This is a genomic window from Streptococcus cristatus (assembly GCF_003943815.1).
Taxonomy (GTDB): domain Bacteria; phylum Bacillota; class Bacilli; order Lactobacillales; family Streptococcaceae; genus Streptococcus; species Streptococcus cristatus_F.
On the sequence record NZ_RJNA01000009.1, the window covers coordinates 57,672 to 98,526 of the forward strand.

General features: G+C 41.0%; 43 protein-coding genes, 1 tRNA gene and 1 other annotated feature (1 of these 45 running past the window's edge). Of the genes, 13 read left to right on the forward strand and 31 right to left on the reverse strand.

Translation table 11 applies throughout. The features are described 5' to 3' along the window. Both D8872_RS07090 and D8872_RS07095 read left to right on the forward strand, forming a co-directional pair. Nucleotides 1-1,373, forward strand: the 3' portion of a protein-coding gene (locus D8872_RS07090; RefSeq protein WP_125390447.1) for a phospho-sugar mutase. Its footprint begins 346 nt before the window's first position; the window shows 1,373 of its 1,719 coding nt (coding positions 347-1,719); the start codon falls outside the window, past its left edge; its stop codon occupies nt 1,371-1,373. 116 nt (nt 1,374-1,489) lie between these two features. Continuing rightward, the gene (locus D8872_RS07095; RefSeq protein WP_125390448.1) at nt 1,490-1,837 is read left to right on the forward strand and encodes a DUF6568 family protein; all 348 of its coding nucleotides are present in this window, start codon (nt 1,490-1,492) and stop codon (nt 1,835-1,837) included. 27 nt (nt 1,838-1,864) lie between these two features. On the opposite strand, the gene mutY is transcribed toward D8872_RS07095, so the two are convergent. The 5 genes from mutY to yjbM are packed head-to-tail and all read right to left on the reverse strand — an operon-like array spanning nt 1,865 to nt 6,454. After that, complete coding sequence (gene mutY, locus D8872_RS07100; RefSeq protein ID WP_125390449.1) at nt 1,865-3,040, reverse strand: A/G-specific adenine glycosylase; 1,176 nt, start codon at nt 3,038-3,040, stop codon at nt 1,865-1,867. Nucleotides 3,041-3,096: 56 nt separating this feature from the next. Next, on the reverse strand, nt 3,097-4,071 hold the full coding sequence (gene pta, locus D8872_RS07105; protein WP_125371938.1) for a phosphate acetyltransferase: 975 nt from the start codon (nt 4,069-4,071) through the stop codon (nt 3,097-3,099). 19 nt (nt 4,072-4,090) lie between these two features. Further along, entirely contained in the window at nt 4,091-4,984 is an 894-nt protein-coding gene (locus D8872_RS07110) for an RluA family pseudouridine synthase (RefSeq protein ID WP_125390450.1), read from the reverse strand. Continuing rightward, nucleotides 4,981-5,799 (reverse strand): NAD kinase, encoded by an 819-nt coding sequence (locus tag D8872_RS07115; RefSeq protein WP_185761404.1) that lies wholly within the window; start codon nt 5,797-5,799, stop codon nt 4,981-4,983. Before D8872_RS07115 ends, D8872_RS07110 begins: the two co-directional genes overlap by 4 nt. Beyond that, nucleotides 5,783-6,454 (reverse strand): GTP diphosphokinase, encoded by a 672-nt coding sequence (gene yjbM / locus D8872_RS07120; RefSeq protein WP_125390452.1) that lies wholly within the window; start codon nt 6,452-6,454, stop codon nt 5,783-5,785. Before yjbM ends, D8872_RS07115 begins: the two co-directional genes overlap by 17 nt. A 95-nt stretch (nt 6,455-6,549) precedes the next feature. On the opposite strand from yjbM, the gene D8872_RS07125 reads away from it, so the two are divergent. The 6 genes from D8872_RS07125 to D8872_RS07150 all read left to right on the forward strand — a co-directional run bounded on the left by D8872_RS07125 (nt 6,550) and on the right by D8872_RS07150 (nt 11,116). Continuing rightward, nucleotides 6,550-7,110 carry a CYTH domain-containing protein gene (locus tag D8872_RS07125; RefSeq protein WP_125390453.1) on the forward strand — a complete coding sequence of 187 codons (561 nt, stop codon included), beginning with the start codon at nt 6,550-6,552 and terminating at the stop codon, nt 7,108-7,110. A gap of 78 nt (nt 7,111-7,188) precedes the next feature. Further along, the gene (locus D8872_RS07130) at nt 7,189-8,145 is read left to right on the forward strand and encodes a ribose-phosphate diphosphokinase (RefSeq protein WP_081105361.1); all 957 of its coding nucleotides are present in this window, start codon (nt 7,189-7,191) and stop codon (nt 8,143-8,145) included. 11 nt (nt 8,146-8,156) lie between these two features. Further along, the gene (locus D8872_RS07135; protein WP_125390454.1) at nt 8,157-9,269 is read left to right on the forward strand and encodes a cysteine desulfurase family protein; all 1,113 of its coding nucleotides are present in this window, start codon (nt 8,157-8,159) and stop codon (nt 9,267-9,269) included. A 1-nt stretch (nt 9,270) separates the two neighbouring features. Then, complete coding sequence (locus D8872_RS07140; RefSeq protein WP_005590386.1) at nt 9,271-9,618, forward strand: DUF1831 domain-containing protein; 348 nt, start codon at nt 9,271-9,273, stop codon at nt 9,616-9,618. A gap of 133 nt (nt 9,619-9,751) precedes the next feature. Continuing rightward, nucleotides 9,752-10,399, forward strand: a complete 648-nt coding sequence (locus D8872_RS07145; protein WP_005590387.1) for a redox-sensing transcriptional repressor Rex — start codon at nt 9,752-9,754, stop codon at nt 10,397-10,399. Between the two features lie 24 nt (nt 10,400-10,423). Continuing rightward, complete coding sequence (locus D8872_RS07150) at nt 10,424-11,116, forward strand: gamma-glutamyl-gamma-aminobutyrate hydrolase family protein (RefSeq protein WP_125390455.1); 693 nt, start codon at nt 10,424-10,426, stop codon at nt 11,114-11,116. On the opposite strand, the gene radC is transcribed toward D8872_RS07150, so the two are convergent. Beyond that, nucleotides 11,113-11,796 (reverse strand): RadC family protein, encoded by a 684-nt coding sequence (gene radC, locus D8872_RS07155; protein ID WP_125390456.1) that lies wholly within the window; start codon nt 11,794-11,796, stop codon nt 11,113-11,115. The genes D8872_RS07150 and radC overlap by 4 nt on opposite strands. Before the next feature lie 257 nt (nt 11,797-12,053). Between radC and D8872_RS07160 the strand changes: the two genes are divergently transcribed. Beyond that, the gene (locus D8872_RS07160; RefSeq protein WP_048764345.1) at nt 12,054-12,878 is read left to right on the forward strand and encodes a hypothetical protein; all 825 of its coding nucleotides are present in this window, start codon (nt 12,054-12,056) and stop codon (nt 12,876-12,878) included. Between the two features lie 623 nt (nt 12,879-13,501). On the opposite strand, the gene D8872_RS07165 is transcribed toward D8872_RS07160, so the two are convergent. Further along, nucleotides 13,502-14,248 carry a class A sortase gene (locus tag D8872_RS07165; protein WP_185761405.1) on the reverse strand — a complete coding sequence of 249 codons (747 nt, stop codon included), beginning with the start codon at nt 14,246-14,248 and terminating at the stop codon, nt 13,502-13,504. Between the two features lie 7 nt (nt 14,249-14,255). Next, the gene (gyrA, locus tag D8872_RS07170) at nt 14,256-16,706 is read right to left on the reverse strand and encodes a DNA gyrase subunit A (RefSeq protein WP_221760746.1); all 2,451 of its coding nucleotides are present in this window, start codon (nt 16,704-16,706) and stop codon (nt 14,256-14,258) included. Nucleotides 16,707-16,912: 206 nt separating this feature from the next. On the opposite strand from gyrA, the gene D8872_RS07175 reads away from it, so the two are divergent. Continuing rightward, nucleotides 16,913-17,899 (forward strand): L-lactate dehydrogenase, encoded by a 987-nt coding sequence (locus D8872_RS07175; RefSeq protein WP_005591942.1) that lies wholly within the window; start codon nt 16,913-16,915, stop codon nt 17,897-17,899. Between the two features lie 42 nt (nt 17,900-17,941). Here the strand turns inward: D8872_RS07175 and D8872_RS07180 are convergent, their stop codons facing one another. The 3 genes from D8872_RS07180 to D8872_RS07190 form a co-directional block, all read right to left on the reverse strand. Continuing rightward, the gene (locus D8872_RS07180; protein WP_125390459.1) at nt 17,942-18,358 is read right to left on the reverse strand and encodes an NUDIX hydrolase; all 417 of its coding nucleotides are present in this window, start codon (nt 18,356-18,358) and stop codon (nt 17,942-17,944) included. Nucleotides 18,359-18,415: 57 nt separating this feature from the next. After that, nucleotides 18,416-18,487: transfer RNA gene (locus D8872_RS07185), tRNA-Arg, on the reverse strand. Nucleotides 18,488-18,611: 124 nt separating this feature from the next. Next, nucleotides 18,612-20,576, reverse strand: coding sequence for a peptide ABC transporter substrate-binding protein (locus D8872_RS07190; RefSeq protein WP_125387796.1), 1,965 nt, complete (start codon nt 20,574-20,576; stop codon nt 18,612-18,614). A 268-nt stretch (nt 20,577-20,844) separates the two neighbouring features. On the opposite strand from D8872_RS07190, the gene D8872_RS07195 reads away from it, so the two are divergent. Further along, the gene (locus tag D8872_RS07195) at nt 20,845-21,099 is read left to right on the forward strand and encodes a metal-sensitive transcriptional regulator (RefSeq protein WP_125390460.1); all 255 of its coding nucleotides are present in this window, start codon (nt 20,845-20,847) and stop codon (nt 21,097-21,099) included. A gap of 49 nt (nt 21,100-21,148) precedes the next feature. On the opposite strand, the gene D8872_RS07200 is transcribed toward D8872_RS07195, so the two are convergent. The 11 genes from D8872_RS07200 to D8872_RS07250 all read right to left on the reverse strand — a co-directional run bounded on the left by D8872_RS07200 (nt 21,149) and on the right by D8872_RS07250 (nt 29,389). Then, nucleotides 21,149-21,442, reverse strand: coding sequence for a rhodanese-like domain-containing protein (locus D8872_RS07200; protein WP_125390461.1), 294 nt, complete (start codon nt 21,440-21,442; stop codon nt 21,149-21,151). Beyond that, the gene (locus D8872_RS07205; protein WP_125390462.1) at nt 21,439-23,091 is read right to left on the reverse strand and encodes an FAD-dependent oxidoreductase; all 1,653 of its coding nucleotides are present in this window, start codon (nt 23,089-23,091) and stop codon (nt 21,439-21,441) included. Before D8872_RS07205 ends, D8872_RS07200 begins: the two co-directional genes overlap by 4 nt. A gap of 17 nt (nt 23,092-23,108) precedes the next feature. Continuing rightward, nucleotides 23,109-23,414 carry a rhodanese-like domain-containing protein gene (locus tag D8872_RS07210; protein WP_125390463.1) on the reverse strand — a complete coding sequence of 102 codons (306 nt, stop codon included), beginning with the start codon at nt 23,412-23,414 and terminating at the stop codon, nt 23,109-23,111. Nucleotides 23,415-23,543: 129 nt separating this feature from the next. Beyond that, nucleotides 23,544-23,837, reverse strand: a complete 294-nt coding sequence (gene rpmA / locus D8872_RS07215) for a 50S ribosomal protein L27 (protein ID WP_003032879.1) — start codon at nt 23,835-23,837, stop codon at nt 23,544-23,546. Nucleotides 23,838-23,854: 17 nt separating this feature from the next. Beyond that, complete coding sequence (locus tag D8872_RS07220; protein ID WP_015605031.1) at nt 23,855-24,199, reverse strand: ribosomal-processing cysteine protease Prp; 345 nt, start codon at nt 24,197-24,199, stop codon at nt 23,855-23,857. Nucleotides 24,200-24,214: 15 nt separating this feature from the next. Continuing rightward, nucleotides 24,215-24,529 (reverse strand): 50S ribosomal protein L21, encoded by a 315-nt coding sequence (gene rplU / locus D8872_RS07225; RefSeq protein WP_015605032.1) that lies wholly within the window; start codon nt 24,527-24,529, stop codon nt 24,215-24,217. Nucleotides 24,530-24,565: 36 nt separating this feature from the next. Beyond that, nucleotides 24,566-24,655: a sequence feature (ribosomal protein L21 leader region), on the reverse strand. Between the two features lie 105 nt (nt 24,656-24,760). Beyond that, complete coding sequence (locus tag D8872_RS07230; protein ID WP_125390464.1) at nt 24,761-25,360, reverse strand: hypothetical protein; 600 nt, start codon at nt 25,358-25,360, stop codon at nt 24,761-24,763. Between the two features lie 76 nt (nt 25,361-25,436). Next, nucleotides 25,437-26,651: a tRNA uracil 4-sulfurtransferase ThiI gene (gene thiI / locus D8872_RS07235; RefSeq protein ID WP_125390465.1), complete on the reverse strand. Its 1,215-nt coding sequence runs from the start codon at nt 26,649-26,651 to the stop codon at nt 25,437-25,439. Between the two features lie 3 nt (nt 26,652-26,654). Further along, a complete protein-coding gene (locus D8872_RS07240; protein ID WP_125390466.1) occupies nt 26,655-27,797 on the reverse strand; it encodes a cysteine desulfurase family protein in 1,143 nt (380 codons plus the stop codon). Between the two features lie 120 nt (nt 27,798-27,917). After that, nucleotides 27,918-28,748 (reverse strand): pyruvate, water dikinase regulatory protein, encoded by an 831-nt coding sequence (locus D8872_RS07245; RefSeq protein ID WP_125390467.1) that lies wholly within the window; start codon nt 28,746-28,748, stop codon nt 27,918-27,920. A 5-nt stretch (nt 28,749-28,753) separates the two neighbouring features. Beyond that, nucleotides 28,754-29,389, reverse strand: coding sequence for a CBS domain-containing protein (locus D8872_RS07250; protein ID WP_061422779.1), 636 nt, complete (start codon nt 29,387-29,389; stop codon nt 28,754-28,756). A 184-nt stretch (nt 29,390-29,573) separates the two neighbouring features. Here D8872_RS07250 and ppdK point away from each other — a divergent pair, with 184 nt between their 5' ends. Together ppdK and D8872_RS07260 are read left to right on the forward strand one after the other, a co-directional pair. Further along, on the forward strand, nt 29,574-32,207 hold the full coding sequence (gene ppdK, locus D8872_RS07255) for a pyruvate, phosphate dikinase (protein ID WP_125390468.1): 2,634 nt from the start codon (nt 29,574-29,576) through the stop codon (nt 32,205-32,207). Between the two features lie 165 nt (nt 32,208-32,372). After that, nucleotides 32,373-32,792 (forward strand): DUF6556 family protein, encoded by a 420-nt coding sequence (locus tag D8872_RS07260; RefSeq protein WP_125390469.1) that lies wholly within the window; start codon nt 32,373-32,375, stop codon nt 32,790-32,792. 173 nt (nt 32,793-32,965) lie between these two features. Here D8872_RS07260 and D8872_RS07265 read toward each other — a convergent pair whose 3' ends face one another. The 9 genes from D8872_RS07265 to D8872_RS07305 form a co-directional block, all read right to left on the reverse strand. Next, the gene (locus tag D8872_RS07265; RefSeq protein ID WP_125390470.1) at nt 32,966-33,454 is read right to left on the reverse strand and encodes a prolyl-tRNA synthetase associated domain-containing protein; all 489 of its coding nucleotides are present in this window, start codon (nt 33,452-33,454) and stop codon (nt 32,966-32,968) included. Nucleotides 33,455-33,466: 12 nt separating this feature from the next. After that, nucleotides 33,467-34,051: a uracil-DNA glycosylase family protein gene (locus D8872_RS07270; protein ID WP_125390479.1), complete on the reverse strand. Its 585-nt coding sequence runs from the start codon at nt 34,049-34,051 to the stop codon at nt 33,467-33,469. A 55-nt stretch (nt 34,052-34,106) separates the two neighbouring features. Further along, nucleotides 34,107-35,507, reverse strand: a complete 1,401-nt coding sequence (gene pepV / locus D8872_RS07275) for a dipeptidase PepV (protein WP_125390471.1) — start codon at nt 35,505-35,507, stop codon at nt 34,107-34,109. Between the two features lie 47 nt (nt 35,508-35,554). Beyond that, entirely contained in the window at nt 35,555-36,160 is a 606-nt protein-coding gene (locus D8872_RS07280) for a nitroreductase family protein (protein ID WP_125390472.1), read from the reverse strand. Nucleotides 36,161-36,380: 220 nt separating this feature from the next. Then, nucleotides 36,381-37,976: a hypothetical protein gene (locus D8872_RS07285; protein ID WP_125390473.1), complete on the reverse strand. Its 1,596-nt coding sequence runs from the start codon at nt 37,974-37,976 to the stop codon at nt 36,381-36,383. 117 nt (nt 37,977-38,093) lie between these two features. Next, complete coding sequence (locus D8872_RS07290; protein ID WP_125390474.1) at nt 38,094-38,543, reverse strand: hypothetical protein; 450 nt, start codon at nt 38,541-38,543, stop codon at nt 38,094-38,096. A gap of 123 nt (nt 38,544-38,666) precedes the next feature. Next, on the reverse strand, nt 38,667-39,098 hold the full coding sequence (locus tag D8872_RS07295) for an SMI1/KNR4 family protein (RefSeq protein WP_125390475.1): 432 nt from the start codon (nt 39,096-39,098) through the stop codon (nt 38,667-38,669). A gap of 35 nt (nt 39,099-39,133) precedes the next feature. Beyond that, complete coding sequence (locus D8872_RS07300; RefSeq protein WP_125390476.1) at nt 39,134-39,988, reverse strand: metallophosphoesterase family protein; 855 nt, start codon at nt 39,986-39,988, stop codon at nt 39,134-39,136. A 66-nt stretch (nt 39,989-40,054) separates the two neighbouring features. Next, a partial coding sequence (locus tag D8872_RS07305) for an AAA family ATPase (RefSeq protein ID WP_142999574.1) occupies nt 40,055-40,855 on the reverse strand: 801 nt, incomplete at its 5' end.

Consider the following 40,855-nt stretch of genomic DNA (forward strand, 5'->3'; position numbering starts at 1 on the left):
TCTTTGAAAGCCTGCGCCCAACTCCAGAACTTTCATTTGCGGTACGTCATTTGGGAACTTTTGCTGGTATCATGATTACAGCCAGCCATAACCCTGCTCCATTTAACGGCTACAAGGTATATGGTGAAGACGGCGGACAAATGCCTCCGCATGATGCAGATGCATTGACTGACTACATCCGTGCGATTGAAAATCCTTTTGCTATCGAGGTTGCTGATGTGGAAGCTGAAAAAGCTTCTGGCTTGATTGAAGTGATTGGCGATGCTGTTGATGCTGAATACCTCAAGGAAGTTAAAGATGTCAATATCAACCAAAAATTAATTGATGAATACGGCAAGGACATGAAGATTGTCTATACTCCGTTGCACGGTACTGGTGAAATGCTGGCTCGTCGCGCTTTGGCACAAGCTGGATTTGACTCTGTGCAAGTCGTTGAAGCTCAGGCTGTAGCTGATCCAGACTTCTCTACTGTTAAGTCTCCAAACCCTGAAAGCCAAGCAGCCTTTGCCTTAGCTGAAGAATTGGGCCGTAAAGTTGGTGCAGATGTCTTGGTCGCAACTGACCCAGATGCTGACCGTGTTGGTGTGGAAGTTCTTCAAAAAGATGGTAGCTACCTCAACCTTTCAGGTAACCAAATCGGGGCTATCATGGCTAAGTACATCCTAGAAGCTCATAAGAGTGCAGGAACTCTGCCAGCTAACGCTGCTCTCTGCAAGTCAATCGTTTCTACTGACCTAGTGACTAAGATTGCCGAAAGCTATGGCGCAACCATGTTCAACGTCTTGACTGGTTTCAAATTTATCGCTGAAAAGATCCAAGAATTCGAAGAAAAACACAATCACACTTACATGATGGGGTTTGAAGAAAGCTTTGGTTACTTGATCAAACCATTCGTACGTGATAAAGATGCAATCCAAGCTGTTTTGGTCGTTGCTGAGCTTGCGGCCTACTACCGTTCTCGTGGTTTGACTCTGGCTGACGGTATCGAAGAAATCTATAAAGAATACGGCTACTACGCAGAAAAGACGATCTCTGTTACCCTTTCAGGTGTTGATGGTGCTGAGCAAATCAAGGCTATCATGGCTAAGTTCCGTAACAATGCTCCAAAAGAATGGAACCAAACAGCTATTACTGTCGTAGAAGACTTTAAGGCTCAAACTGCTACTGCTACAGATGGTACTGTTACAAACTTGACAACTCCTCCAAGCGATGTGCTGAAATACACCTTGGCTAATGGTTCTTGGATTGCTGTCCGCCCATCTGGAACAGAGCCAAAAATCAAGTTCTACATTGCCGTTGTCGGCGACAGCAATGAAGATGCTCAAGCAAAAATTGCTGCTATTGAAGCAGAAATTAACGCCTTTATCAAATAAAATAATCTTATTAACCAGAGAATAAAGTTCAGATTCTCTGGTTTTTCGTTTCCAAATCATGCATTTTTCTACTTTTTATGGCATACTAGTTTTATCAAAAGAAATGAGGATTATTTATGGAACAATTTGCTCAAAATATTAAAGACTTGGAAGTCACAACTGTTGACCGAGCTCGTCAAGCGATTGCTGACAAAGAAACTGCAACTTTCTTTGTAGGTCGCAAAACTTGCCCTTACTGCCGTAAATTCGCTGCTACTCTTGCAGGTGTTGTCGCTGATACCAAGGCGCATATTTTCTTTATCAACAGCGAAGAAGCTAGCGAATTAGAGAAACTGCAAGCCTTTCGTTCAGAATACAGCATTCCGACGGTTCCTGGTTTTGTGCATGTTCAAGACGGCCAAGTTGCTGTTCGTTGTGATTCTTCTATGACTGCAGATGAAATTAAAGCTTTTGCAAACTTGTAAAATTGATTCAAAAAAATCTGAGACTCTTTAGGTCTCAGATTTTTTACTTATTTTTACGTTCCTAAAAGCCTCCCACATCTTCTGCTGGGGCTTGGCAAAGGGGTACTTTCCAAATTCTTCTGGATCAAGCCACAAGACCTCTCCCTCAGCTTCGTGCTGGCTATCCTTGACTCGACCATAAACCAGCTGGATATGCCACTTGCGATGACTGAAAACATGCTGCACTTTTGAAAAGGACTCTTGCTGCCAATCGACAATCAACTCATAATCCTGCTCAAAGCTTTCTTGAGGAGACAAGTCCAGACTGGGCTGATTTTCAGCGACTTCAAACAGAGACATCTGATTTTCAGTTTGAAATTCCTCGACTTCAATCAAGGGAAAATGCCAAAAACCGGATAACAAGCCAGCAGCCTCATTTTTTTCAAGCAAGAATTGTCCTTGCTCATTTTCGATAATCAAGCCTTGAAGATAGACTGGAACTGGCTTCTTTTTAGGTGCTTTAATCGGATATTTATCCATAGTTCTGTGCAAATAGGCTGCGCTGAACTCTTTTACAGGACTGTCTTCTGGATGAGGATTAACAGGAGCTTCAATATCTGACCCCAGATCCATCAGCGCTTGATTAAAATCTCCAGGTCTGTCTGGATCAATCAGAATCTCCATCATAGCCTGAAAGACCTTCCGATTACTAGGTTGACCAATATCTAAATCCACTTCGAATAATCGACTCAGCACCCGCATGACATTGCCGTCTACCGCAGGCTCAGCTAGACCAAAGGCAATACTAGCAATGGCACCAGCCGTATAAGGACCAATCCCTTTGAGACTAGCAATTCCCTCATAGCTATCAGGAAATTTTCCAGCAAAATCCGTCATTATCTGCTGGGCTGCCTTTTGCATATTTCGCACCCGCGAATAATAGCCCAACCCTTCCCAAGCTTTGAGCAGTCTCTCCTCTGGCGCTTGAGCTAAGTCGGCAACAGTTGGAAACCAGTCAAGAAAACGCTCATAGTAAGGAATCACCGTATCCACACGTGTTTGCTGCAACATAATCTCAGAAACCCAGATATGATAAGGATTGTTTGTTCTACGCCAAGGCAGGTCACGTTTGTTTTTATCATACCACGTCAATAATTTCTTGCGAAAAGAGGCTATTTTCTCCTCTTCCCACATTTCAATTCCAAATTTTTTTAAATCTACCATTTCTCTCATACTTAAACAGACTAAAAAAGATGAATCACTCATCTTTTTTAGTTATTTTATTGGTCAACACTTTGTGCAGCTGTAATCAGTGTTAAGTTATAAACGTCATCTGAATTACATCCGCGTGAAAGGTCGTTTACTGGCTTATTCAATCCTTGAAGAACTGGACCGACTGCTGAGAATCCACCTAAACGCTCTGCCATTTTATAACCGATATTTCCTGCTTCAATACTTGGGAAGACAAAGACAGTCGCTTTACCTGCAACCTTGCTTCCTGGAGCTTTCAAGGCTGCTGTGCTTGGTACAAAGGCAGCGTCAAATTGCAATTCCCCGTCAACTTCTAAGTCTGGGCGCAAGTCATGGACCAACTTAGTCGCTTGAACCACTTTATCAACGCTTTCTCCAAAGCCAGAACCTTTAGTTGAATAGCTCAGCATGGCAATCTTAGGATCAATGCCAAACATTTTGGCTGTCACTGCTGAGTTAATCGCGATTTCTGCCAAGGCTTCTGAGTCAGGATTGATGTTAATGGCACAATCACTGAAAAGATAGCGTTCTGAACCACGCACCATGAGGAAGGCACCTGAAGTTCTTGTTACATTTGGACGTGTTTTAATGATTTGCAAGGCTGGACGCACTGTAGCAGCTGTAGAGTGGATAGAGCCAGAAACCATACCATCTACGATACCGAGATAGACTAGCATCACCCCAAAATAATTAACGTCTGTTCTTAAAAGCTCAAGAGCTTCTTCTTCACTGATTTTGCCCTTGCGACGCTCTACAAGAGCCGCCACCATCTCTTCCATTCTGTCATAGTTTTTAGGATCTATGACTTCATATCCGTCCATAATATTTTCGATTTCCAAGTAAATACGGATCTTATCTGGATTCCCCAAAAGAACTGGTGTAACTTCTGATTCTTTGACTATGCGTTTAACCGCTTGAAGAATACGCGGTTCTTGCCCTTCTGGCAATACGATACGAACATTTTTACCAACAACTGAGTCTCTTAGACTTTCGAAAACTTCCATGAGTTTCTCCTTTAAAATTTTAAGTATTTTTTGTTAACAATGTAATAGTATTCTGGAAATCAATCGGCAACTGGGATTCCAATTGGAGCTGCTTTCCCAAAAATGGATTATAAAAAGATAAAGAGTGACAATGCAAGGCCTGACGTGTAATTCCCGCTTCCAAAGTCCCGCCATAGAGATCATCTCCAAGGAGAGGAAATCCAAGATGGGCAAAGTGCACACGAATTTGATGGGTTCGTCCAGTGTGCAAGTGAATATCTACCAAATAGATATTGCCAAACTGCTCCACAACCTTGTAGCTGGTATGAGCATACTTGCCATCCTTTGTCACACATCTGGTGATAATGCTGTCAGGATCGCGCCCAATTGGCGCAATTATATCTCCCTCCGGTTTAAGCTCACCGCTCCCCTGAACGAGCGCGTAATAGCGCTTTTCAATCATTTTTTTCTGCAGTTGCTTATCCAGTCTTGCATGAGCATAGCCATGTTTTGCAAAGAGCATGAGTCCACTGGTATCACGATCCAATCTCGTCACAATGTGAACCTGCTGATTTTCATAATCTTGCCGAATATAGTATGCCTTGACAAAGTTCGCCATCGTATTCGAATGGTTGACACTAGGGATACTAGCTACTCCGGCAGGCTTATCTAAAACTAGAAAGTGCTCATCTTCATACACGATCGACAAATCACGATCCACGGCTTCTAGACTTTCAAATCCCTTCTCAGAAGGGATATCTACTGTCACCTTATCGCCAATATCCAGCAAATAAATGGCATTTTGAGATTGACCATTGACAAGAATATTCCCCCCTGCAAATTTCACTTTGGCCAAAAGGGCTTTTGAAATTTCATGCTTTTTCAAAAAAGTTTTGACTTTGACATGCTCATCCGCAATAAACTCAAATCTCATTCTTGGCACTCCTCGATAAAGGAGTCTCTCACGCGATTCCAAAAACTGGTATGGCTTGGTGAAGCTACAAAGTTAATCTTATGATTATCGATTTGGTACTCGATACGGATAATATTTTTATAAGAAAACGTTTGATTATCGACCGCTATGGTATAGTAATCATTGCGTGTCGGCAGCAGCTCAATCTTATCTTTTTTAGGAACGATAACTGAGGAACCCAAAGTGCGATACACACGATTGTTGAGGCTAGCAATCTCTGTCACTTGCAAGGCTTCAATCGTTGGATGTAGAACAGCTCCTCCCAATGATTTATTGTAGGCTGTGCTTCCAGTAGGCGTTGAGACAGAAATCCCGTCGCCTCTAAAACGCTCAAAATGGACATTATTGATGACCACATCAACTACCATGGTTCTGTCGGAACGTTTAATCGTTGCTTCATTGAGCGCACGAATCGTCCGAGTTTCCCCATTTTCAAAGGTCAGCTTGACATTTAAAATCGGATAAGAGACCTTGGCACCTGTGTCTAATTTCAGATTTTCCACTAATTTATCGATTTCGAAGTCTCGGTAATCTGTATAAAAACCCAAATGTCCGGTATGGACACCGACAAAGCGCACCTTATCCAGCTGCTCTTCATATTTGTGAAAGGCTGATAGCAGCATCCCATCACCACCGACAGAAATCACGATATCTGGATTTTTGGGTGTCAGGATAAAGCCTGCTTTCCGCAATTTTTGCATCAGAGTTTGAAATACTTCCTCACTCTGCCTTTTGCGATTGCGGATAATCGCTATTTTTTTACCTGTATTCTTCATCTGTATCGTCACTATTTCCAACACCATCATTTAGCTTGCGGTGCAGAGGATCAAAGAGTGCTTGTGCTTCTTGGATGGCATCACGAATAGCTCCCATCTCTTCATCTAGCTGATAGGCGAGATTAGCTGTTGTCTCCAAGCGCCGTTTGATTTCCTCTGGAAATTCTCCTTTATACTTATAGTTTAAAGAGTGCTCAATCGTTGCCCAAAAGTTCATGGACAAGGTACGAATCTGAATTTCTGCCAAGATAATTTTATTTCCATTAATCGTATCTACTGGATATTCAACAATGGCATGGTAGCTACGGTAACCACTATCTTTTTTGTTTTTGATGTAATCACGCTCCTGAACGATACGCATATCTGTCCGATTTCGCAAAACTTCTAAAACCTCATCCACATCGTCTACAAATTGAACCATGACACGCAAACCAGCAATATCCTGCATCTCTTGGGCTAAGTTTTCCTCAGTAATCCCGCGAAGTTCCATTTTTTCCTTGATGCTTTCAATATGCTTTACGCGACCAGTTACAAACTCGATCGGTGAATGGCGTTGCTGTTTGCGATACTGTTTGCGAATGCCACGAAGCTTGATTTTCAACTCGCCAACTGCCTGAATATATGGATCCAGAAAATCTTCCCAATCTATTGTCATATACATACCTTGTCATCTATTCGTTTTTTGTATAAAATAAACACAGTTGTTATTATAACATAAAATCGCTTTCAGATAAAGAAAAGGATTTAAAAATGAACCATTTAGAAATTGAATACAAAACAATGCTAACAGAAGACGAACATAAACGACTTCTGACCTTCTTTGATCATGTCCAGCCAATTTTCCAAGTCAACTATTATATTGATTCGGCTGACTTTGCTCTTCGTGAAGCTCGTATGGCTCTGCGAGTCCGAACCACTCCTGACGCTGCTGAGTTTACTCTAAAAATTCCTCAAAAACTTGGAAATTTCGAATACAACCAAGCCTTGTCCGAAGATGAATTTAAGGAAATTACAGAAAATTTGCAATTTCCTCAGGGAGAAATCCTAGACAAACTTCAAGAGAAAAAAATCCCCGTTGATAAACTAACAATACTCGGAACCCTTGAAAATATTCGCTATGAAAAACAAGATATAATTGGCCTTTTTGCCTTGGACGAAAGTCGTTACTTTGGTAAAAAAGATTTCGAATTAGAGTTAGAAATCAATGATATCGAAGAAGGGGAGCAAAAGTTCAAAGACTTTTTAAACGAAAATCAAATCCAATATAAGCCTGGTAAAAGTAAGATTGCCAGATTTGCCGAAAACTTGTAAAAATGCTGAAATAATCTCATTTTTTTGGTAAAATAATATTTATAAATCTAAAGAGACAAAAAGAGGATGGTCATTCTAATGTCAGACAAAAAAAATATGAAGCTTTTCTCCCTCAATTCCAATCACTCAATTGCTGAGAAGATTGCTGAAGCTGCCGGAGTACCTTTAGGCAAGCTTTCTTCCCGCCAATTTTCCGATGGCGAGATTCAGATCAACATTGAGGAGAGTGTTCGTGGCTATGATATCTATATCATCCAGTCTACCAGCTTCCCAGTCAATAATCACTTGATGGAGCTATTGATAATGGTTGACGCTTGTAAACGGGCAAGTGCTAATACCGTAACTGTGGTTATGCCCTATTTCGGTTATGCCCGCCAAGATCGGACAGCTGCTCCTCGCGAGCCAATTACTGCAAAACTCGTGGCCAATATGCTTGTTGGGGCTGGCGTAGACAGAGTTATTTCACTTGACCTTCACGCTGTCCAAGTACAAGGCTTCTTTGATATTCCTGTTGACAACCTCTTCACTATTCCATTGTTTGCTGAGCATTATTGCAATATGGGATTAACTGGCGAGGATGTTGTCGTCGTTAGCCCGAAAAATTCTGGCGTGAAACGCGCTCGTAGTTTGGCGGAATATCTCGACGCTCCAATCGCCATCATCGACTATGGTGAAGATGAAGCAGGACGCTCCGAAGGATATATTATCGGTGAGGTTGAAGGCAAAAAAGCAATTTTGATTGACGATATCTTGAATACCGGTCGTACCTTCTCAGAAGCTGCTAAAATCGTTGAACGTGAAGGAGCTGTCGAAATCTATGCTGTCTCAAGTCATGGTTTATTTGCAGATGAAGCTGCAGACTTACTAGATAGTGTTCCTATCCGAGAAATCTTGGTGACTGATTCTGTTGATACCAAAGAAAAGACTCCGAAGAATGTTCACTACATCACAGCCAGCGAGTTGATTGGCGATGCTATCGTGCGTATTCAAGAAAGAAAACCAGTCAGCCCACTTTTTGCTTTTCAAAAGAAATAAGGGATAAATTTGTGATTTATTTAGATAATGCTGCTACGACTGCCTTGTCACCTGCTGCAATTGAGTCTATGACTCAGGCAATGACAGTCTTCGGTAATCCATCCAGTACCCACAGCCACGGGCGAGAAGCTAAAAAACTGCTCCGACAAGCTCGCGAAGATATTGCTAAAGTTCTACACACACAAAGCAAAAATATCCTCTTCACCTCAGGTGCTACTGAAAGCAATAACACTGCTATTAAGGGCTATGCCCTGCGCCATCAGAATCAAGGCAAGCATATTATCACTACGGCCATTGAACACCATGCTGTTTTAGAGCCCGTTGAATACTTGGTGGAGCACTTTGGTTTTGAAGTCACTATTATTCAGCCAGTAGATGGGCAAATCCGAACTGAAGATATCAAGAATGCCCTCAGACCAGATACTATCCTTGTCTCAGTAATGGCTGTCAACAATGAAACAGGCTATATTTTGCCGATTCAAGAAATTGGTAAATTGCTAAAAGATCATCCTGCTGCCTTCCACGTTGATGCGGTCCAAGCCGTCGGCAAGCTCCCCATCTATCCTGAAGAATGGGGAATCAATTTCCTGAGTGCATCAGCTCATAAATTCCATGGTCCAAAAGGGGTGGGATTTCTCTATGCTGACCAGATGGATTTTGATAATTTCATGCATGGCGGTGATCAAGAAAACAAGCATCGAGCGGGTACAGAAAACCTCGTTTCTATTGTCGGGATGGCAACTGCCCTTTCTGAAAATGTTGCCTACTTAGAGGAAAATCTTGAGCATGCCCAGCAGTTAAAAGATACTTTACTGAACAACATAGCGGATATAGACTACTACCTAAACGAAAGTCAGCCTAGCCTGCCTTATGTTATCAATATCGGATTTCCAAACCGAAAGAATGATCTTATCTTGCTTCAAATGGACCTTAATGGCTTTTCAATCTCGACCGGCTCTGCTTGTACAGCTGGTGCTGTTCAGCCCAGCCATGTCCTTCAAGCCTTATATGGCTCTAACTCTGAGCGCCTAAAAGAATCCATTCGCATCAGTGTGTCAGATCAAACAAACATCCAAGAAATCAAACTATTCAGCCAAAAACTAAAAGAAATACTAGGAGGATAAGATGGCTTTTCAAACATCTGTTAGCTTAGCAAACTGCGACTTCACCTACTCACTCCATCCAAATGTTAAGAAATTTACCTTGCGGGACAATACATTTGCTGAAACAAAAGTTGGTAATTACGAGCTTTCTCGCTTACTTGAAGCTGTCCCTAATAGTGGCGATGGATTCTTGCTTAAGATTATCGTCAATAAAGATCTAAGCGGAGTTAAAATCAATATTACGGACAAGTCTGGTTTAAGATTGGTTAATATCTTCAAATCAGAAAAACACCATATTATTCAGCAAAAATTCTATTTCTTGATGGATAGTTTAGTTGAAAGAGACATTTTTGAAAAAACACCCCAATAAGCGAAATTCTAAGAATTTTGCTTATTTCTATTATTTTAGCTATCTTTATTAGTATAATAATATTTTGTTCATCAAATTAGTTGATTTTTTCACAAGCTTTCTATAGAATAGAAGATAGAAAGGTCGTGATTTTGTGAAAACTGAAAAAAGCAATTCTATTCCACGTGCTACTGCTAAGCGGCTCTCCCTCTACTACCGAATTTTCAAGCGATTTAATGCAGAAAATATTGAAAAGGCCAATTCAAAACAAATCGCAGAGGCGATTGGAATCGACTCTGCGACTGTTCGGCGTGACTTTTCTTACTTCGGTGAGTTAGGTCGTAGAGGTTTTGGCTACGATGTCAAGAAACTAATGAATTTCTTTGCCAATCTTCTCAATGACAACTCGATTACAAATGTCATGATTGTTGGTGTCGGAAATATGGGCCGTGCCCTTTTACACTACCGCTTTCATGAACGGAATAAAATGAAGATTGTAATGGCCTTTGATACAGATGATTATTCTGATGTCGGAACCACCACAAATGATGGAATTCCTATTTATGGAATTTCTCAAATAAAAGAAAAGGTCCAAGAAGGAAACGTAAAGACAGCCATTCTGACAGTGCCGAGCGTTAAGGCACAAGAAGTCGCATCCGTCTTGGTTGATGCTGGCATCAAGGGAATTCTTTGCTTCTCCCCAGTGCACCTATCTGTCCCAAAAGATGTGGTTGTACAATATGTAGACCTAACCAGCGAACTCCAAACATTACTCTACTTCATGAGAAAAGATGATGAGTAAGGTAAGAAAGGAAACAGACACTTTATGAAAAAACCGATTATCGGTATAACAGGAAACCAAAGGGATATTCCCAACGATCAATTTATCCATATCAGTTATACTTCAACTGGCTTTATCGAGGGAGTCAATAAAGTTGGAGGAATCCCAATTATCTTGCCAATTGGTGATGAAGCCTTAGCTCACACCTATATTACTATGATCGATAAACTGATCCTTACCGGTGGACAAAATGTCCAGCCTCATTTCTACGGCGAGGAACAGACTATCGAAAGCGATGATTATCTGCTTCAAAGGGATCTATTTGAACTGGCTCTCATCCGAGAGGCGCGGAAACAAAATAAGCCTATTTTTGGCGTCTGTCGTGGTACTCAGCTTTACAACGTTGCTATGGGTGGCACACTTCACCAAGACATCGAGAATCACTGGCAAGATAGCACTGCTCAATACACTACACAGACTATGGTCACTAAAAACGGCTCCATACTCCATGAATTATACGGACCTACTTGTCAAATCAACTCATTCCATCATCAAAGTATCAAGGATCTAGCGAAAAATCTAGAAGTTATAGCCTACGATCCTCGGGATAAGGTCATTGAGGCTGTTACCTCGACTGATGGAAGTCCATTTCTTGGTGTGCAGTGGCATCCAGAATTTCTATTTCCCACAAGAACGGGGGATTTAGCCTTGTTTGATTATGTGGTTAACAAACTTTAGATCAAATCCGTTTTTTCACGATAACTATAATAATCATTTTTTGAAACAATTAAATGATCTAAAAGAACCAACCCCATTAGTTCACAGGCTTCTTTCATGTGTTTGGTGACCTCGTCGTCATTCTTACTTGGTAAAGTCACTCCAGAAGGATGATTGTGCACTAGTATAATAGTTGTTGCCAAGTGTTTGAGAGCATAATGCAAAATCTCACGTGGTTCAGCAATACTTCTAGTTACCGTTCCTACAAAGATTGTCTGCTGATGGATGATCTGGTTTTGACTATTGAGATAAATAGCAACCAAACATTCCTGCTTTTTATCTCCCAATTCGACCTGCATTTTGCGAGCTAGTTTTTGACTTCCAAGAATTTGCTCCCTCTCCAGCACTTCAGCCTTATTGATACGGCATCCGAGCTCAATAATGGCCTGCAACTCAACAGCCTTCACAGGCCCAATTCCTGAAATTGTCTGTAATTCCTGTAAAGTCAAATATTTCAGATCATTCAAACTAGAAATCGATGATAAAATCCTTTGAGAAACTTGAAAAACAGTTTCTTTTTTGCTGCCTGTTCGCAAAAATATAGATAGCAATTCCTGATTACTAAGTTTATCCGCTCCTTCTCTTATCAGCCGTTCACGCGGCATCATACTTATGTCATCCTGCAATGAAATACGATACATATCAACCTCCTTACTTATTAATTCGCTATTAAGTAAAAAAAAGAACCTAAATAAATGAACTACATACCAAACGTTTGATAATATATTTATCAATTGAGGTAGCTCANTTATTTAGGTTATTTTATTCTTAATTACTAAATATTGAAAAGGCAACAATTTTCTATACAAAATTATTAAAAAAACTCAATAATAAATCAGAACAAAACACTTGACAATATATATATATAATATAGATACTATTTAAAAGGAGAATTTTTATGAAGCAAAATGATGCTTATTCTGTAGTTATACAGACAATCAATGCGGCTAGCCAACTTCCAGTCGTGAAGGTAGATAGAGAAGAATTCCTTCGTAATCAATTTAAAGATAGTAGATATCTTGATAGTATTTTGGAACATGGGCCTCAAATAGTTTTCACACCAGAGGCATTGAGAAAAAGGGCTGAAAAAATAATCAAAGATAGCACCGCTAAAACCTCTTTCACTTCTTTTGTTGCTGGATTACCTTCAAATCCAGTTACTGCTGTAGTTGCTGGGGGAGCAGATATTGTTCAATATATGGGCTTTGCTCTAAATTTAGCTCAACAAATTGCTTATTTATTTGGAGAAGACGACTTATATAAAGGAAACTATAAGGAATTACCTGAAGAAGTACAAATACGAATCATCTCTTACCTTGGAATAATGTTCGGTGCAAGTGGAGCAACTGCATTGATTGCAAATGTTTCTAAGACAGCGGGAAAGAATCTTGGGAAAATGGTGGCTAAACAAGCATTAACTAAAACAGCTTGGTATCCTCTTGTGAAAAAAGTCGGAACAATTATTGGCGTAAACATTACAAAAAAATCAGTTGGTTCTATAATTACAAAGACAGTTCCAATTCTAGGAGGATTAGCTTCAGGAGGAATTACTTACTTTACATTTAAGCCGATGGGAACAAGACTTGCTGACACATTTGAAAAAATGTTAAAGGGAGAATATAAACTAGATCTTGGTATTGAAGATGAGTTAAATCCAGAATTCAAAGATAGCTTAAATGACAGCGAAATAATTGACGCTGAGTTTTCTGAAATTAAAGAGTAGATGTTCATTTTTAATTATAATCAATTACAAGCTAAGACCGTAGAAACGGTCTTTTTAATATAAATTGCTTAAATTTTAAAATTAAGTTTGAAATCATACTCAAAATAATCAAGAATGGCTGAAGTCCATTCTCTACATACAATCAATTTAAGTTGACAAGAAGATGAGATTTAAATACTCTCTTGAATTTATTAATGTTCTCATTCAATTTTCTATATACTTCTTTCTTAAACCCACGTTTTAAAATCTCAACCCAGACTTGCTCAATAGGGTTCATTCAGGTATCTAAGGTGGAATGGAGGTAAATTCTATATTTTCAGAGATATTCAAGGTTTGGATATCCACAATTCCATAATAATAGCGAAACTCACGAATATGCTGACCGGCTACATGAGAACGATAGCCCCTTGGATACGAGCATGAACCAATTTTACTAACACAATCGAAACCCGCCTCATCTTGATATATAAGACAGTTAGTTTGATAATTTTCCTTTGATAATTTTCCCATGAATAAAGTGCTTACTCGCTCTCTCCTTAAATTTTGTCTTTCAAGTATTATTATAGCTATCTTCAATCAAAAAACGAAGTAACTCTTGTTACTTCGTTTTACAATATTTCTTATTATAGCTGCATTTGATTATAAGATCGACTGAAAGCATCTAAAATATCTTTTGGTGCCTTGTCATAGTCAATCGTACTTTCAAGCGTTCCTTTAACAATGGTTCGACTGGTTGCTGCCGCATCTTCACATGTGACTAAAGTGATCTCAGCAACTCCCTCTGTGTCATTGATGACATCCACGCGCTCTGGTGCGACACTTTCTATACTAGAAATCGTATAGGTATAGATCTTATCCTTATCCGTGATATAGATTTTCATCCCTATTTTGGCACGATCTAGAGGCGAAAAGAGCATATCACTAGCTCCAGTAATTCCAAAGACGTGGTGGCTGGCCAAGGCATAATTTCCTTGTCCCATTTGTTGATCTTCTTTCATAGTGCCAGCACCATAGTAGAGTCCAACATTATCCAAACCTTTGAAAATTGGCAGATTCATCGACACTTCAGGAATCGAAATGCCACCGATAACTGGTAGTTTTTGAGCCTGCCACTGAGCATTGATCACCGCTTCTGTCGAAAGAGATTGAACTTCGCTAAACTCAAAACTCGACTCGACTGCCTTATTTTGCTTGATTTCTTCCTTGGAAACCTTGCTAACCTGGTATTGATTCGTGTGCCAAACCATAATCATATTTCGGATAGAGGAGTTAAAAATCAGAGCTAGGGCAACTAGAAATAAAAAGAAAACCGCACAGTTAATGATGAAATTTCTGAGCTTGAATTTCTTCTTAGATTTTTTCACATTCATCCTCCTCTTATTCTACTTCTTCCTCATCGTCTTTTTCATCAGGCGCAACCGTTGTAAAGGTGACAATCTGGGCATTTTGATCCAGACGCATAACCTTAACTCCCATGGTTGAACGACCTGTCTGAGAAATATTGGCCACGCTTGTTCGGATAATGACACCTGTGTTGGTGATAATCATCAAATCTTCCTCGCCAGTAACGGTCATCAAACCTGCCAGAGGTCCGTTCTTATCAGTGATATTGGCTGTTTTAATCCCTTTACCGCCACGGCCCTTGGTTGGATACTCACTGGCAAGAGTTCGCTTACCATAGCCTTTTTCGGTAATGACAAGCACTTCGTCACCCTCAGAAATCACACCAGCTCCAACGACCTGGTCGCCGTCCCGAAGATTAACTCCACGAACACCAGTCGCACTACGGCTCATGCTTCGGACAGCTGTCTCATTGAAACGGACCGAATAACCAAACTTAGTACCAATGATAACATCTGCAGCACCGTCCGTCAGAAAGACATTGATAAGCTCGTCTTCATCCTTCAAATTCAAGGCCTTGAGACCGTTTTGACGGATATTAGCAAATTCTGTTACGCTGGTTCGTTTAACTACACCCAAACGGGTTGTAAAGAAGAGGTAGGAATGATCGCTACTGTCTTGCTGGACATTAATAATGGTCTGAATGTTCTCTCCTTCATCCAGTTTCAAGAGATTGACCACTGGCAAGCCCTTGGCTGTCCGGCCATACTCAGGGATTTCATATCCTTTGAGACGATAGACTCGGCCCTTGTTAGTAAAGAAGAGCAGTCTATCGTGTGTACTAGTTGAAACCAGCTCTTTGACGAAGTCATCATCTTTGACACCAGTTCCTTGAACACCTCGGCCACCACGTTTCTGAGCAGTGAATTCTGCCTGATTCAGACGTTTAATATAGCCTTTATTAGACAAGGTAATCAAAACATCCGCTTCCTCGATCAAATCTTCATCTTCAAGAGAAAGAACTTCTCCCACCATCAGCTCAGTTCGGCGGTCATCAGCAAATTTACGTTTGACCTCATCTAGCTCTTCCTTGATAATTGCGACAACGCGCTCTGGCTTAGCCAAAATATCAGCCAAGTCCGCAATCAAGGCAATCAGCTCGTCATACTCTGACTGAATCTTATCGCGTTCCAAACCAGTCAGACGACGCAGACGCATGTCGAGGATAGCCTGACTCTGGCGCTCAGACAGCTCAAATTTAGCCATCAATTCAGCCTGTGCTTCTGCATCTGTCTCGCTATTACGGATGATGCGAATCACTTCATCAATATGATCCAGCGCAATCAGCAAACCAGCCAAGATGTGAGCTCGCGCTTCCGCCTTTTCTTTATCAAAAGCCGTCCGTCGAGTCACCACTTCCTTTTGGTGTTCAATATAGGCCGACAAAATCTCACGTAGAGACAGAATCTTCGGCACACCATTTTGAATAGCCAGCATATTGAAGCTGAAATTGGTCTGCATCTGAGTCAGCTTGAAAAGGTTATTTAGAATGACATGAGCAGAGGCATCACGGCGAACCTCAATGACAAAACGGACCCCTTCACGGTTAGACTCATCACGAACAGCTGTGATACCGTCAATGCGTTTTTCCTGCACCAGACGAACAATATGCTCATGGACCTTAGTCTTATTAACCATGTATGGAAACTCGGTTACGACAATTCGCTCACGGCCATTTTTCATCTCTTCGATTTCAGTACGAGAACGAAGAACAATTGAACCCTTGCCTGTTTCATAAGCCCGGTGAATACCAGATTTCCCCATCACCAGTGCTCCTGTTGGAAAATCTGGGCCAGGCAGGACTTCCATGATGTCACGAGTCGTTGCTTCTGGATTATCCATGACCAGCTTAACTGCATCAATAGACTCACCAAGATTATGTGGCGGAATATTAGTCGCCATCCCAACAGCAATCCCTGTCGCTCCATTTACGAGTAAGTTAGGGAAGCGAGCAGGAAGAACTACCGGTTCTCTCTCGCTGGCATCATAGTTGTCAATATAGTCAACAGTGTTTTTATTAATATCACGAAGCATCTCCAGAGCAATCTTGCTCATACGTGCTTCTGTGTAACGCTGGGCTGCAGCCCCGTCTCCGTCCATAGAACCGAAGTTTCCATGACCGTCTACCAGCATGTAGCGATAGCTCCACCATTGAGCCATCCGCACCATTGCTTCATAAATAGAGGAATCGCCATGCGGGTGGTATTTACCCATGACATCCCCTGTGATACGAGCTGATTTCTTGTGAGGCTTATCAGGCGTAACGCCTAGCTCATTCATGCCATAAAGAATCCGGCGATGAACCGGCTTAAGACCATCGCGAACATCTGGAAGAGCCCGAGCCACGATAACACTCATTGCATAATCGATGAAACTGGTCTTCATTTCGCTGGTCAAATTGACATCTACTAAGTTTCTATCTTGCATTAAAAAATGCCTCATTTCAATATTAAATCACTATCTCATTATACCACATTTTAGCTATATTTTCAGTATTTAAAACCGAATATAAAAACGTTTACATAGCCTTTTAGGGGTCAAAATACCACGGTGAGCCGTGACAAACTGTATCAAAAGTGGTAGAATGTAATTGTATGGGGAAAACCCCAAAAATAATAAGGAGATGTTTAGAAATGACTGCTACTAAACAACATAAAAAAGTCATCCTTGTTGGTGACGGTGCCGTAGGTTCATCTTACGCTTTCGCGCTTGTTAACCAAGGAATTGCACAAGAGCTTGGAATTATCGAAATTCCACAATTACATGAAAAAGCTGTAGGTGATGCGCTTGACCTTAGCCACGCCCTTGCCTTCACTTCACCTAAAAAGATCTACGCAGCTCAATACTCTGACTGTGCAGACGCTGACCTTGTTGTTATCACTGCGGGTGCGCCTCAAAAACCAGGTGAAACTCGTCTTGACCTCGTTGGTAAGAACCTTGCCATCAACAAATCAATCGTAACACAAGTTGTTGAATCAGGTTTCGATGGTATCTTCCTTGTTGCTGCTAACCCAGTTGACGTTTTGACTTATTCAACTTGGAAATTCTCAGGCTTCCCTAAAGAACGNGTTATCGGTTCAGGTACTTCACTTGACTCAGCTCGTTTCCGTCAAGCACTTGCTGAAAAATTGGATGTTGATGCTCGTTCAGTTCACGCCTACATCATGGGTGAGCACGGCGATTCAGAATTTGCTGTTTGGTCACATGCAAACATCGCAGGTGTAAACCTTGAAGAATTCCTTAAAGATACTCAAAATGTTCAAGAGTCTGAATTGATCGAATTGTTCGAAGGCGTTCGTGATGCTGCTTACACAATCATCAACAAGAAAGGTGCTACATACTACGGTATCGCTGTAGCCCTTGCTCGTATCACAAAAGCTATCCTTGACGATGAAAATGCCGTACTTCCACTTTCAGTCTTCCAAGAGGGCCAATACGGTGTGAAAGATGTCTTCATCGGTCAACCAGCAGTTGTTGGTGCACACGGTATCGTTCGTCCAGTAAATATCCCATTGAACGATGCAGAAACTCAAAAAATGCAAGCATCTGCTAAAGAATTGCAAGCAATTATTGATGAAGCATGGAAGAATCCAGAATTCCAAGAAGCATCTAAAAACTAATCAGAAAAAACATCTCCTGATAAAAGGGGATGTTTTTTTGTTTTATGTGGATCTGTCAGCAAAAATATCAAGCAAATAAGGAACAATCAGCTCTCCCTCTAAGTCCTCCAAAGAAGAAAGCCAAATAAAGTCTGTATGCTCTTCTGGATCCAATAGGATATCGCGCTGCTCTATAATCTTAGCCTCATAAACCAAGCGTGTAAAAACAGCATTTTTTCTTGAGTCAAACTGACTATCTTCATGAATGATCCTATCAATCCGAATCTTTTGATTAACCTCTTCCATAGCCTCGCGTAGAGCTGCTTCTCTGGGTAGTTCGTTCTCTTCTACGCTTCCGCCAGGAATATCCCAATAGCATGGATAGACATTAGGAAGGCCGCGCTTTATTTTAGAGCGTTTGATCAGCAGATACTTTCCGTCTTTCTCAATCAAGGTATGAGCGATTAGCTTCACTGCCATGGCAATCTCCTCCCTTAGACAATAAAAAAGGACTCTCACGAGTCCGAGCTTCAGTCATCCACCCTGAGAGAATCGAACTCCCATCTCAAGAACCGGAATCTTACGTGATATCCATTACACTAAGGGTGGCAACTTATTTATTATAACCAATTTTTCACAAAAAAACAAGCCTAAATAGCTCCTTTTATAAAATTCTTAATGTAGATCAAATCAAAAAGATTAACTTTCTTTGAAAGTTAATCTTTTTAAACTCTTATTTCTTTTCAATATGATCTGCTAGTTCTTCTTGGGCTTTTTTGTTAGATTCCAACGTTTTTTCTTGCCATTTCTTCTTAGCTTCTTCATATTCTTTGGTCGTTACAATCTCGCTTCTGAGCTTTGTATATTTAAAGTTGAAGCCGGATCCCTTGATTCCAACGAGTGAATAGGCACGACTGAAAGGTTTGGACTTACTTACAGAAGGACTACCGCCTCCTGAAATGGTCGGCATGATAATCCCACTATCCAGCAACCAAGCTTGTGCATCCGCATATTTTTCATAGCGAACTTTCACATCTGTTGTTTCAGCATTTGCTTCTTCCAACATCTTAGTATAAGTGTCCAAGCCCAGCTCTTTCATCTTGTCCATATCTTGGCCTGGCTCAAAACCAAAGTTTTGCAAGCTAGCGCCATTATTTACATTTAGAGTATCTAAGTAGGTAGATGGGTCTTGATAGTCAGCTGACCAGCCCCCTGTATAGAAGTCATAGTCCTTTTGAGCTGCAGTATTTGCAAAATAGGTGATATTGTTCAAATCATCCACACTAATCTTCTGCAGGTCAATCACTACATTTTCTGCACCCAAGGTTGATTCAATTGATTGTTTTACTGAGCTTGCCCATTGGATACTCACCTTGTCAGCCTGGTCTACAGGAAGGTCCAAATGAATTGGGAATTGAACTCCCTTAGACTCTAAAGCTTCCTTAGCTTTAGCAAATCTTGCCTTAGCTTTTTCTGGATTATAATAAGCATCTTGAGCATCTGTCAGGTCGATATTCGCCCATTCTGTACCATAATTCACTAATTTAGAGGCAACAACTTGGCCAAAAGTTTGATCGCCAATTTGAACAAATGTTGGAGGGACAAGCGTATTTCTCAACAGCTTGGTAGCTCCATCTTTACCATTACTTTGCGCACCATAAGAAGTCCGGTCAAGGGCAAAATTGACGGCCTGACGGAAGTCCTTATTTAAAACCGCTTCTTTTGTTGCATTCTTTTGATCATCACTTGTTTTGGAAGTGTGATTGTATGATTGACGGTTGAAGTTGAAATTAAAGTAATATGAGGTCGCATCCTGTGGACTATAAAGGATATTATCCGCATATTTCTTCTTAACTGCTGCAAATCCTGAAGTATTCGGATAGAGACGTGCACCACTATAAGCACCATCACTGAAGTTGCGAATTAAAGATTCTTGGTCTGATCCATCATAGTAGGTTAATTTGACATGTTCTAGACTGACCTTGTCTTTATCGTAATAATTTGGATTTTTAACGAATTCCATAGACGATTTAGAAGTCAAAGATTTCAAAAGGAAAGGACCGTTGTAAAGAATACTTGATGGATCAACAGAACCAAAATCTTTTCCTTTAGACTTCAAAAATTCTTCATTGACAGGGAACAAGATATTATTCGTAGTTTTAGAGTTCCAATAAGGCTCTGGGCGTGTCAGCGTGTATTGAACAGTATAATCATCTACTGCCTTCACTCCGACTTTTGAAAAGTCTTTTTCGTCGCCTTTGACATAGGCATCCAAGCCACTAATCGAGTCCTGAATTAAGTAAAGGGCTTCAGACTTCTGGTCAGCCACATATTTAAGTCCAGTCACAAAGTCTTGAGCTTTCACATTTGCAACTTCTTCGCCATCAACATTGAACCACTTAGCATCCTTACGAAGCTTATATGTGTAAGTCAGGCCGTCTTGAGAAACTGTCCATGATTCTGCAAGAGAAGGAACTAGATTTCCATATTCATCATTTTCCAAAAGACCATCCACAAGGTTTGTAATAACGTCTGATGTAGTTGCACGGTTAGTGGTCAAGTAGTTCAAGCTGTCTGGATCGCTGGCATAAACATAAGAATATGTGGTTGTGCTAGATGAAGATTTGCCACATGCTGACAAGAATACTCCTGCACTGAGTACCACTCCAGTAGCTAAAAGCATTTTTGATACTTTCATAAATACACCTCCAAAAATTGAGAGAAGTCTCAGAATAAGAGAATCTGAAACAAAGATAGGCCCTTATTTTATTTAGTATTCTCTTAGTTCAATTTCTATGTTATATTTTATAACATAAGCTATTATACCAGAATTATGATGAAAAGTAAATAGAATAATCAGAGAGTGATTATGGAAAATTTCTGAAAACAGCCTCCACCCAATCCAATTGACAAATATACAGATTAAGCATATAATAAACTCAATGTAAACAAACGAGGAAATCACCGTGAATTCTAATTATATTACCCGCCTCAAGCGCTCTGAAGGTCAGTTGAGAGGCATTCAAAAAATGATTGAAGAAGACAGGGAATGTTCAGATATTCTCACACAGTTATTTGCCGTCCGCTCCAGCGTTGATCGTGTGATTGAGATGGTTATTACTGAGAATTTAACGGATTGCCTAGAAAATCCATCTGATGATCCGAAAAAACAAAGGGAAAGAATAGAGAAAGCTATTCATTTTCTGGTAAATCGAAAATAAGAAGAACAGGAAAAAAGGATTCAAGCAACGACTTGAATCCTTTTATCTTTTATTCAGTCTCTCCAGACCAAGCGTTCATGCCACCTGATACGTTGGTCACATCGAAGCCCTGCATGGCAAGAAATTGGCAAGCAGTCGCTGAACGCGCTCCTCCTTGGCAAATGACATAGTATTTGTAGTCAGGATTCAGCTTTTTATAGCCAGTTTCCAACTCACTGAGTGGAAGATTTCCAGCATTTGGGATATGACCCGCTTGAAATTCATGTCTTTCGCGCACATCTACGATGGCCATTTTTTCAGATTGATACTGCTTTTCTAGGTCAGCTGCTGATATAGTTTTCATTTTTCTACTCCTTCTGGTTTTACCATTTTGTACAAAGCATAAGCTCCGTCTAGATTTTTCACTGCAAATCCTGCTTGTTTTAAGATTCGCTCGGCAATATAGCTGCGCAGACCGCTATGGCAGCTCACGATATATTTTGCTTCCTTATCCAGCTCACCCAAACGTTCCCTGAGTTCATTTAGCGGAATATGGACTGTCTTGTCCGCCTTCAGGCGTCCTTGATTAAACTCATTAAGTGTTCGGACATCTAAAAAGACTTTCCCGCGTGCTAACTCGTCTTCCAGCTGGTGCCATTGGATATTTTCACTCAAGCCTTCCGCTAGATTCATAGCTGCATAGCCCAGCATATTGACTGGATCCTTGGCTGAGCCAAAAGGTGGTGCATAGGTAAATTCCAGCTCTGGCAAATCAAAAATCGTCAGATTTCCTTTAATAGCCGTCGCCAGAATATCAATCCGCTTATCAACGCCTTTTTTACCCACACCTTGAGCACCATAGATTTTTCCAGTTTTTGGCTCAAAGAGCAATTTCAAGGTCAAGTCAGTCGCACCTGGATAGTAGCCTGCATGATCCTTACCGCTGACATGAATCGCTTGATAAGGCAAGTGATTTTGCTGAAGGAAGCGCTCGTTCAAGCCTGTTGAAGCGGCTGTCATGTCAAAGACACGCACAATAGCCGTGCCAATGCTTCCCTTATTCTTCCGCTCCAAGCCAGCAATCACATCTGCCACCTGACGTCCTTGTCGATTAGCAGGCGAAGCTAGAGCAATCAGGGCATCTTCACCAGTAATTTCCTGCTTGACAAGGATGGCGTCTCCGACTGCAAAAATATCTTTCTGGCTCGTCTCATAATGCTCATCAACTAAGATTCCCCCACGAAGACCTGTCTCAATACCTGCCACCTTGGCCAAGCTATTTTCGGGCTGGACCCCGACAGAGAGAATGGTTACATCTGAAGCCAATTTTTGTCCATCTTCCAAGACAATCACTTTGCCCTTTTCTTCGAAGCGAGTAGCCGACTGGGATGTGATAACCTTTACTCCCTTATCGACTAATTCAGCTTGGACAAAAGCTGCCATCTCCTCATCCAGTGGTGGCAAGACATGCGGTGCTTTTTCTACGATTGTCACATTCAGACCACGTTTGCGCAGATTTTCAGCCGTTTCTAGGCCGATAAATCCAGCACCGATGACCACAGCCTCTTGTGGTTCTTCATCCAAGGCTAACATGATCTGATCCAAGTCTGGAACATTGCGTAAAGTGAAGACATTAGTTGCTTCTGAAAGTCCTTCAATCTCAGGAATAAAAGGCTTCGCCCCAGGTGAAAGAATCAGCTTGTCATACTGCTCTGTGAACTCTGAACCATCATGAGCCACCGTTACCGTATGCTCTTCAGGCGAAATTTTCACCACCTCATAAAAAGGTCGCACATCCAAGTTAAAGCGTGCCTTGAGACTTTCAGGTGTTTGAACCAAAAGAGAGTCGCGCTCAGCAATTTCACCAGAAATATAATAAGGCAGGCCGCAGTTCGCAAAAGATACAAAAGGACCTTTTTCAAAAATTACAATTTCAGCATCTTCCATCAGCCGTCTTAAACGTGTTGCCGCAGACATACCGCCTGCAACTCCACCAATAATAATAATTTTCATTGTTTAACCCTTTCTATTTAAATGGTTTTCCCTGTCCAAGCGCTCATACCACCGCGGACATTAATGACATCGTAGCCCTTTTTCTTCAGCTTTTTCGCTGCCATCTTGCTACGCATGCCTGAATGGCAGATGACGTAAATCGTCTCCTTTTTAGCTGGAGCAAATTGACCAATTTGGCTCAAAGGAACATTCTGCGCCTCTTTGATATGTCCTCTACGAAATTCGAATGGCGTCCGTACATCAATTAGTTGGATATTGGACTTCAATCGCTTCTCCAACTCATCCGTCGAAATACTATCTATCTTTGTAAAAAAATGAAACATATTTTTCTCCTTTATACCCCTATAGGGTATATTAAAACACTAAGAAGAAAAAATGTCAAGGAAACGATTTCAAATTTTTCCAAAAATAAAAATCCCAATCTTGAGACAGGGATTTTTATCAATAATGAATTATTTCGCAATTGGGTAAACTGATACTTGTTTCTTATCGCGACCTTTACGTTCAAAGCGTACTACGCCTTCAACTTTCGCGAACAATGTATCGTCTCCACCGCGGCCAACGTTAACACCTGGGTAGATGTGAGTACCGCGTTGACGGTAAAGGATAGATCCTCCAGTTACAGTTTGTCCGTCAGCTGCTTTAGCTCCAAGACGTTTTGCTTGTGAATCACGTCCGTTTGACGTTGAACCTCCACCTTTTTTGTGGGCAAAAAGTTGCAAGTTTGCAAGATTCATTTTTAACATAGTGTTTTTCCTCCGTGTTAGTTTTCTGTGATAACTTTGGTTTGGACGAACTCAGATGAGTCCTCCGATAAGTTTGCCATTCCCAAGAAGAATGATTCAAAGAAAAGTTGAGTCATTTCTCTCTGGTGCGGCGGAATATCTGTTGGTATTTCTACTCGTAAAAATCCGCCTTCTTCTTCGTTTAATTCTAAGATTGGTTCGTAGCCTGCAAATTTTTCAATTGAATTGATAAAATTTATGGCAAGCGTAGAAACCGATGCACACACGACATCAAAGCCGTATTCGCCACTTTCGGCGTGTCCAGTAATTTCCGCACTCCTCAGCTCGCCATCTTCGGCTTTCTCAAAGACTGCCTGTATCATGTGTTCTCCTATAAATTAAGCGTTGATTGCATTGATGACAACTTTAGTGTATGGTTGACGGTGACCTTGTTTACGGTGGCTACCTTTTTTAGGTTTGTACTTGTAAGTAACAACTTTCTTTTGTTTTCCTTGTTTTTCAACAGTTCCAACTACAGTAGCTCCAGCAACAAGTGGAGTTCCGACAACAGTTTTATCACCACCAACAAGAACAACTTCGTTAAAAGTCACTTCTTGACCAGCTTCAACATCCAATTTTTCAACGTAGATAGCTTGACCAACTTCAACTTTAACCTGTTTTCCGCCAGTTTTAACGATTGCGTATGTGCTCATTATGCACCTCCTATGATTTTTTTGGGATTTCCCCGTATTTTTGTGAAGACTCGCCTAGCATCGTGGGACGAACCACTTAATACTCACTAAATATGAGCTACGATGTTCGAGCGGTTGCACTGGCTGTGCATAGTCAACATTCTTAGTATAGCACTTCTACTAACCTTTGGCAAGTGATTTTATTTGATGAAAACGGATTTTCAACTAAATATTATCATTCTTTACTTCCATTTATTTCAAATATACAATCTGCCCTTCTTGATTGACATGAACCTCAATAGCTATCGGAAGCTTCAAGTGTTTTTTAGCTGATCTGGCAAGACTTTTATTACTATCTGAAACATTAACCTCTCGCTCTTTCCCATCAACCGTAATAGTGAAGGTAATACGAGAATAGGTAGACTTGCTTCCTCCGGTCTCGGTATCAACACCAGTCACTAAAGCCGTTTTTAGCTCGGTTGTCTGATTAGTAAAGTAATGATAGCGCCAGATACCATTGGTCATTCGATAGCCTTCATAAGCAGGAAAGATAAAAAGCATAAGAAGAACGCCAATTATTGTGACAAAAATAGCTCTGCCCGTACTTTTTTGGCTTTGACGTATGGTATTCCATTTATTTCTCATGGCCTTCTTGACAGAGCCAGCTTCCTTAATATCTTTATGATATCCCCAAAATAAGAGAGCATACAAGCTTAGGAAAATCTGGAAATGAACTAAGAGACCAATAAAATAAGTCCAACTGGGTATTCCAAACAGCAAAGCATTATCTTGTCCATCTTTCCAAGACAATGCTCGCATGAGCCCACTCAAGAAATAATCCCACTCGTTCATAAATATCCCCTTTTATCTTCAGCATCAATGGAAATAGCTTCCAGATTCTTTTAGCAGAAAGATACTCCGTAAACTCTTATAACAAGTCCTCAATCAGCTCGTCAACCGCATCCGCCTCTGCTTGTGGCGTGATTTCTGTAATCATGATGCCTGCAACGGCACGTTCTACCAAACCTTCAACATCTAGGCGAGCTTCGTACTGCTCAACATTCTTGATTTTAGGATTAGTTTTAGGCCGGTCGGGAGCAAAAATGGTACAGCAGTCTTCAAATGGCTGGATAGAGATTTGGAAAGTATCGATTTTTTCTGCAATCTCAATGATTTCCAGCTTGTCCATCGTCACGACAGGACGGATAACCGGTGTATTGGTCACGGCATTAATAGCCTGCATACTCTCGATAGTTTGACTGGCCACCTGACCTAGACTTTCTCCATTGATAATGACTTGAGCGCCCCGCTCCTCCCGAATCCGGTCCGTAATACGCATCATAAAGCGACGAGTCAGTGTCATCAGGTAAGCTTCTGGAGCCTTAGCCTTGATTTCCTCCTGAATCTCTGTAAAAGGAACTTCGATAAACTGGATGTTACCGCCAAACTTGGTCAATTTTCGCGTCAAATCTTGAGCTTTTTTCAACGCACCTGGACTGGTATAAGGCGGACTGGCAAAGTGAACCGCCTCGATATCTACACCGCGCTTGAGAGCCAAATAGCCCGCCACTGGTGAGTCAATCCCGCCAGACAGCATAAGCATACCCTTTCCCGAAGTACCGACTGGCAATCCCCCAGCACCACGAATCGTCTCATAAGAGATATAGGCCGCTTCTTCTCGGATCTCGACCCGCAGCTCAATATCCGGCGCTTTCATCTTGACCTGAACATTGGGAATAGCCTCAAAAACGGCATCACCAAGTGTCTGGTTAAGCTCACGGCTATCCAATTCAAAGCTGTGGTCACTGCGCTTGCTGGTAATCTTAAAGGTCATGCCTTCCTGATAGACTTGCTTCATAATGGTTTGAACAGCTTCAATCAAGGCTGGTACAGACTTTTTAACCCTATAAGATGGCGAGAAATTCTGAATCCCGAAAATCTGCTTGAGTGACTCAGCAACTGGCTGATAGTCTGTACCGTGCAGATAAACATGAGTCCGGTCACGATCAGCCTTGACATGGACCTGCGGATAGGCTGATAAGACTGATTGGATATTGCGTTTGAGTTTGTTGATAAAGCGCATGCGGTTCTTGCCCTTGGTTGAGAGCTCACCGTAGCGTACCATAATTTCTGAATAATGCATTGTTTACCTTACTTTTCTGGTTTTTTCGTAAATGATTTTAAAGGTTGTCAAAAACTGCTCCATCTGGCTCATATCATTGTCAAGATCCAAACTGATACGAACAGCAGTTTGAGCCAGAGATTTCTCAACGCCCATAGCGATTAGGGTTCCTGCTGGCTTTCCAGCCTTAGAAGAGCAAGCGCTGGTAGTCGAGATATAAATCTCGTAGTCTTCAAATGCATGAACGACAACTTCACCTCGCACTCCCTTGATACCAAAGGTTAGTATATGGGGCGCAAAATCCTTTATGTCTGAGAAAATCACCACATCTGGATACTTCTGCAGCTCTTCAAGGAGAATCTTCTTCATCTGAGCCGTCCGCTGGGCAAAGACTTCTTGCTTTTCCATGGACAGCCGCAGAGCCTTAGCTGTGGCAGCAATGCCAGCTAGATTTTCTGTCGTTGAGCGCTTGTCCGACTCCTGACCGCCACCAGTCAAGAGGGGACTGATTTTCTTGCCAGACTTGATATAGACAAATCCTACGCCCCGCAGACCGTGAAATTTATGACTGGAAAATGTCGCAAAATCCACACGGCCCGTCAGATAAGCAGCAGTCGGAATCTTCGTAACAGCCTGTACAGCATCCACATGAAAGGAAATAGTCGGCTTGTCTGCTAGCAGTTCAGATATCTTCTGAATGGGCTGAATACTGCCGATTTCATTATTGACAGCCATGATGGAGATTAGAGTGGTGTCTGGTCGAATCAGCTCCGCTAGCTTGTTTACATCAACAAAACCAGACTTATCCACTGGGGCAAAATCTATTTCAAACCCTTGACTCTGCAGCCAGAGGGCTGATTCTTTAACCGCGGGATGCTCAATGTTGGATACGATGATGTGTTTGCCAAAAGGAACCTTTTCAAAAGCAACTCCCTTTAGCACCCAGTTGTCCCCTTCTGTCCCTCCAGACGTAAAAAAAATCTCCGACGAAGACTTGCCTAAAAGCTCTGCTATTTGCCGACGAGAGGCTTCTAAGAGACGAGTTGCCTGACTGCCCAAACTATGCAAGCTAGAAGGATTGCCCCAGATTTTAGAAGCCACTTCTGTATAGGTGGCCAGCGCCTCTGGATAAGGCTTGGTTGTCGCTGAATTATCTAAATAAATCATCTTTTTCCTCTGTATTTATCAGTAAAAATCAATACTCCTATTGTAACACGAAACGAGCCTAGGGACAAGAAAAGGGCGCAGTTCCTACCTGATAAATTTAGGAACTGGCCCTGAAGACGATTACTTCGCCTCGCCAATCATATCTAATTTTTTTAAATAATCCTCAATTAGGAAAGCTGTCTCTTCAATTGATTTATCTGTAATATTGATGACCTCCGTCTGATATTTTCTAAAGACTTCTTTGGAATAGTCTAATTCCTGATAAATCTTTTCCAAATCTGTGTAACTGGTCGAGTGGGACAAGCCCAACGAATTAAGACGGTTGCTACGAATTTTGACTAATTTTTCTGGCTCACAGACCAGACCAATCATCCTACGCTTGTCCACCTTGTCTAAAACTTGAGGAAGCGGAACTTCTGGAATCAAAGGCAAATTGGAAACTTTGTAGCCCTTATTGGCCAAAAAAATGCTGAGAGGAGTTTTTGAAGTCCGTGAAACTCCTAGTAGAACTAGATCCGACTCCAAAAATCCCTGTGGAGATTTGCCATCATCATGCTTTACAGCAAACTCAATCGCTGATATTTTATTAAAATATTCCGTATCCAAACGGTGCAAGGTTCCTGGTATCTCAATCGGGCTAATCCCAGTCTTTTCTCCTATGATTTCAAAGAAAGGGTGCATGAGATCAATGTAGGCCAGCTTGTGGTTTTGGCTAAATTCTCTAGCTAGTCTAGCTAATTCTCCATTTACCAAGGTACTGATGACCAAGGCATCATCTTTTAAAGCATCTTGTAAAATTTCCAGTAATTCTTGCTCTTTGTCTATAAAAGGAAAACGGTAGCTATTATTAAATGTCAAATCTGGATACTGCGCACTTACAGCAGACAAGAGTCGCTGCGAGGTTCCTCCTAAAGAGTCCGAAATGCTATATACAATAATTTCTTTCTTCATTGTCACTACTCCTGTCTCTTTACTTCCGCTTGGCGCGCTTCTTGAATGATATAGTCCAGCAGAGCTGTCTTAGTCACCGTTCCTAAAATCTTGCGCTCATTATCTTTCTCTACCACCGGCAGGGAGTCAATGGCAAAATCCTGCAAAAGGGCGGCCACCTCTAGTATATTCATATCCTTATGGCAGGTTCTAAGATGAGGCATCCGCGTCATACAAACTGCAATAGGCGTTGTTCCGATACTACTGGATAAAGCCGCTCGTAGCAAATCCTTGCGCGAGACAATTCCTAAGAGTAGCTTCTTTTCATCAATGACATAAAGAACATCCGCGTCATACATAAAGAGCCTTATCACCGCATCCTGTATGGAAGTGTCTTGAGGCACCAAAACGGGAGAAACCATGATATCTTCCGCTTTCTTGCGAAAAGTGTCAAAGAAAAATAAGGTTTCCAAATCATTCCCTGAATAAGTATAACCAACCTTGGGCGTCGCTTTTAAAATGCCAACCAGCGTCAAAAAGGACAGGTCTGAGCGTAAGGTTGCTCTAGAAATCTCCATCAATTCCGAAATCTTTTCCCCGCTAACTGGCTGCTCTTTCTTGACAATGTCAACAATCTGTTTTTGACGTGCTGATAATTCCAATGCAATATGTCTCCTTTTTAGAGATAGAATACTTTATTTTTCATATTTTTCTGTCATATTATATCATATTTTTATCTTATATCAATGAAATATAACGATTTTTTTCGTTGACAAATATATGTGATGTATATTAGAATATAGATAAGATATATGTGACACATTTTTGTCTATTTGGAGGTAAGATATGACGAAATGGATTTATTCCTTTGAGGAAGGACGAGCCGAGCAAAATGCTCTTCTGGGTGGCAAGGGTGCCAATTTAGCTGAAATGACCAATTTAGGTTTGCCAGTTCCGCCGGGATTCACCATTACGACGGAAGCCTGTATGCATTTTTTAAATAAGCCCTCCTTTTTTGAAGAAAATTTAAGAGAGAATGTCTTGCAGGCTATTTCTGAATTGGAGCAAAAAACCGGACAATACTTTTCAGGGAACGAAGAGGAGCAACTGCTAGTCTCTGTTCGCAGCGGCGCCAAGTTTTCTATGCCTGGCATGATGGATACGATTTTAAACTTAGGATTAAATGACTTGCGAACCCAAACCTTGGCTTCCAAAACCAATATGGCTTTTGCCTATAATTGCTACCGCAGGCTGCTCCAGATGTATGCAGATGTCGTTTTCCAAATTCCCAAAGAGGACTTCGATCAGTTGCTCTCCTATTTTGAGAAGAACGCTGGTAAGACTGCCAACGACTTTAGTTTGGAAGAGCACCAAGCTCTCATTGATCAGTACAAGCAGCTGTATCGCGAGCATTATCAGACTTTTCCTCAAAATCCTAAGGAACAACTCTTCGCTGCCATCAAAGCCGTTTTCCGCTCTTGGAATAACCCACGCGCCCAAGTCTATCGCAAGCTCAATCAGATTCCAGGAGATTTAGGAACCGCTGTTAATGTTCAAGTCATGGTCTTTGGCAACTTTGATCAAGAAAGTGGAACTGGTGTCGTCTTCACTCGAAATCCAGCAACTGGTCAAAAGGGCCTCTTTGGCGAATTTCTTTTAAATGCCCAAGGAGAGGATGTCGTGGCTGGTATTCGTACACCCGAGCCCATTCAACATCTGCAAGAAAAGATGCCTGAAGCCTATGCTGCTTTTCAAGAATATGCCCACATCCTTGAAGATCACTATAAAGATATGCAAGATATCGAATTTACAATCGAAAAGGGCAAGCTCTATATCCTGCAAACCCGTAATGGTAAGCGAACGGTCAAGGCTGCTTTGAAAATCGCTCTGCAATTAGTAGAAGAAGGCAAGATAGACAAGTGCGAGGCCATTCGTCGGATTAGCCCTGCTCATATCAATCAGCTGATTCACCCAGTCTTTGATGAGAATAAGCTCCAGCAAGCGACAATTTTAGCGCAAGGATTGCCAGCCAGTCCCGGTGCTGCAACAGGAAAAATTGTCTTTACTGCCAAGCGAGCCAAAGAACTACATGAAGCTGGCGAAAAAGTTGTGCTGGTCCGCCAAGAAACTTCTCCCGAAGATATAGAAGGAATGATTGTCAGCCAAGCAATCGTCACTAGCCAAGGTGGGATGACCTCACACGCGGCAGTTGTCGCCCGAGGGATGGGAACCTGCTGTGTCGCAGGATGTGGAGATCTACTTGTCCAAGAGGATAGCAAGACCATCCAGTGCGGAGATATCTTGCTCAATGAAGGAGATATTCTATCCGTAGATGGTCGGACTGGTTTTCTTTATCTGGGGCAAATCCCGACTGTCTCTGTAGAAAAAGATCAGGATTTGCAGCTCTTGCTGACTTGGGCTGATGAAATAGCTAAACTTACAGTCCGAGCCAATGCTGAAACGATTCAAGATTTGCAAACCGCTATTAGCTTCGGAGCGCAAGGCATTGGACTAGCACGAACCGAGCATATGTTTTTCGGTGAGGAGAGAATTCTGCAAATGAGGAGATTAATTCTGGCCGAAAATGAGATAGAAAGACGGGAGGCGCTTGGTCATCTCCTTGATTACCAAGCCGAAGACTTCTATCAAATGTTCCAGACTGTTGGCAAAAAGGCCATGATTGTCCGCCTATTGGATCCTCCAATGCACGAATTTCTCCCGAAAGACCATCTAGAAATTGCCCTGCTGGCTGAAAAGCTCAATAAAAAAGCTAGTCAACTAGAAAGAAACATCACGCAATTACAAGAAACAAATCCTATGCTTGGCCATCGCGGCTGTCGCTTGGGAATTACCTTGCCAGATATCTATAAGATGCAAATAGAAGCTATCTTTAGCAGCGCCATTCGACTGCAGCAAGAAGGAAATCCAGTTCGTCCTGAAATTATGATTCCGCTGATTGCTACAAAATCAGAGCTTGTCTATCTTAAAGAGCTGCTCATCAAGCATATCGAATGGATTTTCAAAAAGCATCAATGCTCTCCATTCCCATATGACATTGGTACCATGATCGAACTGCCGAGATCCTGCTTCATTGCTGATCAGCTGGCTCAGGAAGCGGACTTCTTCAGCTTTGGAACCAATGACTTGACCCAGATGACTTTTGGCTTTTCAAGGGATGATATCGGAAAATTCCTCAACGACTATAAAGAGAAAAAGTTGCTCACCCAGGATCCTTTCCAAAGCCTTGATCAAGAAGGTGTCGGCCAATTGATGAAATTGGCCATTGAAAAAGCCCGCCAAATAGATCCAACCTTGTCCATCGGAGTTTGTGGCGAAGTTGGCGGTGATCCAGCTTCCATTCCTTTCTTACAAGAAATCGGAGTCACTTATGTCTCCTGCTCCCCTTATCGAGTCCCAGCAGCTCGGCTAGCTGTGGCCCAAGCTGCCCTTGACTCTGAAACGACACCAAAACAGCTCTAACATTTTGATAAAACGAACAGCTCTAGGAGGCTTATCTCTCCGCCTTTTAGAGCTGTTGTTATTTATCTTTTGTGTACGTTTTCATTTGAAATTTTCAAATTTTTGGAAGACTTTTCTAAATAAAAGACGTATAATAAATTAAGAACGAAAAGGAGCGACTTTTACATGGAAAACTATTCTCGCAAAGAAAAAAATAACAGCACTTCAAATCGAAAACCAGCTAGTCAGCATATTAAAACTGGCTTTTCCGCCCTCCAAAAGACTATTGCTACAATTGCCAGTCTTCTTTCAATCGTCATTGCTTGCTTTACCATCATGAACCTTATGAACAACAATGACTCAAAATCAAAAACTGATACAGGCAACTCGACTACGACTACTACCATTATCAAAGAGGTAGAAAAAGAGTCTACATCTGTTAGCTCGACTCCAACAGAAACTTCTGCTGCTACTGAGACCGAAACATCCTCAAGTTCTTCAAGCGCAGAAACGAATACGAGCCATACAACTACTTCCACTGACAGCAGTTCGACAAGCCAAGACCAGCATACAACAACAGAGTCCAGCACTCAATCATCCAACTAGAGACATTTAGAAGAGTGCCCTTTATCCAATCTATCCCAAAAAGCCTGAATATCACTCAGGCTTTTTTCTATTGCCAGCCTTCTATTACTATTTTAGAAAAATTATTAAGCTTTCTCTAAATCTTGGAACAAAAAAAACTGTGAGGTCAAGAAAACCCACAGCTTTTCCAGAAATCAAAGTTCCAAAATTTGATAATCATAACCAAGATGAGTCAAGAACTTAAAAATATCTCGGGTCGCGACAAAAATCGTCTTTTCATTAGTATTAGGATGGAAAGTCATGCGTTCTTCGTTGATAATCTCTTTATCAAAATAAACTTGAATGTCTTTCTCCTCATTATTGAGCAAACCAAAAGGCGATACCGTTCCTGCTGGTAGGTTCATTTTCTCAGCCAAGGAGTCCAATGAAGCCATGCGAATCCGATCGGCTCCCACTTGAACTTTAAAGTCATCCATATCCAATCGTTTCTTGTCGTCCATGATGAGCAGATAGTACTGAGTTTTCTTCTTATTGGTCAAAAACATGGACTTAGTCCGAACACCTTCCATGCCTTCAATATAGCTATCTGCCTGCTCTGTCGTAAATGCAGGAGGGTGCTCCACCACATCAAAGGTGATCCCCAACTCTTGCAACTTGTTAGCTACTTGTTGATAAGCATCCATAGTTTTTCTCCTTTATTGATGAATAATCTTTTGCACCAACGCTTGCAAGTCTGGCACAACCCGCTCTGCAAACCAAGGATTTTTAGCCATCCAGATTTGGTTGCGGGGCGATGGGTGGACCAAAGGGAAAAAATCAGGCAGGTAGTCTTGATAATGCTGCACCGTCTCGGTCAGCTTGATATTTCCTTTTTGATGCAGATAATATTTCTGTGCATACTGACCAATCAAGATAGTCAACTCAATACCTGGTAGGAGCTCTAAAATTGGCTGATGCCATTTTTCAGCAAAGCCTTTACGAGGCGGTAAATCTCCAGACTTGCCATGCCCTGGGAAATAAAAATCCATGGGCAAAACCGCAAAATAACCAGACTGATAAAAAGTTTCTTCATCAACTCCCAGCCATTCTCTCAGCCGGTCGCCACTCTTGTCCTTCCAGTAAAGCCCTGCCTGCTGAGTTTTCAGACCCGGCGCTTGACCGACAATGTTAATCCGAGCATTCTTAGGCGCTGCAAAAAGTGGCTTAATGCCCTGCTCTGTGAAAGTTTGATTCTGTGGGTCAGCTATAATGGCCTTGGTAATATCTTCTATTGTCTGCATCATATTTCCTTCCTTGAAAAGAAACTCATCTAGCAGAGCCAAATGAGTTTTTATCTTATTTGATCAATTCGTAGATAGCTTCCGCATAGATTGCAGCCGCACGGAATAGATCTTCAACATCGATAAATTCATTGGCTTGGTGCATAGTATCGATATAATCTGGGAACATAGCGCCGTAAGCGACACCACGTTTCAAGAGGCGTCCAAAGGTACCACCACCGATAACTTGCTCATGACCTTTCAGTCCAGTTTGTTTTTCATAAACAGCCAGCAAGGTCTGCACCAACGGATCTTCCATCGGTACATAGTGAGGAGTATGTCCATGCTCAGACAAGGTCACTTTGCTTACTGGCAACTGCTCTAAAACATTTTGAATTTCTTCTGGACTAGTTCCCTTAGGATAGCGAATATTGAGGGCAATTGTATTGTCGGCTTTGTTTTCGTCAAAACGGAAAACGCCCGCATTCATTGACAGAGCTCCCATCTTCTCATCCACATGAGCAATCTTCAAGTTCTTACCCTCATGGTCATTTAGGAGAATATTTCCAGCCACATCTAGGTAATCCTTAGCAGGACCCGCAAAGTCAAACTGCGTTAGGAATTTGGCCAAATAGGTTGCACCATTGATACCAGACTGAGGAGAAGCACCGTGCGCAGACTTACCAATAATGGTCACAGTGACTTGGCCACTAGCTAGTTCTTCATATGTGAAGTCTAGCCCATTTTCCTTAGCAAACTGCTCCAATTTATCAACTAGATTTGGCAAGTGACCTGACAAGACAGCTGTACCAGACTCAGGAACCATATTTTCCCGCAAACCGCCAGTAAAGCTATGTAGGCGTGCTACGCCAGCATTTTCACCAGCAAAATGCAAGTACTCTGTGATATTTCCTTTTTCACCATTGATAATCGGAAATTCAGCGTCTGGCGAGAAGCCGAAATCAGGCTCAGGCAGACCTACATGAGCAAAGTAATACTCCATATCTTTCCAGCCAGACTCTTCATCTGTCCCGACCACAAAGCGCACGCGCTTAGAAACCGGCAAGCCTAAGTCTTTGATGATTTTCAAACCGTAGTAACATGCCATAGTCGGTCCCTTGTCATCACTAGAACCACGGGCATAGAGACGGCCATCTTTAATCGTCGGTGTATAAGGGTCTGTATCCCAACCGCTTCCAGCAGGTACCACATCCATATGGGCAAAGATCCCCAGTTCTTCTTTTCCTTCACCAAAAGTAAAGTGACCAGCATAATTGTCCACATTTTGAGTCGGATAACCATCACGTTCAGCAATTTCCAAGAATTTATGCAAGGCCTTTACAGGACCAGGTCCAAAAGGATGTTCCTTGTCTGCCTTTGAATCATCCCGCTCTGAATTAATTTCTAAAAGGCTAAACAAGTCCGCCAACAGAGCTTCTCTACGTTTTTCAACTTCTGCTTTAAAATCAATTGTCATTTTCTCACCTCTATAAAATACTTCGAGTTAAACTATTTTTTACTTTATTAACGCTTTTCGATAATCTCGTCAACTGGTAAACGATAGCTAGGCTCTAGCTTGTCGTCTGTATAACCAACAGTAATTAAGAGTTCTGGACGGAAGCGCTCATCAATCTCCAAAACTTGGTTGACTTTTGATTTATCAAATCCTAGGATGATATTTGAGCCAATACCTTGGTCAGTCAAGGCCAAAACAAGGTTCATAGCTACCAAGCCAGCGTTAAGGGCCAAGTAATCACTCTTTTGCTGATCATTATAGCGAGCAAACTCAGCTGGCAAATTCTGCATGTAAAATTGAAGCTGTTCATCAGAAAAATTTCTTACTCCAGCGACACGCGCGATTTTTCGTGCCCGCTTAGCCAAATCCGTATCTGTAAAGAGGGCAATTGTCACTGGAGCTTCCTTGATTTGATCTTGGTTGGAGCCAAAGGTAATACCCGCTAAAGCTTCATTTCGCTCACGCACTACTACAAACTTCCACGGCTGACTATTATGAGCACTTGGTGCCAAGGTCGCAATTTCAATAGCTGTACGGACATCCTTAGGATCTACCGGTTTATCATTGAAATGCTTAGTCGCATGACGCTTTTTGTTTAATTCAAGAAATTTCATAATTGATTTCCTTTTCTAATTTCTGTTACTCTTATTTTACCACAAATTGAAAGAGCTTGCAGAGGTTTTTCACAAAGGATTTTTTCATTCTCTATCAAGTAAAGCTGTCTGTCCTTGCCACTTGATAAGATTATTCCCTTGTAGGAGTTTCGTTTTCTCCATTCTGGCTACTTGACTCTCTTCAGCACTTTTTCAAATCACTACAACTTGAGTTTCTTTCTTACTCAAAGCCTCTATATAGTTCTTGACTTAACTTATGAATTTCAACTTTTGGTTCAGGTTTCCGCACAGAATAATCAATAGCTCCAAACAGTAGAACCAGCAACAAGACAAATATCGTCCACAAAGTCTCTTTTTCTGGAAGAGGGACTCCTTTGGTTGGGAAACCTTTCCAACGAGGATACTGATGCAAAAATTCATTTATCTTCATCCCATTGGGATAGAGTGTCAAAAAACCAAAAATGGTAAGAAAGAGAAACGAAAAACTATGCATAGATACCCAACTAAACTGAATCCTCATTTTGAAGGCTTTATAGCTTGACCTAGCCATATAAACCTCTAAGCCAAAAGCTATAATCATCAAGATAAAGAAAATAAAGACCTGCAGTTTCCAGAGCTTTCTCAATCCTAAGTAAGCCCGTTTATCTGCCTGCTCTTTGCCACCGTCTTTAGCTTCTCTCTCTTGAGTCTGAATTTTTGCTGTAGGTTCAGTTACTTCTTGACTTGCTTGAATCTCCTGAACCACCTCATTTTCAGTCTGTGGCTTATGTTTTAGACCATACGCCACCACTTCTTTTAAGATTAGCCTCAGATTTTCTTTGGTTAGTTTGTAGGGATACCCGCGTAAGGGCCATTTCTCTCTCAGTTCTGGATGATCTGGAAGTGACACCATGATGTAAAAGTGCTGTCCAATCAACGTAATCATGAAAGAAACTCGATAAAATCTAGATCTTACAAAGAAATAGGCCCTATAAAGGTAGTCGCCTTCCATTTCCTTTGTCGTTTTGTCAAATTCAATCTTACCTAAAAACAGCTCTTCTATAATCTTCTGTATTTCTAAAACCTTTGTATCAACCGTATCCAGACTTAGAGGAGCCTTTAAAATCAGCTCTAAATCAGACATAGAAGCCACAGAAAGACTCATGCCAGTTTTGTCTTTTTCTAAATGTTCTTTTAAATAAATCTTACACTTGCTTAGAAAAGAGGATAAATTAGAGGAATTTAACTGGACTGGACAATCAAGCAACAATTCCTGACTTCCTACACTAGCATCTAAGGGGACAATATCTCTCACAATGAAATCTTGTTCTAGCAGCTCCAGAGTAAAAGAAGCTTTGTAGCTAGGTATTATGCTTGTAATAATGATTCGATAATTTTCGCCCTTTTCGACAGGTTTTTCCCACTTATCCGTTTCCGTTTTCCCATCGAAAATATTTTCAATCATTGCTTCAATAGCTCGTATCTTAAGATAATCATTTTCGGGAGTAAGAGGTTCAAGAAAAATCTGTTCTGGCTGATCTAGGTAGGTTTTTATTCTTCCCAGTCCTTCCTCCAAGGTTTCTGGCAGATACTTGTATTGTATCCCGTATGTAGGCTTTTCACCCCACTTCAAGTGTAAATCGCTGCCGTCTACTAAAATATCCAACTTTTCTTTATAATTTTCTAGATTGATTTTAAAGAGAAAAGTCGGACAATATGAACTCAAGACAATATCAGAGATTCCTTCTATTTCAAAAGCAGTTCCAAATTTTTTCTGGAGCTCTGCACGGATATCCTTCTCCAAATGTTCTTTATGCTTGTCAAAATTCAGCCCCATCTGTCTTCAACTTTCTTTTTGTTTTACTTTTCAAAAGCAGCCCCACCACACACTTGGTCGCATGGAAAGCATTTCGCCTCTGCTTTTCTATCATTCAACTAGAGATTGTCGCAAGCATTAAGCTTGAGTACTGTTCTTCACTTCCTCAAACCATTTTTCAAACTCCAGACGTGGAAGCAATTCTTCATCCTTGTCATAACGCCCTTCATAGCTATAGCGACTATCAAGACTGTTTTTCTGAGCATCATAGACAAGCCACATTTCAGTTGGGTGCTCGCGACCGTATTCTTGGCAAATATCAAGCAATTTTTGTATATCTTCAGCTCCATATCTCAATACAGCGAATGCCATATTGTCAGAATCATCTACTTTTTCTGTTGCAACTTCATTAACTTTATCCATTTCTATTACAACACCATTAATCTTATAAAATACTTTATATGATTGCAAAGCTTCTTCAGAAATGCAATAAATATATACTTTTTCTGCTTGATTTCGCACATATTCCATTGCTAGTGAAATCATACTAGCCTGAATTTCCATAAATTTATCTTCAAATTGTGTCATTGTCATCATCCTATCTAATTATTTTAGCTTTTGAAGCTAGTTGGCTACTATTGATAAAGCGCTCGACTTCTTCAACATGATTATAAAAATCGGTATTTGTTTCTATTCACCAAAAAAATCCAGCTATATCAAGTCATAATAGAAGGTGTCATCTTCCATAAGCCGGTCTAGAATCTCTACTAGATTAGGAGCAATTTCCTTATCATAATAGTAGATTTTCCCCTCATTTTCAGCAGCAAATCCGATAGATAACAGTGCTACTTCATTGGCTTCAAAGAAAACTATTTTATCATTCTCAAATTGATTGTAGATTTCAATATCTGGATAAAACTCAAAATCATGTTGCCTCAATCTAAAGTCTAATACGGACTCTGGATCCATGATACGATTTATATTGTCCACCTTGCTTTTTAGAAAGCCATATCCAACTTCTGCATAAAATTCTTTAAGGAGCACAGGGATTTGAATGCCCAGCTTTGATTCACTATCCCTAATCTTATCTAGATTCACTGGATAAAACTGGTTCAACGGATCTAATTTAATCTTCTCAAACATCTAAACCATCCTTCAAAACTCAATGCCATCTCTCTTCAACTTCCATTTTCTTTTGGTTCATCTATCTGAAAAAACTGCTTAACATCCTCTACGTAACCATACTTGTCATTCAAGTCAGCCAATAATTCTCGGTTGTGCCCTTGGTAATTATCTTCACGTCGTAATTCTTCGTACATTTCGATGAAAGGAAGAGCTTTTTCTTTAGCCAATTCCAACTCTGCCTCGTAGTCATAGGCGACTTTTCGGAATTGAATGTTCACCAGTTCCCCGCTTTCAACTTCTAACAAGGCATACTGGGCACGGTGATTTTTCAAGGCCGACCAATCAAAATAGGGCATGCCAATTGAACCGGGATTGATAATTTGTTGCCCTTGGCTGCCATAACGAAGCAACTGCTTGTGGACATGACCGTAAACTGCCACATCGGTCTCCTCATCCAGTAGCTGGTCAAATTTCTCCGTATCATTGTCAACCAACAAGTCAGCACCATAGTTTTTGTCAGGCAAATTATGAGAGAGCGAAAAACGCAGCCCATCAATTTCTTTCTTCGCAACCATAGGCAGACTCCGCAGCCAAGTGATCTGATCAGGATCCATTCGCTCCATCAAATACTGCGTCATACGCAAGAGCTGGACTTCCTGTGGGTCTTCTAATCCATATTGACCATCTAAGGCCTCTAGGACACAATCATCCCAGTTCCCGCGGACAGCCGCTGTGATAGGCAGGTCTTTTAACAAGGCTAGCAAGTCATTTTCCCCCGGACCAGGGAGAAAAATATCCCCTAGAAGCCAATATTCTGTCGCTTCCTGTCTTTTAGCATCTGACAGAACTACCTTCAAGGCTGTGGCATTCCCATGTATATCAGAGAGAATTGCGATTTTATGTTTCATATTATTACTTTCTATTGTTCATTTTCGAATGATTATATTGATAATTCAAACTATTTACTTGCAAACTTATTTATCCGCATCGGCATTACTTATATTTTCTTCAATCATTGCTCTGACCTGCTTGCGTTGTTCCTCATTCAGATTCAACTTCTGTAGTTGTTTTTCAATACTAAATTCTGAGGTATTGTATTTCTTATCATACATCTCTAATAATTTATTACGAAGAATAGGCTCGCTAATCAAATGAATTTCTTTTAATAGTTCTTCTTCATTTCCTTCCTGTTTCTCTTCTCCGTTTAGTCTATCAATCATAGAATTAATCTTTGCTAAGGCAAAATCACCATAAATGTTATCAATCAAATTTTCCTTCATGATTTCTTGGATATTCTTAGCGAAAGTGTTTTGAAGAACTTTACCTTCTGAATATCCAGTTTCTTGATTCTTTTCAAGCATAATCACATTTCCTGGTTTAATATCCGAAAGCATGTAAGGAGAATGAGTTGTAAAGATGAGTTGGATCTTTCTCCCCTTTCCCTCGTCTTCCAATATTCCAGAAAGATTATCAATAAGAATTTTTATTAATCTCCTAGACCACTCTAGATGCATTCCCGTTTCTAATTCATCAACTAGCAGTATAATATCCTCACCACTTTTTTCATGCTTCAATAAATACGAATAAAGTTGTGAAAATATTTCAATCAAGTTCCCTTCTCCTGTTGACATATGATAACCAGGAGTTTCTTTTAACAAAGCATAATTATTAAAGCTTTTATTTAAATCATAACATAAATTACGCATTAATTCTTTGGATTTTGTATACTGAACAAGTCCATTATTAAGGTCTTCAAATAATCTTCTGTTAGTATT

Coding starts and splice junctions, on each gene's coding strand:
- D8872_RS07300 (WP_125390476.1), bottom strand. CDS start 39,988: ATGAAACATAAAATCGCAATTCTCTCTGATATACATGGGAATGCCACA.
- D8872_RS07210 (WP_125390463.1), bottom strand. CDS start 23,414: ATGTTTCATTTTTTTACAAAGATAGATAGTATTTCGACGGATGAGTTG.
- D8872_RS07270 (WP_125390479.1), bottom strand. CDS start 34,051: ATGCAGACAATAGAAGATATTACCAAGGCCATTATAGCTGACCCACAG.
- D8872_RS07190 (WP_125387796.1), bottom strand. CDS start 20,576: ATGAAAGTATCAAAAATGCTTTTAGCTACTGGAGTGGTACTCAGTGCA.
- rpmA (WP_003032879.1), bottom strand. CDS start 23,837: ATGTTAAAAATGAATCTTGCAAACTTGCAACTTTTTGCCCACAAAAAA.
- D8872_RS07200 (WP_125390461.1), bottom strand. CDS start 21,442: ATGAAAACTATATCAGCAGCTGACCTAGAAAAGCAGTATCAATCTGAA.
- D8872_RS07115 (WP_185761404.1), bottom strand. CDS start 5,799: ATGAAGAATACAGGTAAAAAAATAGCGATTATCCGCAATCGCAAAAGG.
- D8872_RS07095 (WP_125390448.1), top strand. CDS start 1,490: ATGGAACAATTTGCTCAAAATATTAAAGACTTGGAAGTCACAACTGTT.
- D8872_RS07230 (WP_125390464.1), bottom strand. CDS start 25,360: ATGAACGAGTGGGATTATTTCTTGAGTGGGCTCATGCGAGCATTGTCT.
- D8872_RS07280 (WP_125390472.1), bottom strand. CDS start 36,160: ATGAAATTTCTTGAATTAAACAAAAAGCGTCATGCGACTAAGCATTTC.
- D8872_RS07245 (WP_125390467.1), bottom strand. CDS start 28,748: ATGAAGAAAGAAATTATTGTATATAGCATTTCGGACTCTTTAGGAGGA.
- D8872_RS07240 (WP_125390466.1), bottom strand. CDS start 27,797: ATGATTTATTTAGATAATTCAGCGACAACCAAGCCTTATCCAGAGGCG.
- gyrA (WP_221760746.1), bottom strand. CDS start 16,706: ATGCAAGATAGAAACTTAGTAGATGTCAATTTGACCAGCGAAATGAAG.
- thiI (WP_125390465.1), bottom strand. CDS start 26,651: ATGCATTATTCAGAAATTATGGTACGCTACGGTGAGCTCTCAACCAAG.
- D8872_RS07165 (WP_185761405.1), bottom strand. CDS start 14,248: ATGAATGTGAAAAAATCTAAGAAGAAATTCAAGCTCAGAAATTTCATC.
- D8872_RS07285 (WP_125390473.1), bottom strand. CDS start 37,976: ATGGGGCTGAATTTTGACAAGCATAAAGAACATTTGGAGAAGGATATC.
- D8872_RS07290 (WP_125390474.1), bottom strand. CDS start 38,543: ATGACACAATTTGAAGATAAATTTATGGAAATTCAGGCTAGTATGATT.
- D8872_RS07180 (WP_125390459.1), bottom strand. CDS start 18,358: ATGGCAGTGAAGCTAATCGCTCATACCTTGATTGAGAAAGACGGAAAG.
- rplU (WP_015605032.1), bottom strand. CDS start 24,529: ATGAGCACATACGCAATCGTTAAAACTGGCGGAAAACAGGTTAAAGTT.
- D8872_RS07295 (WP_125390475.1), bottom strand. CDS start 39,098: ATGTTTGAGAAGATTAAATTAGATCCGTTGAACCAGTTTTATCCAGTG.
- pepV (WP_125390471.1), bottom strand. CDS start 35,507: ATGACAATTGATTTTAAAGCAGAAGTTGAAAAACGTAGAGAAGCTCTG.
- mutY (WP_125390449.1), bottom strand. CDS start 3,040: ATGGTAGATTTAAAAAAATTTGGAATTGAAATGTGGGAAGAGGAGAAA.
- D8872_RS07140 (WP_005590386.1), top strand. CDS start 9,271: ATGGCTTTTCAAACATCTGTTAGCTTAGCAAACTGCGACTTCACCTAC.
- D8872_RS07125 (WP_125390453.1), top strand. CDS start 6,550: ATGAACCATTTAGAAATTGAATACAAAACAATGCTAACAGAAGACGAA.
- ppdK (WP_125390468.1), top strand. CDS start 29,574: ATGACGAAATGGATTTATTCCTTTGAGGAAGGACGAGCCGAGCAAAAT.
- D8872_RS07130 (WP_081105361.1), top strand. CDS start 7,189: ATGTCAGACAAAAAAAATATGAAGCTTTTCTCCCTCAATTCCAATCAC.
- D8872_RS07205 (WP_125390462.1), bottom strand. CDS start 23,091: ATGAAAATTATTATTATTGGTGGAGTTGCAGGCGGTATGTCTGCGGCA.
- D8872_RS07220 (WP_015605031.1), bottom strand. CDS start 24,199: ATGATACAGGCAGTCTTTGAGAAAGCCGAAGATGGCGAGCTGAGGAGT.
- pta (WP_125371938.1), bottom strand. CDS start 4,071: ATGGAAGTTTTCGAAAGTCTAAGAGACTCAGTTGTTGGTAAAAATGTT.
- yjbM (WP_125390452.1), bottom strand. CDS start 6,454: ATGACAATAGATTGGGAAGATTTTCTGGATCCATATATTCAGGCAGTT.
- D8872_RS07150 (WP_125390455.1), top strand. CDS start 10,424: ATGAAAAAACCGATTATCGGTATAACAGGAAACCAAAGGGATATTCCC.
- D8872_RS07110 (WP_125390450.1), bottom strand. CDS start 4,984: ATGAGATTTGAGTTTATTGCGGATGAGCATGTCAAAGTCAAAACTTTT.
- radC (WP_125390456.1), bottom strand. CDS start 11,796: ATGTATCGTATTTCATTGCAGGATGACATAAGTATGATGCCGCGTGAA.
- D8872_RS07160 (WP_048764345.1), top strand. CDS start 12,054: ATGAAGCAAAATGATGCTTATTCTGTAGTTATACAGACAATCAATGCG.
- D8872_RS07260 (WP_125390469.1), top strand. CDS start 32,373: ATGGAAAACTATTCTCGCAAAGAAAAAAATAACAGCACTTCAAATCGA.
- D8872_RS07265 (WP_125390470.1), bottom strand. CDS start 33,454: ATGGATGCTTATCAACAAGTAGCTAACAAGTTGCAAGAGTTGGGGATC.